51 protein-coding genes are annotated in these 49,132 nt (G+C 44.0%); 31 read left to right on the top strand and 20 right to left on the bottom strand.

The window, feature by feature from the left end; translation table 11 throughout:
• Positions 1-100: 100 nt before the first annotated feature.
• Positions 101-439, bottom strand: coding sequence for a DUF1840 domain-containing protein (locus AB6C75_RS11220; protein WP_012601196.1), 339 nt, complete (start codon positions 437-439; stop codon positions 101-103).
• A gap of 334 nt (positions 440-773) precedes the next feature.
• Between AB6C75_RS11220 and AB6C75_RS11215 the strand changes: the two genes are divergently transcribed.
• Positions 774-1,964: a GGDEF domain-containing protein gene (locus AB6C75_RS11215; protein ID WP_032499235.1), complete on the top strand. Its 1,191-nt coding sequence runs from the start codon at positions 774-776 to the stop codon at positions 1,962-1,964.
• On the opposite strand, the gene AB6C75_RS11210 is transcribed toward AB6C75_RS11215, so the two are convergent.
• Positions 1,961-2,242, bottom strand: coding sequence for a hypothetical protein (locus AB6C75_RS11210; protein WP_009846127.1), 282 nt, complete (start codon positions 2,240-2,242; stop codon positions 1,961-1,963). The two genes, AB6C75_RS11215 and AB6C75_RS11210, sit on opposite strands and share 4 nt — an antisense overlap.
• A gap of 158 nt (positions 2,243-2,400) precedes the next feature.
• Between AB6C75_RS11210 and AB6C75_RS11205 the strand changes: the two genes are divergently transcribed.
• Positions 2,401-3,273 carry a pirin family protein gene (locus tag AB6C75_RS11205; protein ID WP_372107794.1) on the top strand — a complete coding sequence of 291 codons (873 nt, stop codon included), beginning with the start codon at positions 2,401-2,403 and terminating at the stop codon, positions 3,271-3,273.
• A gap of 238 nt (positions 3,274-3,511) precedes the next feature.
• Here the strand turns inward: AB6C75_RS11205 and AB6C75_RS11200 are convergent, their stop codons facing one another.
• Positions 3,512-3,793 carry a pyrimidine/purine nucleoside phosphorylase gene (locus tag AB6C75_RS11200; protein ID WP_009846125.1) on the bottom strand — a complete coding sequence of 94 codons (282 nt, stop codon included), beginning with the start codon at positions 3,791-3,793 and terminating at the stop codon, positions 3,512-3,514.
• A gap of 383 nt (positions 3,794-4,176) precedes the next feature.
• Between AB6C75_RS11200 and AB6C75_RS11195 the strand changes: the two genes are divergently transcribed.
• Together AB6C75_RS11195 and AB6C75_RS11190 are read left to right on the top strand one after the other, a co-directional pair.
• The gene (locus AB6C75_RS11195; RefSeq protein ID WP_372107793.1) at positions 4,177-4,641 is read left to right on the top strand and encodes a DUF2850 domain-containing protein; all 465 of its coding nucleotides are present in this window, start codon (positions 4,177-4,179) and stop codon (positions 4,639-4,641) included.
• A 401-nt stretch (positions 4,642-5,042) separates the two neighbouring features.
• Complete coding sequence (locus tag AB6C75_RS11190) at positions 5,043-7,583, top strand: glycosyl hydrolase family 18 protein (RefSeq protein WP_372107792.1); 2,541 nt, start codon at positions 5,043-5,045, stop codon at positions 7,581-7,583.
• A gap of 120 nt (positions 7,584-7,703) precedes the next feature.
• On the opposite strand, the gene AB6C75_RS11185 is transcribed toward AB6C75_RS11190, so the two are convergent.
• Together AB6C75_RS11185 and AB6C75_RS11180 are read right to left on the bottom strand one after the other, a co-directional pair.
• A complete protein-coding gene (locus tag AB6C75_RS11185; RefSeq protein WP_017065066.1) occupies positions 7,704-8,552 on the bottom strand; it encodes an alpha/beta hydrolase in 849 nt (282 codons plus the stop codon).
• A 240-nt stretch (positions 8,553-8,792) separates the two neighbouring features.
• Complete coding sequence (locus AB6C75_RS11180; RefSeq protein ID WP_008216752.1) at positions 8,793-9,386, bottom strand: TetR/AcrR family transcriptional regulator; 594 nt, start codon at positions 9,384-9,386, stop codon at positions 8,793-8,795.
• A 161-nt stretch (positions 9,387-9,547) separates the two neighbouring features.
• Here AB6C75_RS11180 and AB6C75_RS11175 point away from each other — a divergent pair, with 161 nt between their 5' ends.
• Together AB6C75_RS11175 and AB6C75_RS11170 are read left to right on the top strand one after the other, a co-directional pair.
• Positions 9,548-10,504: an AEC family transporter gene (locus tag AB6C75_RS11175; RefSeq protein WP_372100114.1), complete on the top strand. Its 957-nt coding sequence runs from the start codon at positions 9,548-9,550 to the stop codon at positions 10,502-10,504.
• Between the two features lie 240 nt (positions 10,505-10,744).
• Positions 10,745-11,668 carry an acyltransferase gene (locus tag AB6C75_RS11170; RefSeq protein ID WP_372107795.1) on the top strand — a complete coding sequence of 308 codons (924 nt, stop codon included), beginning with the start codon at positions 10,745-10,747 and terminating at the stop codon, positions 11,666-11,668.
• Between the two features lie 158 nt (positions 11,669-11,826).
• On the opposite strand, the gene AB6C75_RS11165 is transcribed toward AB6C75_RS11170, so the two are convergent.
• Complete coding sequence (locus tag AB6C75_RS11165) at positions 11,827-12,666, bottom strand: cupin domain-containing protein (protein ID WP_372107791.1); 840 nt, start codon at positions 12,664-12,666, stop codon at positions 11,827-11,829.
• Between the two features lie 110 nt (positions 12,667-12,776).
• Here AB6C75_RS11165 and AB6C75_RS11160 point away from each other — a divergent pair, with 110 nt between their 5' ends.
• On the top strand, positions 12,777-13,253 hold the full coding sequence (locus tag AB6C75_RS11160; RefSeq protein WP_009846117.1) for a YHS domain-containing (seleno)protein: 477 nt from the start codon (positions 12,777-12,779) through the stop codon (positions 13,251-13,253).
• 244 nt (positions 13,254-13,497) lie between these two features.
• Positions 13,498-14,133: an START domain-containing protein gene (locus AB6C75_RS11155; protein ID WP_371709979.1), complete on the top strand. Its 636-nt coding sequence runs from the start codon at positions 13,498-13,500 to the stop codon at positions 14,131-14,133.
• Positions 14,134-14,212: 79 nt separating this feature from the next.
• Here the strand turns inward: AB6C75_RS11155 and AB6C75_RS11150 are convergent, their stop codons facing one another.
• The 4 genes from AB6C75_RS11150 to AB6C75_RS11135 form a co-directional block, all read right to left on the bottom strand.
• Positions 14,213-14,743, bottom strand: coding sequence for a DNA mismatch repair protein (locus tag AB6C75_RS11150; RefSeq protein WP_372107790.1), 531 nt, complete (start codon positions 14,741-14,743; stop codon positions 14,213-14,215).
• An 8-nt stretch (positions 14,744-14,751) separates the two neighbouring features.
• Positions 14,752-15,138 (bottom strand): MAPEG family protein, encoded by a 387-nt coding sequence (locus AB6C75_RS11145; protein WP_009846114.1) that lies wholly within the window; start codon positions 15,136-15,138, stop codon positions 14,752-14,754.
• A gap of 646 nt (positions 15,139-15,784) precedes the next feature.
• Entirely contained in the window at positions 15,785-16,252 is a 468-nt protein-coding gene (locus AB6C75_RS11140; RefSeq protein WP_004737023.1) for a YjiG family protein, read from the bottom strand.
• Positions 16,252-16,989 (bottom strand): nucleoside recognition domain-containing protein, encoded by a 738-nt coding sequence (locus AB6C75_RS11135; RefSeq protein ID WP_009846112.1) that lies wholly within the window; start codon positions 16,987-16,989, stop codon positions 16,252-16,254. The genes AB6C75_RS11140 and AB6C75_RS11135 overlap by 1 nt, the downstream gene beginning before the upstream one ends.
• A 426-nt stretch (positions 16,990-17,415) precedes the next feature.
• Here AB6C75_RS11135 and nhaD point away from each other — a divergent pair, with 426 nt between their 5' ends.
• On the top strand, positions 17,416-18,855 hold the full coding sequence (gene nhaD / locus AB6C75_RS11130) for a sodium:proton antiporter NhaD (RefSeq protein WP_372107789.1): 1,440 nt from the start codon (positions 17,416-17,418) through the stop codon (positions 18,853-18,855).
• A 1-nt stretch (position 18,856) separates the two neighbouring features.
• Here nhaD and AB6C75_RS11125 read toward each other — a convergent pair whose 3' ends face one another.
• The 3 genes from AB6C75_RS11125 to AB6C75_RS11115 form a co-directional block, all read right to left on the bottom strand.
• The gene (locus AB6C75_RS11125; protein WP_012601209.1) at positions 18,857-19,240 is read right to left on the bottom strand and encodes a hypothetical protein; all 384 of its coding nucleotides are present in this window, start codon (positions 19,238-19,240) and stop codon (positions 18,857-18,859) included.
• Positions 19,241-19,447: 207 nt separating this feature from the next.
• Complete coding sequence (locus AB6C75_RS11120; RefSeq protein WP_372048936.1) at positions 19,448-19,924, bottom strand: methylated-DNA--[protein]-cysteine S-methyltransferase; 477 nt, start codon at positions 19,922-19,924, stop codon at positions 19,448-19,450.
• 82 nt (positions 19,925-20,006) lie between these two features.
• Positions 20,007-21,455, bottom strand: a complete 1,449-nt coding sequence (locus AB6C75_RS11115; RefSeq protein ID WP_372048935.1) for an AlkA N-terminal domain-containing protein — start codon at positions 21,453-21,455, stop codon at positions 20,007-20,009.
• Between the two features lie 236 nt (positions 21,456-21,691).
• Here AB6C75_RS11115 and AB6C75_RS11110 point away from each other — a divergent pair, with 236 nt between their 5' ends.
• A complete protein-coding gene (locus AB6C75_RS11110; RefSeq protein WP_012601212.1) occupies positions 21,692-21,895 on the top strand; it encodes a hypothetical protein in 204 nt (67 codons plus the stop codon).
• Between the two features lie 211 nt (positions 21,896-22,106).
• On the opposite strand, the gene AB6C75_RS11105 is transcribed toward AB6C75_RS11110, so the two are convergent.
• Complete coding sequence (locus AB6C75_RS11105) at positions 22,107-22,997, bottom strand: LysR family transcriptional regulator (protein ID WP_029225450.1); 891 nt, start codon at positions 22,995-22,997, stop codon at positions 22,107-22,109.
• A 156-nt stretch (positions 22,998-23,153) separates the two neighbouring features.
• Here AB6C75_RS11105 and AB6C75_RS11100 point away from each other — a divergent pair, with 156 nt between their 5' ends.
• The 4 genes from AB6C75_RS11100 to AB6C75_RS11085 all read left to right on the top strand — a co-directional run bounded on the left by AB6C75_RS11100 (position 23,154) and on the right by AB6C75_RS11085 (position 27,001).
• Entirely contained in the window at positions 23,154-23,507 is a 354-nt protein-coding gene (locus AB6C75_RS11100) for a DUF413 domain-containing protein (RefSeq protein ID WP_012601214.1), read from the top strand.
• Positions 23,508-23,976: 469 nt separating this feature from the next.
• Positions 23,977-24,777 (top strand): glucosamine-6-phosphate deaminase, encoded by an 801-nt coding sequence (gene nagB / locus AB6C75_RS11095; RefSeq protein WP_012601215.1) that lies wholly within the window; start codon positions 23,977-23,979, stop codon positions 24,775-24,777.
• Between the two features lie 376 nt (positions 24,778-25,153).
• On the top strand, positions 25,154-26,020 hold the full coding sequence (locus AB6C75_RS11090; protein WP_372048934.1) for a glycerol kinase: 867 nt from the start codon (positions 25,154-25,156) through the stop codon (positions 26,018-26,020).
• A 324-nt stretch (positions 26,021-26,344) separates the two neighbouring features.
• Entirely contained in the window at positions 26,345-27,001 is a 657-nt protein-coding gene (locus tag AB6C75_RS11085) for an NAD(P)H-dependent oxidoreductase (RefSeq protein ID WP_009846099.1), read from the top strand.
• Between the two features lie 50 nt (positions 27,002-27,051).
• Here AB6C75_RS11085 and AB6C75_RS11080 read toward each other — a convergent pair whose 3' ends face one another.
• Complete coding sequence (locus AB6C75_RS11080; protein ID WP_372107788.1) at positions 27,052-27,213, bottom strand: hypothetical protein; 162 nt, start codon at positions 27,211-27,213, stop codon at positions 27,052-27,054.
• Positions 27,214-27,540: 327 nt separating this feature from the next.
• On the opposite strand from AB6C75_RS11080, the gene norV reads away from it, so the two are divergent.
• Positions 27,541-29,040 carry an anaerobic nitric oxide reductase flavorubredoxin gene (gene norV, locus AB6C75_RS11075; RefSeq protein WP_372107787.1) on the top strand — a complete coding sequence of 500 codons (1,500 nt, stop codon included), beginning with the start codon at positions 27,541-27,543 and terminating at the stop codon, positions 29,038-29,040.
• Between the two features lies 1 nt (position 29,041).
• A complete protein-coding gene (gene norW, locus AB6C75_RS11070) occupies positions 29,042-30,211 on the top strand; it encodes an NADH:flavorubredoxin reductase NorW (protein ID WP_372107786.1) in 1,170 nt (389 codons plus the stop codon).
• A 202-nt stretch (positions 30,212-30,413) separates the two neighbouring features.
• Here norW and gltS read toward each other — a convergent pair whose 3' ends face one another.
• The 5 genes from gltS to AB6C75_RS11045 all read right to left on the bottom strand — a co-directional run bounded on the left by gltS (position 30,414) and on the right by AB6C75_RS11045 (position 36,370).
• Complete coding sequence (gltS, locus tag AB6C75_RS11065) at positions 30,414-31,640, bottom strand: sodium/glutamate symporter (RefSeq protein WP_009846096.1); 1,227 nt, start codon at positions 31,638-31,640, stop codon at positions 30,414-30,416.
• A gap of 316 nt (positions 31,641-31,956) precedes the next feature.
• Positions 31,957-32,313, bottom strand: coding sequence for a YibL family ribosome-associated protein (locus tag AB6C75_RS11060; RefSeq protein ID WP_009846095.1), 357 nt, complete (start codon positions 32,311-32,313; stop codon positions 31,957-31,959).
• A gap of 187 nt (positions 32,314-32,500) precedes the next feature.
• A complete protein-coding gene (locus AB6C75_RS11055; RefSeq protein WP_372107785.1) occupies positions 32,501-34,465 on the bottom strand; it encodes an acyltransferase family protein in 1,965 nt (654 codons plus the stop codon).
• 75 nt (positions 34,466-34,540) lie between these two features.
• Positions 34,541-35,731 carry an O-antigen ligase gene (locus AB6C75_RS11050; protein WP_017102355.1) on the bottom strand — a complete coding sequence of 397 codons (1,191 nt, stop codon included), beginning with the start codon at positions 35,729-35,731 and terminating at the stop codon, positions 34,541-34,543.
• A 252-nt stretch (positions 35,732-35,983) separates the two neighbouring features.
• A complete protein-coding gene (locus tag AB6C75_RS11045) occupies positions 35,984-36,370 on the bottom strand; it encodes a tautomerase family protein (protein ID WP_029222810.1) in 387 nt (128 codons plus the stop codon).
• A gap of 310 nt (positions 36,371-36,680) precedes the next feature.
• Here AB6C75_RS11045 and AB6C75_RS11040 point away from each other — a divergent pair, with 310 nt between their 5' ends.
• The 15 genes from AB6C75_RS11040 (at position 36,681) to AB6C75_RS10970 (ending at position 49,033) form a co-directional block, all read left to right on the top strand.
• The gene (locus AB6C75_RS11040; RefSeq protein WP_017102353.1) at positions 36,681-37,301 is read left to right on the top strand and encodes an LON peptidase substrate-binding domain-containing protein; all 621 of its coding nucleotides are present in this window, start codon (positions 36,681-36,683) and stop codon (positions 37,299-37,301) included.
• Positions 37,302-37,411: 110 nt separating this feature from the next.
• Positions 37,412-38,059 (top strand): sigma-70 family RNA polymerase sigma factor, encoded by a 648-nt coding sequence (locus AB6C75_RS11035; RefSeq protein WP_009846090.1) that lies wholly within the window; start codon positions 37,412-37,414, stop codon positions 38,057-38,059.
• The gene (locus AB6C75_RS11030; protein WP_372099753.1) at positions 38,052-38,762 is read left to right on the top strand and encodes a ChrR family anti-sigma-E factor; all 711 of its coding nucleotides are present in this window, start codon (positions 38,052-38,054) and stop codon (positions 38,760-38,762) included. Before AB6C75_RS11035 ends, AB6C75_RS11030 begins: the two co-directional genes overlap by 8 nt.
• Positions 38,763-38,906: 144 nt before the next feature.
• Positions 38,907-39,854 carry a DUF523 and DUF1722 domain-containing protein gene (locus tag AB6C75_RS11025; RefSeq protein WP_135381918.1) on the top strand — a complete coding sequence of 316 codons (948 nt, stop codon included), beginning with the start codon at positions 38,907-38,909 and terminating at the stop codon, positions 39,852-39,854.
• The gene (phrB, locus tag AB6C75_RS11020) at positions 39,851-41,311 is read left to right on the top strand and encodes a deoxyribodipyrimidine photo-lyase (RefSeq protein ID WP_372107784.1); all 1,461 of its coding nucleotides are present in this window, start codon (positions 39,851-39,853) and stop codon (positions 41,309-41,311) included. Before AB6C75_RS11025 ends, phrB begins: the two co-directional genes overlap by 4 nt.
• A gap of 14 nt (positions 41,312-41,325) precedes the next feature.
• Positions 41,326-41,757, top strand: a complete 432-nt coding sequence (locus AB6C75_RS11015; protein WP_372107783.1) for a nuclear transport factor 2 family protein — start codon at positions 41,326-41,328, stop codon at positions 41,755-41,757.
• Complete coding sequence (locus tag AB6C75_RS11010; RefSeq protein ID WP_135383490.1) at positions 41,757-42,488, top strand: SDR family NAD(P)-dependent oxidoreductase; 732 nt, start codon at positions 41,757-41,759, stop codon at positions 42,486-42,488. Before AB6C75_RS11015 ends, AB6C75_RS11010 begins: the two co-directional genes overlap by 1 nt.
• A 2-nt stretch (positions 42,489-42,490) precedes the next feature.
• The gene (locus AB6C75_RS11005; protein ID WP_372107782.1) at positions 42,491-43,762 is read left to right on the top strand and encodes an NAD(P)/FAD-dependent oxidoreductase; all 1,272 of its coding nucleotides are present in this window, start codon (positions 42,491-42,493) and stop codon (positions 43,760-43,762) included.
• Positions 43,759-44,565: a DUF1365 domain-containing protein gene (locus tag AB6C75_RS11000; RefSeq protein ID WP_372107781.1), complete on the top strand. Its 807-nt coding sequence runs from the start codon at positions 43,759-43,761 to the stop codon at positions 44,563-44,565. The genes AB6C75_RS11005 and AB6C75_RS11000 overlap by 4 nt, the downstream gene beginning before the upstream one ends.
• 118 nt (positions 44,566-44,683) lie before the next feature.
• A complete protein-coding gene (locus tag AB6C75_RS10995) occupies positions 44,684-45,964 on the top strand; it encodes a class I SAM-dependent methyltransferase (RefSeq protein ID WP_372107780.1) in 1,281 nt (426 codons plus the stop codon).
• A complete protein-coding gene (locus AB6C75_RS10990) occupies positions 45,942-46,463 on the top strand; it encodes a DUF2878 domain-containing protein (protein WP_102257689.1) in 522 nt (173 codons plus the stop codon). The genes AB6C75_RS10995 and AB6C75_RS10990 overlap by 23 nt, the downstream gene beginning before the upstream one ends.
• 3 nt (positions 46,464-46,466) lie before the next feature.
• The gene (locus tag AB6C75_RS10985) at positions 46,467-47,054 is read left to right on the top strand and encodes a chalcone isomerase family protein (protein WP_372107779.1); all 588 of its coding nucleotides are present in this window, start codon (positions 46,467-46,469) and stop codon (positions 47,052-47,054) included.
• On the top strand, positions 47,051-47,593 hold the full coding sequence (locus tag AB6C75_RS10980; RefSeq protein WP_372107778.1) for a DUF3833 domain-containing protein: 543 nt from the start codon (positions 47,051-47,053) through the stop codon (positions 47,591-47,593). The genes AB6C75_RS10985 and AB6C75_RS10980 overlap by 4 nt, the downstream gene beginning before the upstream one ends.
• A 295-nt stretch (positions 47,594-47,888) precedes the next feature.
• On the top strand, positions 47,889-48,152 hold the full coding sequence (locus AB6C75_RS10975) for a DNA polymerase III subunit epsilon (protein ID WP_372107777.1): 264 nt from the start codon (positions 47,889-47,891) through the stop codon (positions 48,150-48,152).
• 206 nt (positions 48,153-48,358) lie between these two features.
• A complete protein-coding gene (locus AB6C75_RS10970) occupies positions 48,359-49,033 on the top strand; it encodes an SDR family NAD(P)-dependent oxidoreductase (RefSeq protein ID WP_372107776.1) in 675 nt (224 codons plus the stop codon).
• Positions 49,034-49,132: the final 99 nt, after the last annotated feature.

The following is a 49,132-nucleotide window of genomic DNA, read 5'->3' as shown; positions in this document are numbered from 1 at the left end:
TACCGATGTATTGTTGAACGCGAAATGTACAGCAAAGATCAACACGCCCTAGTCAACCTATGAAAACGTTTGTTTTCTGATTCGAAGAGCTCGAATACTCTTACAATCGCTTACCGCTACCGTCTTCCCACATCACTTCGCATTCGTCTTTAATGGCCGCTTTCAATAGTTCAACTAACGGGAACGCTCGGCTACCGATATTAACAGGCGCTTCAACAACCTCTTCATTATCGTCATCATCGGTATTTTCTTGTTCTACCTGCTTGCTCTGCTCAGCGGCGATCGCAGCACGCAAATTACTTAACGCTTGAGAAACCTCTGAAGCATCAATTGCTCCTGGAATAGTGCCACTATGCCCAAGCATCTTAATGAACTGAAGACCGACTTCACCAAACATCGTGACGCTAGCATGAGCTTTGCAACTAAAGGTAATTAACATTATGAGCCTCTATCAAATTTAGGTATCTATAAACATTAGCTATCTACAAACTATGTTGAGTAACGTATTGGAAAGCAAGTAGATAATAGCCAAGTAACTTCCTGCAACTAGAACCGTGATTGTTTCACTAACGGATACATCTGCACCGTTAGTGACGCGCATCACTATTTATTATGAGTCACTCATCATTTAAATATGAAACCTTGATAGTAGTCACACTAAAAAGGTCACTAACACTCTGCTATGACTTTTATTTCATCTACTATTAACATCAATCATCAAAATCTTTGGCACAAATCACATGAAAAGGCTCGTCGGCAGACACCTAGAAGAAATGGCGGACATACGATCCACTCGCAAGCAAAAAATTGTCCACTCCTTTTCACTGGCTGCCGCTGCGTTATTCACATTCTACACTTGGGCTTACTTCCAAGGTCAGCATTACACTCTGTCAATTTTCGAACTGTGTTTTGCACTTATCGCTATCTCCAATGCATTTTACGTGAAAAAAGTCACTGCCGCTGAGTATTCAGAATTGATTCTAAGTGGTGTTCTGCTCGTTCAAGGAGTCATCCTATTCTTGTACAGTCACGCCATTCCCGAGCGGACACTCTGGCTCTACCCGATTTTGGCTGCCGTCATTTTCATAAACGATTTCAGAATTGGCATTATATTCAGTACCTCATTTTGTGTATTTATCAGCACCTTGATTACAGCTATGCCTAGCAGCTTTTCTTTACCTTTTAGCAGCTCACACCGGTTTATTCTTAGCTTATTTACAATGAGCTTGGTATGTCACACATCAGCTTATTACTACACAAAAGCCGTCAGTTATATTCAACGCCTATATAAAGAGGGGATTGAAGATCTGGCCTATAGAGACCAACTAACAGGCTTGGCAAACCGTTGGAGCTTTGAACGCTGGGCGACAGAAAAACTTGCGACAGTGGATAGTGAACGCTCACTGACTGCATTAGTTTTTTTGGACATAGATGACTTTAAAGGCATTAATGATAGCTACGGGCACGACGTCGGAGACAGTGTTTTGCAGCATTTTGCGAATCGTTTAAGCAACAACATCCGAACCAGAGACAGGGTAAGTCATGAATACGATTATTCGATTGCGCGCTTTGCTGGAGATGAGTTTGTTTTGATGCTCTACGATGTACCAACTCGCAAAGATCTAGACGGTATTTTAGATCGGATTTGTGGGCTATTCGAAAGTGGTTGCCAGACAAACGAGAGAATCAAGGAATTGACACTCAGTGTTGGGGTTTCGTTGTACCCGCAAGATGCTCAAGAATTACATGAGCTGACGAGATGTGCTGATAAAGCGATGTATGTTGCCAAACATTCAGGAAAAAATCGATACGCTTATTATCACGATAATCCCGTATCAACCTTGATAGAAGAGCTACCAACGAACCTCGCCTTCTCAGAATCGGAATCATCTGAGCTTGAAGGTTGTCTTGAAGCGAAGGTCGAAGGGAACAATGTTACGTTATTAAAAACGCGTCCACGCTAGCCTGCCATATACATGGCCCATAAACTCACTAAGCCAATAACAATAATCCATACGACTTGTCGTACTAAATTTCGGTTTTCGTTCTTAGATTTAGCAACGGTTTTAAAAGCAGCTTGCTTGGCCGAGTGTATAAAAGGCCCATCTGCTTGGTGCTTTCTAACACGGCGCTTAACCGCTTTATTCGCAACCTCTGTAAAACGCTGACCTTGCTCCGTTGTAAAATCGTTATCAAAGCCCATCCGACCTTGCCTTTCGCCATGTTTTTGCTGTACTGCCATAGCGGCCTCCTTGGCGGTCTGCTCTCTATTCAAGTATAGACATAATTTCATATTCTTACCTGTTCAAAATTTTCGAATAAGTCACTCAACACTGTGCCATCTTCTTTTTAAATCAAATTACATAAACTACAGCTATTCAAGTTTATGAGGATTTCAAAATGACGAGTGTAAGAGCAGTAGATCATGTGATTGCAGCACACGCTACCTCCGATGGTGATGGCGTAAAAATACAAAGACTCGCTGATTTCAATAACACGCGTTTCTCTCCATTTTTAATGATTGATGAACTTAAGTCGGATGAAAGCAAAGATTATGTTGGCGGCTTTCCTCCACATCCTCACCGTGGGATAGAAACGCTCACTTACATGCTGCAAGGTCACTTCCAGCACAAAGATCACATGGGGAATGTTGGAGAGCTTCGCAGCGGTGGTGCACAGTGGATGGCCGCGGGTCGTGGTGTGATTCACAGCGAAATGCCAATGATGGAAGAAGGTGTACTTCATGGATTTCAGATTTGGATAAACCAGCCTGCAACACACAAAATGCAACCAGCGCAATATCACGACTTCCAAAGTGAAAGCATCGCGGAGCATCAAAGTGAACAAAATGGTTTATTGAGAGTTATTGCTGGTGTATTCGAACTGCATAACCTAGCTGACCATGATGTAGAGGCTTTACGAACGCAAGGCCCACTGCAACAAACAGGTGTGCCGTTAAGCGTAGCGGATTGGCGATCTCATTCTGGGCAAAAAATAACATTAGGGATAGATGTTAATCACAATGCCATGACTTACGTGTACCGAGGCAGTATTAAGATCGGTGATAAAGTCATCAACCAAGGTCAACTTGCGTTACTCACTAAAGCTGACTTGCTGTCTCTGAGTAGTTTAGAAGATTCAGGTGTACTGATTTTTTCTGGTGAGCCGATTAATGAACCTGTTGCGCACTATGGTCCGTTTGTCATGAACTCGATGGAAGAAATTGAACAGACGATTCAGGACTACAACAATGGCGTTTTTGAGACTTACTAATTGACGACGTCTTTGCGCTTTTAGCTTTGAATTGAAGTTAAAGATTGAAGATTGAAGATTGAAGATTGAAGAGATTTTGCAACGAACAACAATTTGGTCATCCATTTGATGACTGTAAAAACAAGTGACACTATCCACTGCCGGTTATTATCACTTATTTAACCACGCTCCTAGAGCGTGGTTTTTTTCTATTAAGCCATAGATAAACGATACTCTGGTTGAACGAACTCAGGCCTTCCTACAAGTATTCACACAGGTAAGCTGTCGCTTCTTTAACCTGTAAATCGAATGAAGAGTCACCCGCAACGTCAAAAGACTCACCAGATTGGAATGTCGTCCAATCGTCATCGCCAACACGCTTTACAATTAAAGCACCTTTAACAACAGTCATCTTTTCCGGAGCTGCAGTACCGAATGTGTATTCACCAGCGGCCATCACACCAACACTCACATCAGCACCAGACTGGTTAAACGCTAACGACTTAACACCGCCTTCAAAGTATGTATTTTCTTTAATCATTGTACTTCCTTGTTATCTCAAAATTGCATTACTAGGCTCAACGAATAAGCCTATGCGTAAATTTAGGTGCTAATTGTTTTAACCAATTCGAGACTGTCCTACAAGAAATAAATGAATATAGCTTAGGATCTGTTGACCTTTCGAAGTTAAATTTCGTTCGAGATGAAATCATTTTAGGCGTGGCATTGGGTATACAACCTAATCATTCTAAGTAAATATTCCTTAACAAAGCATGAAGACTGAATGTGTGGGTAAAAAATCACTGAGGCAGTTTGATTCAAAAGAACATTCGATCCTGCTTCTAACTCTTATAAGAACCTTTGCAACCTATCGTTTTATTTTATAGAATCATCACCAGTATGAGTAACTAAAATGAAGAGATAATGGCTAAAAATACCACGAAAAGCAGCGATATATTGGCCAATTCGTTACTCTACGCCTTCTTAATGGCTGGCTTTATGATTGCCCTCTCCGTCGGCTATTTTGGCTACCAAGCCTACCAAAAATCTGTAAGCCCAAGTAACGTCCATGGCACATGGATCGAGATTGGTGCTCCACCTTACAAAACAGATATTCTTACACTTTCCGATGATGGTGTGATGATGAACTATCGTTTCATCAGTACCTCGTTTGATTTTGATGGCAAAGATGTCACGATCAATACAGGTTCAGGCCCAACGATTTATACCATTAGCGGTACCTACAATTCACCTCGTTTAAAACGGTTAGTGCCTAACACACCATCCAAACAATTCATAAAAGAAGGGTATGACGATACTGTTGCGGGTGATACTCAAGGACTCATGCAGCAACGACGCTCAGTATTAGCTGAGCAATTCAAAAAATAATACTTTCAACAGCGCTTTGTTTAGTAACCCCTCTTGCATCAATACTACCTGTCTCTTACAAGCACCGGTATGACGTGCTTCAGATTGTGATACTGCTTCAGTTCACGATATTTAATAATGGCTTGCCGCACTTTTTCATAACTTCATGTCGTGTAATTTCACTTATGAGACTTTCCTTCTGAGTGAGGTTTTATTTTATAAAACATGGACTCAGCCTCTCATTCATTAAGCAACAGAATTGTAACAAGATACAATTTTTTAGTTGTCCATCGAAAACGGATTTATTTTCAGTCATGAAATTAAAACTCTCTCGAATACTGACGGGGAAGCTCCTTCAAAACTGACGGGAGCCGATTCTAGGACCACTTGGTTCTAAACCTTCAAGGAATGAGAGAAATAGTATGATTCGTATAAACACCTGTGCTGCGAGTATTGCTCTAGCGCTATCTGGTACAGCATTGGCCGCGCCAACAGCACCTAGCATTGATATGTACGGTTCCAACAACCTACAGTTTTCTAAAATTGAACTCGCGATGGAAACAACCTCTGGTTACAACCAGATGGTTAAGTATCACGACAAAGCAAAGGTCGATGTCAAGTTCAACCAATGGAGCGGAACGTCAGGAAACACGTACAACATCTACTTTGATGGCGTTAAAGTAGCCACAGGCCCAATCACTGGCAGCCAAACCACGGCTTCATTCGAATACGGCCAAGGCGGCTTATTCGATATGGAAATCGAAGCGTGTGACGAAACAGGTTGTAGCAAAAGCGCACCCGCTAAAATCACGATTGCCGATACCGATGGATCACACCTAGCACCACTTGCGATGAATGTGGATCCAAACAACAAGTCATACAACACAGACCCAAACACGGTAGTCGGTACTTACTTTGTTGAGTGGGGCATCTATGGCCGTGATTACACAGTCGATAACCTACCTGCTGACAATTTGACCCATATCCTTTATGGCTTCATCCCAATTTGTGGTCCTAACGAATCAGTAAAATCAGTGGGCGGCAACAGTTACAACGCACTCATGACAGCATGTCAGGGCGTTAACGATTACGAAGTGGTGATTCACGACCCTTGGGCGGCTTTCCAAAAGAGCTTCCCGCAAGCGGGTCATGAATACAGCTCCCCTATCAAGGGCAACTACGCAATGTTGATGGCGCTAAAACAGCGTAACCCTGATTTGAAGATCATCCCATCGATTGGTGGTTGGACGCTGTCTGACCCATTCTTCGACTTCACAACTAAAGCTAACCGAGACACCTTCATTGCATCGGTTAAGAAATTCCTTAACACGTGGAAATTCTACGATGGTGTAGATATTGACTGGGAGTTCCCTGGTGGAGGCGGTGCGGCGCCAGACCTTGGTGACCCTGTGAATGATGGCCCAGCTTACATTGCACTGATGGCAGAACTGCGCGTTATGTTGGATGAGCTAGAAGCGGAGAACGGCCGTACTTACGAGCTAACTTCTGCGATTGGTGTCGGTCACGACAAGATCGAAGACGTGAACTATGGTGAAGCAATCCAATACATGGATTACATCTTCGCAATGACTTACGACTTCTACGGCGGTTGGAACAACGTGTTAGGCCACCAAACAGCATTACACTGCGGTAACTTCATGCGCCCTGGTCAGTGTGATGGCTCAGGCATTGATGAAAATGGCAAACCATACACAGGCCCAGCTTACACAACGGACAACGGCATCCAATTGCTGCTCGAACAAGGCGTTCCAGCTAACAAGCTTGTCGTAGGTGCAGCAATGTACGGTCGTGGTTGGGAAGGTGTATTACCCTCATCACTTTCGGATCCTAGCGACCCTATGACAGGTGTTGGTAACGGCAAACTGAAAGGTAGCTCTGCGCAAGGCGTTTGGGAAGATGGCGTTATCGACTACAAAGGCATTAAGGCGAACATGCTTGGTGCGAATAACCAAGGTATCAATGGCTTCGAATACGGTTACGACGAAATGGCAGAAGCGCCTTACGTATGGAACCGCACTTCAGGTCAGCTGATCACATTTGATGATGACCGCTCGGTAAAAGCAAAAGGCGCGTACGTTCGTAGCCTTGGCCTTGCAGGTCTATTCTCTTGGGAAATTGATGCAGATAACGGCGATATCCTAAATGCAATGCATGAAGGTCTAGCAGGTGGCACCACCGATCCTGTAAACCGTAAACCAACTGCAGCAGCAGGTGCCGACCAATCTGTTGAAGGCCCAGCTTCTGTTTCTCTAGATGGCAGCGCTTCCAAAGACAGCGACGGCACAATCGCGAGCTACGCTTGGTCACAAGTAAGCGGAACTGCCGTAACACTGGCTAATGCCAATGCAGCTGTTGCAAGCTTCGATGTTGTTGAAGTCGCACAACAAGAAGCTCTAACATTCAGCCTAACCGTAACAGACAACGAAGGCGCAACGTCAACTGACACGGTTGTTATAACGGTAACCCCTAAAGACACAGGCCCAGTCAATACAGCACCAGTTGCTGTGCTTACGGCTCCGGCTGAAGTCAATGCGGGTGACGTTGTTGTGGTTGATGCGTCAGCGTCTAGCGATGCGGATCAAGACACATTAACCTTCACGTGGGATGTACCAGCAGGTATCAACGCAACAGTACAAGGCGCTTCAGTAAGCTTTGTCGCGGCTGAATACGCGCAAGACACAGTACTGAACTTCTCTGTAACAGTGAGTGATGGTACCGATACATCAGTCGCGGCTACTTCAGTGAAAGTCCTCAAGAAAACCACAGGCGGTGGCTCGTGTACTAACGCTTGGGATTCAAGTGCAGTCTACACTGGTGGCGACCAAGTGACTCAAGGCGGTAAGGTTTGGGAAGCGAAATGGTGGACAACAGGTGAAGATCCAACAACGACAGGCCAATGGGGCGTGTGGAAAGAGATCGGCCCAGCAAGCTGTGCTAACTAAGGACAAGATTAGTTAAAGCTAACTAAGCAACTAAAAGCAAAGGCCAACCAGATAATGTCTGGTTGGCCTTTTTAGTGTTTGTTTTCTTAACCTGCGTTCTACTGGCTTGATTAGTTAAAGTTAGCCAATCAAGTTATCAAAGCTCTCGAATACTTGTGGGCACTTCATTACTCGCCCGTGGCCCTGTCCTTGAGTCGCAATTAAAGTAACGCGACCCATTTCATTAGCAGCACGCTGAGACACATCAAACTTAGTAAACTTGTCTTGCTCATCATGAACGATGATCGTCTGAGACTCACGAAGCGCTAGCTTTCCATAGGGATCAACGGACTGAATTGGGTAGTTAAACTGCTCTTCTACTTCTCCGACTACCGCTTCAAACAGTTTCATTGAGTAACCTGAACGTGCGACGCTGCCAAATAGGTTTTCTAGATAATCCAGTACAGGTGCAATCAGCAATAGTGGCTTGTTTTCCAATTTAACGTGCTTACATTCCAACGCAGAAGCCGTACCCATGCTGTGACCGACCAAACCTGCTACCTCACCCACCGAATCGAGAATCGCTTCAAGGCCGTTCACAAACGCAGGAATATGACCATGTACACCATCACTGCCACCATGAGCAGGATGGTCGTAAGCCAGAGCCGTAAAACCTTTGGCGGCGATGTGTTCCATCAAAGGGAAGAACTGACTCGCGGTGCCAGACCAACCATGAGTCAGCACCCAAACAGGACCAGTACCTAAAGAGTAAGTTTTTAAAACGCCATCACGACCTTTGATTTCACTCTTGATAAGCCCTTGGGGATCAGCATTTTTTTGCTCGGTACGCATTGGAGTGAGCAGCAGCTTACGTGCCGTTTTCTTTGCATGACTCGGCGCTAGAATGTAATGCAGATTGGTTGTTGCGCCAATCAAGCTGCGCTTGAAGCTGAATTTGTTCGATGTATTAAAATAGATTTTGTCACTCATGACCGTTCCTTGTATCGCCATCATCATTGGCGGATCGAGCTCGGCCCTAAAAATCGAACGACCGTGCTATTTGTTGATATAAAAAATGGCGATAGCGCTTTTTATGACTGCTTGCCGCCACTTCTCTTAAAATCTTTTGCAAACCTTAGTTACGCAAAGTCACATGCTTTACGAGTTCAATAGTTTGCGGGCTAAGAAGCTTGCAAACTAACTGGTTTGCCGAACTAAGTGATTTACGAGTTAAACCGCCTTCCAGCTAGCGATTAAGCGCTCTACACCACTCCAAAAGTGGGTATGGCTCGCTTGTTGGCCACGTAACGAGTAGAACAAGTTCGCACTCAAATAGAGACCGTATAACTCAAAGGTTGCCTGTTTAGGATCTAAATCGGCTCTGAACTGTTTGCTCTCCACCGCTTTTGCTACCTGAATCGTCAAGTAATCAATCCACACTGAAATCGTTTTCTGCAGTGCTTTCTGAATCACAGACGTTTCACTGCCAGCATCTTTCCATGCATCAATAAACATGCAGCTGCCTTGGAACGAATGATTCCAGCCCAACCAATTGTCGAGCAGCTGTTTCAATTTCGCTTCAATATCACCATCTCCCAGCTCTCTTGCGGGAATGATGACTCTTTCGGTGAATATGGCGTTGGAATACTCGAGTACAGAGAGTTGCAGGTTTTCTTTAGAGTTGAAGTGTGCAAACAAGCCACTCTTAGACATGCCACACTGCTTGGCTAACTCGCCAATCGTCAAACTCTCAAGCCCATTCTCACTCGCAAGCGCGAATGCATGGCTCAAAATATACTCTTTGGTTATCTTTCCCTTGCTCATTATTCACCAATAATAAATCTGATACATTATTTTTAGCACGTTCGTTCTTTTTTTCAAGATTTTTTACTTAACCCTTGGTATTCATTTTGTCTTATCAAAGAACTGTGGAAAAATGCGACAGCATTCATAGGAAATTGAAATCGACTAACAAAGGAAAAACAATGAACACACTTTGGGAACAGTTTGCGTTTTCGGCGTCGGTAACAGGCCCTATCTGTTTAATGCTGTTTCTCGGTGTGATGCTCAAGCGAATCGGCTTAATCAATGACAATTTCATTGATGTCGCATCTAAGGTGGTATTTCAAGTCACCCTGCCCGCAATGCTATTTCTGAGTATTGTTCAATCGAATCACAACTTTTCAGCCAGTAGCGCGTTAGTTGCGTTTGGCGTCATCGCTAACTTTATCTTTTTCTTGTTCACGATTTTCTCAACCAAGTTAGTATTCAAAAGCTCTAAAGATCAAGGTGTGATCATCCAGGGTGGATTCCGCGCTAATACCGCGATCATCGGCCTCGCCTACGTGGCTAATATTTATGGCAACCAAGGCGTGGCATTGGCTGCTATCTATGTCGCATCTCTGACCGTGCTGTATAATATTCAAGCCGTGATAGCACTGACACCCAAAGGCAAAGACACCGGCGCTAAAGCCATTAAAGTGATCGCCAAGTCCATCACCAAAAACCCGTTAATCATCGCTATTTTCTTAGCAGTCGTCTTCTATGCACTTTCAATTCCCATTCCAAAAATGGTGACTGATGCTGGGCAATACTTTGCCAACATGACTTTGCCTTTGGCTCTACTTTGTACTGGTGGTTCTCTAGATATTAGTTCGCTTAAACAAGAAAAGTTGTCTACGTGGTTCGCCTCTAGTTACAAGTTAATCGCGTCACCTTTACTGACTACACTGGCTGGCTGGTACTTAGGGTTTGAAGGGCTCGATCTCGGACTTATCTTCTTGATGAGCGCAGCACCAACGGCAGCGGCAAGCTATGTTATGGCGCGTGCGATGGGAGGAAACTCAACACTCGCGGCTAACATCATCGCTCTTACTACTGTTGTTTCTCTTATCACTTGTACACTAGGTATATTTGCACTCACTGCAATGGATTTAATATAGCTGCGACAAGCTTCAAAAAACCGACACAAGCCTTGAAACAAAGGTCATAAGCCTTGATTTAGGACTAACTGGTTGGGCATAAAGGCTGCTAGATTTCGTAAAAATTTTACTGAGAGATCTGATATGTCTTCCGTTCAACATACGCCTTCACAACACATCGCCAGTATCGAGTTAGGCAGAGTGATTGCTATCTTGGCGATCATTGGTTTGCACGGCCAAATGGCACTCACTTATTGGTAAATAGATGAAGTGCCTTGGATCGGTTATGTGCTCAACCAAACCGCTCGTTTTGCCGTGCCTCTGTTTTTCCTAATTTCCGGTTATCTTATTCAGCCCAAGTTGACTGCATCCCCGTGGCAAACCGTCATTAATTATTCTAAACCACTGCTTAAAGTATGGTTGGCATGGAGCATCATTTGCTTAGTGATGCCATTCAACCTCGCGAAAGTAGAAGAATTTGGCTATCTAGGCGAGCGTGAAGGCTATTGGGGTTTCTTAATGAATACCCCACTCAACTCTTTCTTAGAGGGTGGGTTGGTACATTTATGGTTCATTCCCGCCCTTGTGTGCGCGGTTTTGATCATCGCCTTAATGGTAGAGATGAAACTCGATAAGCTTCTACTACCGGTGGCCATTCTGCTTTACGTCTATGGTGTATTGGCGGGTAGCTACACAAGCTTAACCGACCTTAGTGCCCCTTTCTTCACACGTAACGGTCCGTTCTTCAGCACGTTAATGGTGACCTTAGGTTTCCTCATTCGTCAGCATCAATGGAAAGTGTCCTCAGCCAAAGCATTAGGGTTATTGGCGTTAGGCATGGTCATCCACTTTGCCGAAGCGGCATGGCTAACCCAATTTGATATCGCCTTTAATATTCACGATTTCTTGTTTGGTACAGCTTTGTGGGGGATTGGTGTGTTCATGTGGCTTTTAGCTAATCCAAACATCGGCGATTACGCATGGCTTCGCGCTATCTCGAATCGTATGCTAGGTATCTACGTTTGCCATCTGCTGATCATTATTTTGCTGTTCAATGTCTGCGGAGTATTGGGCATCACTGAACTCGCTAAAGACATTACCGTGTTCTTCGGCACCTTTACCCTGAGCTTTATATTGATCGCTGGTATAGAAAAAACGCCACTGCGCCATTGGTTACTTCGTTAGTGCTCATCTAGCCAACGACGCATTACAGGCCTAGTGACAATCCTCAGTCTGTAATTTGCCTTGATGCAACATTCTTTTCTGCAACGAGGTTCGCCTTGCCAGTGAAAGCACTAGCTCGCTTTCACTGGCAACTTTAAACTTCAACATCCCTTTCCCTCTTATGCGTTACTCTCTTTTAACCACTGACGTGGCGACACACCCGATACATGCTGAAATGCGCGTGAGAAACCTGAATAACTGTTGTAACCGACTTCATCGGCAACCCAGTTGATGGGCTTATTTTGCAGTAGCAGAGATTGAGCAACGGAAACACGCCACTTTTGCACGTAATCTCCCGGTGTTTCACCCACCTCACGCTTGAACGCCTCAATAAACTGAGTACGAGACATCACAGCCAATGACGCCATTTCTGCAACCGAAAAGTGACGAGCAGGCAACCGGTGAATAGCCGTCACCACAGCAGCAAGCCTTGGGTGTGCAAGAGCAGAGAAAACGCCGCTATCGATTTTTTGCTGTTCAATGAGATGACGAAAAATCAACGCCATCAACGCATCACTCAACTTGTCCATTAGGTATTGCTGCCCTGACGATTGTTGTCCTGAAGATGCTTGCCCCGACTCTCGAAACAGCACCTCAATCACAGGCATTAAGTTCGGTGCATCTTCAAACGGAATCACTATCATGTCGGGCAGAGCCGATAATAAAGGATTCATCTGCCCTGAACGATACTCCACGTTCGCACACACAAGCTCAGCACCTTCTCCCACACCTTCAATTACATGTGGTGTGCTATTCGGCAGATAAATAATACAGGGCTGAGAAAGCTGCCTGCATTCCATATGAGCACCAGATAAGGTCAACTCCCCCGCTCTCAATACGTGAAGGTGCCCTTCTTTGCCTTGTTGCGCGTTAAATGACGACACCCCACACAGGTTTCCAGAATAGAAAACGCCAGTGCGTATCGAGAAGTGTTCCATTAATTGTGACAGAAGATCCATGCACCCTCCGAACGATTCGCTTAGTTTTTAGTTCTTTTGTCCCTCTATAGACCGGACGAGTGGGCTAAATTATTTCAAACAAGATAACCAACACTGACAAGGAACTTGATATGTCACACATGAAATCGACCAGTCAAAAAATCACTCTATTGGCCGCGTTACTAGGAACCAGCTTTTCGTTAATGGCAGCAGACCTTGATATGAGTGTCGACAACAATGATCTCGCCATTAAAGGTTATGACCCTGTTGCTTACTTTGCCAATGAGGGGCCAGTTAAAGGCACATCTGAATTCACAGCGACTTATAAGAATGCGATTTATAACTTTGTGAGCAGTGAAAACCGAGATGAATTCCGATCTAACCCATCGGCTTATGCACCTCAATATGGTGGCTATTGTGCCTTTGGTGTGGCAATGGGTAAGAAATTTGAAACGGACCCACTAGCTTGGAAAGTAGAAGGTGGGAAGCTGTACTTAAACTTAGATAAGTCAGTTCAAAAGCGTTGGCTGGAGAATACGCAAGAATTCATCCAAGACGCCAACAGCAATTGGACCACTATAAAAACCGTGGAAGCCTACAAGCTTTAAGTTCTAAGAGCTAGGTTCTAGCCTTCAACGTTTATCCTTTGCCCACTAACAAAACGGAAGCGACCGAACGCTTCCGTTTTGATTTTCACGGCTCAAATACAAATAAGCAGCCAATTATTGATAACACCAAGATAACAGCGATGTAACGCTCAAATCAGAGATAAATCAGTGCGATTTCAGCACGAATCAAAACCATTTTTATTCTATACTCCTAAAGATAAGCTTTTCTTTTCATGGAAGAATAATGATATTACTTAGGATTTTAGCAATCGGACTCTATGCTTTATCAACACTGACTTACGCTGCTCCATGGCAGTTCGTAAAAAGTGAAGATGGCATCATCATTGATAAGAGACCTCACACTGAAGGCTTGGTAGAAATACGAGCACAAATGCAAACGCCCACCACTTATTCTGGTTTTTTGCTGTTATTGGAAGACAGCGCGAACGTGCCAAACTGGATAGATAACGTATCGGAAAGTCGTGTTTTGATGCAGATATCTGAGGATGAAAATATCGTCTATACCCAGTTCAAAGCGCCTTGGCCTGCCAGAGATCGCGATATGGTGACCTACTCAAAATACAGCATCGAGGATGGGCAGTTTGTCTTGTCGATCAAGGATGCGTCTGATTATTTGACGAAAGAGTCGGGGTACATTCGAATTTATGATGTAGATGCCTTATGGACCCTGCAACCGCTGACAAATGGTAATACCTATATCACCTATACCGCTTACGCGAACGCAGGTGGCATCCTGCCAAATTGGTTAATGAACAAATTATCGATTGATAGTGCACTGAGCACGTTTAAAGGACTAAAAGAACAATTACAGAAGTACCAAGGCCAGCAGCACCCTAACCTGCCAAGTGAATCTCGCTAGCGATACCAGTCGATGGGTAGATAACTAGGTGGCGAAGTAAATAAGTAAGTAAGTAAGTAAATAAATAAATAGATAAATACTAAGGCCTTCTAGCGAGGTCGCGAGCTAAGATAAGTGCTAAACCAAACACCTGAAGAAACAGGGCGATATTCTTGTAGAAAGCCATTTTTTCATCGAGCCTTTGGATTAATTCAACCAAGGTCAGATTATCCAAATAGTAGTCATCAATTCGTGCTCGTTGGGCTTCTTGAGCACTGTTTATCAGCATCATAAGCTTGGGTAAATTAGCCAACGAGATGGCTGGCACCTCCTTACTCACCCAACTCCGGAGTTGGCCGCGCAGCGCTTCATCGAGGATGGTGGCAGGTTGAGCGGTTTCTGTTGAGGGTTTATCTAGGTGGATCAGAATGGCTTCACGCTTGCGCTCTAAGGTTTCGATCGTATTCCAGGCCAGTTGTATTGAGTACACATTGCCGTATTTACGATCGTTGTATTCCGATTTTTCCGCTTCAATTTTGTCGAGCACCAAGCTCGACATGACAATAGCCATGACGTTCAGTATGAGACCTGCAAGGACAATCGCCCAAGCAGGAGGAAGGCGCAATGCCATAATGCTCCCTAGAACATTTTATCAAAAGGTAGGTAAGCTAAGTTTAGGACAATCAAAGAGATCATGCAGATAAGCGTCAACACCATGCCCACTTTTCTACCCTTTAAGTTTTTTGCCAGAATACCTTTTGCATGAATCACACGCCCCAGAATAAATGCAACACCAATGGCATGAATAAGCCACACACTGGCACCATTCATCTCCAAAAAGCCCATCAAAATAACCGTAATTGGGATGTAATCCATTGCATTACTTTGTGCGGAACGTGCTATCTGTAGCGACTCAACACCGCCATCTGCATGAGCAACCAGATTGATTCGTCTTTGCTTAATGACTTCTATCGCCAACCAAATCATTACGACCGTCAGCAAGGCTGCGTAAAGTGCTGTAACCATTATATTTTCCTATTACTTTGAGTTTGTTGAGCGTATTTCGCTCACCTATCGACGGATGAGTTCGACAACGAATGATATTCGCGCCCGAAAATTTGTAAGAGATCTCTCACACCGAACGTAAGAGATCACAGTCAAGCTTCGCAGAAAAAAGTAAAATTACAAACCCAACCCCTTGTTTTATATGAATCCACGCATATTTATTTTAGTTAACGAGGATATTTATTTCCTAAGGCTAATTGCGAATAAAGCCTCCAAAGTGTTTAATACTCATGTCGACAGGGAGTTGGCAGGAACAGGAAAAGCCTAACGGATTAGGTATCTTCAGGATGAAGATTTGATGGCTTAGGATGAGTGATCAGCAAGGAAGTTTTACTCTAGGATAGAGTCACTTGTCAGGATGATGAGTTAGCATGGACACCGCTAGGAAGGCGATGGATTGGATAGGTTAAAGGATTTAGCCAAATCAAGGAACGATGCAAGGAGCATACGTGACCTTATTAAAAAATAAGTAACAACGTCAGTAGCAGGATGGCTACGAAAAAGAATAAACCCCGTTTGGTGAAAACCAAACGGGGTTTCTTTTTTCAACGTCGAAAAGCTATTAGTAGCTAATCGTTCAAATAGTAGCTAACCGTTCAAAGCCACGTTACAAAATAATGTTCATCAAAAACATAGCACCAAACGCATTCAATACTGAAATCGCGATCATCACAGGGATATAACGACCTTCAGTACCAATTGGTCCCATGATGCGTCCCATATATTGCACCTGAGAACCCATCAAGTAGATAGCTGGCGCCAAGATAGCAATATGGTTGCCGTTCAGAATGCCTTGGTCAAACAGCGTGATAACCACACCGACTGCACCACCCATCGACATCCACGCGCCAATCAATACTGCTGCCGCTTCGCCCGGTAAACCAAATACCGCCATGATAGGTGCAAACACACTACCCATCAGATCCAGTGCACCCGTAATCTGCAACGCCTTAATAATCACAAACGCCATCAGAACATTAGGTACTGTAGAGGTTGTAGCAATAACCCAGCCTTTCTTAGCACCTTCAACGAAAATATCAGTAACCATTGGTTTCTTTGCTTTAACTTCGCTCATTATGCTACTTCCTCTTCCAGTTTTTGTTCTTTGTCTGATTTTGTTTTGTCTTCTTTACCTTCAGTAATATTGAGGTAAAGGCGGAATAAGTTCGCACCAACAAACTTGAAGATAAACATCACCGCAACAGCAAGACCTATTGACGATGTCACTGCCAAAGAACCATCCATCGCCGTTAGAGTGAACAACACCGCACCTGAAGAGAAAAAGTTAACGATCGCCGCACCCGCAGTAAACTGGAACATGGTGAACACATCGGTTTCACGCTTAGTCAAATGCCCTTCATCTTTGAGCTGACGTGTCATCGCAGCACCCGCATCGGTACTTTGCAGAGAAGCAATCAGTGCCAAGCCTGAGTTGCCCGGAATGCCCATTAAAGGACGAAGTAGTGGAGTTAGTAGTTTACGAGCCGCGTCCAGTGCACCGTAGTGCTCAAGTACGTTGATCATACCCAGTGCAAACATCACGGTCGGAATAAGTGTCAATGCAAAAATGAAACCGTCGCGCGCACCACTACCGCCTTTACCACGCAGTGACGTCGTTGCCGCTTGGATACCATCAGCCGACTCACTCACATCGTAAGCGACCTTACCAAATGAACCGTTGAGCGTCGTAAAATCGAGCACTCCATACCATTCATTGGACTGCATTAAGCCTGAAAAGAACACAATCGCGAACGCGAGTGCGATATAGCTTCCGATCGTGACTTTACGATCGGTTTTGGTTGGATTAGTCATAAGGACCTCTATACATCTCGTTTATGTGGAACAGAACACGTATAGATAGTGCAAACTAATGAGCAAAAGGTTAATGACCAAAATCAAATAGTGTATCGGTTTAAATAAAAGAACCAAAGCAACATATAAAACTGTGATTCAAATTTTAAAGTAGAGGTATACGCTAAAAAAATTAGAATATTTCTCATACAAAACTAAACAAACCTAGCTTCAACACCGCAACCAAAAACGCACATAATCGCCACAATAATCAGGCTTCGAATAGAAAGCTCAAAGAAATCTTTCGTCGTGATCTCACGTTTTCACCCAATCTACTGTTTTCTATATAATCTATTGAATTATTAAGATATCTATCACACTGCACATGGTTATTTAGGTCTACGCTTTTACCCGTGTTAATAACTTATTAACTTCGGAGCGTAATCCATGTTAGGTATCCAGCTTTCTGCTGTTTTCTCTTTGTTATTTTTTTCCACGGTAGCAGGCGCTGCCACTTCTCAGTTAGGAGAACCGCTCAAGCTAACTAGCTCGTTCGCTGGCTACTTGTCGCTGACCATTTTCGTTGTCGCCTACATCGTGGTGATGATGGAAGAATACCTAAAGCTCCGAAAGTCCAAACCCGTTTTGCTTGCTGCAGGCCTGATCTGGATAATCATTGGTTTAACTTACCAAGAACACAACCTTGTTGAAGTCGCTAAACAAGCGCTCGAACACAACCTGCTGGAATATGCCGAGCTATTACTCTTTCTACTCGTCGCCATGACATACATTAGCGCCATGGAAGAGAGGAGACTGTTTGATGCGCTGCAAGCGTGGATGGTAGGCAAAGGCTTTAACTTTCGCTCTTTGTTCTGGATAACCGGTATTCTGGCCTTCTTTATCTCACCTATCGCCGACAACCTCACGACAGCTCTACTGATGTGCGCTGTGGTTCTTAAAGTGGCAGGTTCTAACCCTAAATTCGTCAACCTAGCCTGCGTGAATATCGTGATAGCCGCCAATGCTGGCGGTGCATTCAGTCCATTCGGAGACATCACAACGCTCATGGTGTGGCAGGCTGGTTATGTGAGTTTTAGTGAGTTCATTCCTTTGTTTATTCCTTCGGTGATGAATTACCTCGTCCCTGCGTTGATCATGTCTTACTTTGTACCCACCACTCAGCCCGACACAGTCCATCAACACGTTGAATTAAAACGTGGTGCGAGGCGCATCGTATTCTTGTTTATTATGACAATAGCGACCGCTGTTGCTTTCCATGCCGTACTCCACTTCCCTCCAGTAATGGGCATGATGATGGGGCTCGCCTATCTGCAGTTCTTTGGCTATTACTTACGCAAGACTTTGCCCAACTCACTCGCCAAGAAAAAGGCGGTAGCGATCGCCAATAACGATGAAGGCGCCCTGAAGCGACTCGGCTCTGTTGTGCCGTTCGATGTATTTCGAAGAGTTTCTCATGCCGAATGGGACACGCTTTTGTTCTTCTACGGCGTGGTAATGTGTGTCGGTGGCTTGAGTCTACTTGGTTACTTGGAATTAGCTTCGGGCGTGATGTATAGCCAGTGGGATCCAATTTGGGCCAACGTCATGGTGGGGATCTTATCGGCTATTGTCGATAACATTCCGGTGATGTTTGCCGTGTTATCCATGGAACCCCAAATGTCGATGGGCAACTGGCTACTGATCACCCTAACCGCGGGCGTTGGCGGCAGCTTATTGTCTATTGGTAGTGCCGCTGGTGTGGCATTAATGGGGGCTGCACATGGTAAGTACACCTTTTTTGGCCACTTAAAATGGATGCCAGTAATCATGATTGGTTATGGGGTCAGTATCGCCGCTCACCTATGGCTGAACGGTGATATGTTCTAGTCTAAGGCATATCAACTAAAGGCGTATCAACGCGTGTCCAGACGTTGCTTAACTGCACAGCTGGACACTGGTTACAAGTTAACACCGCTCCTTCTTGTTGAATTCGCATCATCAACCCAGAATCCACTCGGCTATTTCCTGAATTCAACTCGATGTTAATCAAATCATTTTCAATACGATAAGTTCTAGTGACCGTGTTACCGATTGTTTGATAGGTCATTTGTCCTGACTCAAAAAGTAGATAGCTGTTATCGTCCGCGTTCTCATACATCCCTTTGAACAAAACAAGCTGCGGTACTTCAAAGGGGCGACTAGTATCAGTTAAACAACCGGTCAGCAATAACACACTAGTGAAAGCTATTATCAGAAAATGATGGTTATTCATTTGGGCATCCTTGCCTAAAAAACATGGCTAAATAATATGCAACCAAATCATTATTTTCCAGAAAGTGGCGAATTTATTGCAAAGTCACGTTTTTATTGCAGAGTCACGCTGGGATCTCTTAATGTTCCTCCTGAGTCGTACAAACCTTCAACCTTAACCGATAGAACAGCGTTTCAAGTTGCTAGCTCAGTCGCTTTCTAAGCTTACTTACTTTCTGCCCTCAATCACTAACAAACGCTGTTTACGCTCTACACCCCCCGCATAACCCGTCAGCTTTCCATTTTTACCTATCACACGATGACACGGCACAATCACAGACACAGGGTTTTTGCCATTTGCCAAACCCACTGCACGCACCGCTTTAGGGTTACCAATCGCATCGGCCAATTGTGCATAGCTCCATGTTTCTCCATAAGGAATGGTAGTAAGAGCCTGCCAAACCGACTGCTGAAACGGAGTGCCCTTGGCTGCGATAGGCAAAGAAAACTGGATAGCTTCTCCAGCAAAATAACGATTGAGCTGTTTGATAGCCAACGCAAAGATCGGAAAGCAATCATCTTGAACACCTAGCTGTTCAGGCTTGGTAGTGTGAGTTTCAAACCAAAGGCCTAACAGCCCCTCATCGCTCGCCTGTAAAGTCACGGTGCCCAGAGGGCTATCGTAGTAAGTAAAACGGTTAGTCATAATCTCTCCTAGCTTGGTAATTCCGATGTTTATTCATTGCTTCTATATCAGAGAGGTATCTCTATTCCACTTGAAACATCGTTTAAGACTGATTCCAACAATGGAACGTGGCGTAACTTCCCCAAGGCGAAACACTCTCTGTATTAATGGTAGGGCGATGCTCGATGAATTTCTTCACCACCAAATCGCCTACTAGCAAGTGGTTAGGTTCACTGAGCCCGCGCAGCAGCGCATATTGAATCGTCCAAGGACCAATACCTTTGAGATCAATCCACTTAGAAGGATGCTCAGCTTCGTTATCGACCATGTATTGGGCAAAACGCTTTAAGGTTTCCTTACGACTTCCAGGCATTCTTAGAAAGCTCACATCAGCATCAGCTATTTGTTTAGGTGTAGGGAAATACGCTTTCTCTGATGCATCAGCTATTTGTTGTAAGTCAGAGCAATCTTGTGAATTAGCTTGCTCTTGTAAATCAGAAACCTGATATGAACCAGAGAGCTCTCGCACCAACAAATTAAGCTGACCAATGGCCGCTGTTACCGAGACTTGCTGCCCGAGAATCGCTCTTACTCCGGCTTCCCAAGCACTCCACACACCAGGGATACGAATACCACTCTTAGCAACCAAGTTGGGATCAATGGTGCTAAAGAAATCTTCAACTTTGCTGATATCAACATCAAGGTCGAACATACGTCGAATATTGGCGATCAAACTTCTTAATTGGCTCATATCATCCAACTCAAACTCAATATCCAAGCTGCTCTCTTTGGCTAAAGTGGCCTTGAACCAGCCCTTCGAGCCGTTCACGTTCACTGTGCGTTGGTAATAACCGTCGTCCACCTCTTCTAAGCCTTCGATCATTCGTCGTCGATAAAAGCCCAGCAAATGATCCCAGTCCAACGGGCCATGGAAGCTGAGTTGGATATGATTACTTAGATTGTTACTTGGCTTAGCTCTTCGGATTTGACTTGGCGAGAGCTGCAGCTCTTTTTGAAAGGCATCATTGAAGCGACGCGTGCTATTAAAGCCACTCGCAAAGCCGACATCGGTAATGCTCATGCTACTGGTGTGAAGTAACTGCTTGGCAAACATCAATTGGCTATAAAGGCTATATTGCTTTGGTGACACGCCGATGTAATTATCGAATAAGGTTCGTAAATAGCGGTCTGAAATACCTAATCGAGTGGCAAGGTCGACGATTGACCCTGAGTTCAGCGCACCATGATCAATCAACTGTAAAGCACGCAAGAAAGTCGTTTCAACCCCTTTCCACGCAGGAGAAAAAGGCGCGCTGTCTGGCCGGCAACGTAAGCATGGGCGATACCCAGCCTTCAAGGCTTGAGCTTGATGAGAAAAATACTCGACATTTTCTTCTTTGGGCGGGCTTGCTGGGCAAATCGGACGACAAAAAATTCCGGTTGTTTTTACCGCCGTAAAAAACATCCCATCAAAGCGAGCATCTCGCGCGTATCGAGCTAAATGACACTGCTCACTCGTTAACGTACTGTTGTGATGAATATTTCTCGACATGCTGTGCTCTTCCCATTTGCCATAATTTTTACTCCGATACCTAAAAGTTTACCGTGAACTGTCATTGTCGCTAGCCACTTTCGGAACTGAAGGTTAGATAAATCACAAAAAAGGGTTTTCTTTTTACGCAATTCGACTAAATTTAACCTTGAGAAGAAACTCTTCTCACAACGTCAACGATAGGTACTTAGCACACTAAGATGCAGAGACCTGTCGAATATAAAAAGGAAAAGGCTATGGTTCTTCACACGTGTCGTATTGTTTTATCAAACCAACAGGTTCTCACCAGTCAATCAGTCGAGCAGTCTCTCAGCTTTCTTGAAGACGAAGCGGATAAGGGGATTTCTAAGATTGAGATTGACGCAACGGATGGCAATCAAATCCATTCTTACATGTCACACTCTCTTGAAGAGTCTATCGAGAATCTAATGAATCTCTAGAATTTTCGAAGAATAGTGCTTTGAAGTGATAGGGCTTTTAAAAAAGGCTACACATACCAGGCTTAAACGATATTTATGGAATTAGAAACGATCTCTAGTTCCGAAAAGAAGTACATTTCTGGTTTAAAAACAAAAATGGCTCCCAACTATATAACTAGTTAGGAGCCATTTTTATTTAATCAACAAAGCATATTGGTTACAGAAACAGCTGTTACTCTGGTGTTTGTTCAGCGGCTTGTTGCAACGTGTAGGCAGTCGATGGGTCAATTTCATTAACCAACTTCTCAACCTGAATGATCGCATCAACCGAAGTACTGCTTTTACGGTAGCTCAGGTAAATTGGGCGATACCAGTCTTCAACCCCTTTGACCTTGTGCAATTGACCCGACTCGATAAAAGGTTCAACCATAGAAACAGGTAAATACGCACTGCCACCTTTCTCTAAAATAAAATCGAGCGCAATACGTGCTGTAGAGGTACGTAGATACGGTGCTGGAACTTTAGGGTGACGCTCTGCGTGTTCAGAACCAAAGCGCGTTCCCCAATCGACATAAACGTATTTATGTTGGAATACAGATTCCAGGTCATCTTGCTGCGTTGATACCAACACCAAAACCAAATCAGCGACTTTTTTACAGTTCAGCTCTTCCGCTTTAATCTGATCGAACGCAAAAGCCATATCTAAGGTTCGTTCTAACAAATTACGGTTCAGTTGCTCGCGCCCCATTACCTCGGCCATAAAGCCGTAGCCACCGAAAGAATCGGTCACCACACTTAAGCAGTTTTGTAGATACGCATCCCAGATATTCGGTGTGCCACCCAGTGTTAACTGCAACGCTTTTCCACTTTCTAACGACAGCTCAAATTTGGCTTGTTGTAAGGTGGATACCATCACTTCAGCATAACCAATCAAACGCTCACCAGAAGAGGTCAGCTTGATGTTATTGCGGTCACGAATGAAGAGCTGAGTATCAAAGTAGCCTTCAAGCTGTTTGATCCGCGCACTTACCGCCGCTTGTGTTAAATACAAGTTTTCAGCTGCGCGCCCAAAATGGCGCACCCTTGCAACCTCAAGAAAGGTTCTAAATACTTTCACATCCATCAAAAATACATCTCTGTAATAAATCTGCTAACTAGCCGATCTAGGATTGTTTATCGTAAAGGCAAAAACGTTTTGCTTCCTATTTTAGCCTTTTAACAATATTTTCGCGTGAGCAATAAACACTAATTTCTATCTAACCACATTACTGAGGCTGATATGTCTGAGACCGAATTCCGACACGGAAAAAAACGTTTTTATGACACCATTAAATTCCCACGAGGGTTTGCTAAGTCGGGTGATTTTACTCTTTCAGAAGAGGAAATCCTAACCTTGTTTGGTGACACCATGTTTGCACTTGAGACTGGCGAACTTTCGCCAAGCAACTCAGAAGAAAAACACTTCATCAAAGTGTTGTCTCACCCTCATAAGGCGAAGTCCAAGTTAGAGCGTGTTTGGTTGAAGTACATTCAACTGGCTCGTGGACGCCGTCGCTTTCATACCCTAAACGGCTGCAAACGCAGCGAAGTTTCTCGGGAAGAATACGAAAGAGAGTTAGTGTTAGAAGATTAGTAAAACTGCTCAAAGTGATACCTCATCACTTTGAGCTTTTTTTTGTTCACCTCGGATTAACGGGAACTTAAAACAAACATGCTCCTTCTTCGTCATAATCAAGTGTAGCCAACCTACACAAAAACACCAATATTTATATAAAATTCATATCGATAGCGTGATAGCCACACAATTTCAATCCGTTCTATGGATCTTAATCCCAATTGAATTCATCACTCCTCAGCCTACCTTTTTCTTTTGACACTTGGCTCTGCATAAAATCAATATCTCGGTATGTGACAAACGTATTAATCTTGTTTAACTTCACCAAATATCCATACAATAATTGTGCAATTTTGAGTGTTATAATCACAGATATGACGAAAAAGCAAAAACTTGACCTAAAACAATAGCGCAAGTTGATAACTTATTTTATAATGCGAATTAATGTTTAAGAACACTATAAATTCTAATATCTAGGGGCAAATTAATGAGACTTATCCCGTTAAATCAAGCAGCACAAGTAGGTAAATGGGCAGCAGCACACATCGTTAAACGCATTAACGATTTTAAACCAACTGCAGAGCGTCCTTTTGTACTTGGTCTACCAACTGGTGGTACGCCACTAGCTACTTACAAAGCACTTATCGAGCTACATAAAGCTGGTGAAGTTAGCTTCAAAAACGTAGTTACATTTAACATGGATGAGTACATTGGCATCCCTGCTGATCACCCAGAATCATACCGTACATTCATGTACACTAACTTCTTCAACCACATCGACATTCAAGAAGAGAACATTAACCTTCTAGATGGCAACGCGGAAAACAACGAAGTTGAGTGCAAACGTTACGAAGACAAAATCAAGTCTTACGGCAAAATCAACCTATTCATGGGTGGCGTAGGCAACGACGGTCACATCGCTTTCAACGAGCCAGCTTCTTCTCTATCTTCACGAACTCGTATCAAAACGTTGACTGAAGACACTCGTATCGCGAACTCTCGTTTCTTCGATGGCGACATCAACCAAGTTCCTAAGTACGCACTAACAATCGGTGTTGGTACTCTACTTGATTCTGAAGAAATCATGGTCTTAGTAACAGGCCACAACAAAGCGCTTGCTCTAGAAGCAGCGGTTGAAGGTTCTGTTAACCATCTATGGACGGTATCAGCTCTGCAACTTCACCCTAAATCAGTGATTGTTTGTGACGAGCCTGCAACTCAAGAACTTAAAGTGAAAACAGTTAAGTACTTCTCTGAGTTAGAAGCTGAGAACATTAAAGACCTATAATTCTTAGTTCTTGAATGAGAAAGGCGTCTTGTAATAGAAAGCCGCCTTAGGTAGAAAAGCCACTTAAATGTGGCTTTTTTGTGCCTGCTATTTTTCTTTTTGATACGAGGAAAAGCTCTATACCGTCATAAATATTTTGCAGCTCTCGCCTAACTATCCGGTTACCAAGCGATAGGTATTTAGCGCAAGCTGTTTAGATTCAACTAAAGCCCCACCTCCCACACAATCAAAATCAGACATGGCTTTCTACTAAAAACATAGACCAGTGAACTGCAGTTAGCATTGATAGATGTGATATGGTGTTTACCAACGCAATCGCATCATATATATCTACAACACCCATCAGTTCATCACTCCGCTATTTGAGAAACAGACTATGCCAGACAAGATTTCCACATCAGCACTAGCCAAACAAAAAGGGATAGAAGCAAAGGCTCTATTCAGTGATTTGAAAACAGCTGGCTATATCGTGCGTTCACAGGAGCGTTGGATACTCACAGAACGAGGCGAAAGCTTTGGTGGGGAGTATGTCGAACACAAGAAGTTTGGTGCCTTTATTGTCTGGCCAGAAAAACTGCTCATCGACCTAGATTCTTTCTCTGGAAAAACGCTAACGGCAACTCAACTAGGCAGTGCCTTTCAACTTAGCGCAAAAAAAATTAACCTGTTGCTCAGCGAGCTTGGTTGGATAACACGTGAAGAAGATGGTTGGCATGTCACCTCAACAGGCTTAAAAGCAGGCGGTGAGCAAAGGGAAGATAAAGCGACTCAAAACCTATTTGTGGTATGGCACGATTCGTTGGTTCGCAATAAACGTTTGAAGCAGTCTGTTGTCGAATTTCTAGGGCATGATGCTGAAAGCCACTCTACCGATGTCTCGTTTTCTAGCTTTCGTCAGAAATTTGAGGCGAAACACCGAACCTTAGACGGACATTATGTACGTTCAAAGGGAGAGCTGATCATCGATAACTGGCTTTATATGGCGGGAGTGGTTCATGCCTATGAACGTCCGCTCCCGATATCAAAAGAAGTAATGAGCGATTTCTACCTGCCAAGCGGCAAGGTATACATTCAATTCTGGGGAACAGATTCAGGCCCTATAGAAGAAGACAAACGAAATGCGACCAAGAAAGTTTACCAAGAGCACGGTTTTAGCTTGATTGAACTTAACCCTGAAGATATCCCAAACCTCGACAGTGTACTTCCCTCTTTATTACGCCAATATGGAATCAAAGCGTACTAACTGGCTGATTTTCGAAAACCAACACACATCCAGATCACACTAATCAAATCATTATGGACATTATTAACCATAGTGATTTGATGTGTTCGCTATTTTTCCCAAGCCAATCTTCTATTATCTTACACCCATCGACTTGAGCTACCGCAGATACTCGATTTATTGGGGCATGTTCGATAGCCATTTAAGCGTTCAGCCTTTTAGAGGCTGACTGTTCTAGAAACGACTTCTATAGAGATATAGCCTAAATGCGTTATCCGTTTATTGTTGACGTTACCGAACATAAAACCCTACAACATTTATTATTGATAGATATTAGGATTCAACATGACTCATCCAATCATTTCAGATCTAAACACTCGCTACACAGCTAAAAAATACGATGCAGAAAAGCGCATCTCTGCGGAAGACATGGAAGTAATCAAAGAAGCACTTCGTTTGTCAGCTTCTTCTATCAACTCTCAGCCTTGGAAATTCATCATCATTGAGAGTGACGCAGCAAAACAACGCTTCCACAATACTTTCGAGAACATGTTCCAGTTTAACCAACCGCATGCGAAAGAAGCGTCACACACGATCCTGTTTGCTCACGATCCTAAGTACACTAAAGAGAAATTCGCAAAGCGTGCTGACACAGAAGTAAGCTCTGGTCACCTACCTGCTGAAATGTACGAGCAGTTCTTAGGGGCTTACGCATTCGCAGAAATGAACACAGACGAAACAGGTTTCAACGGTAACTGGACTAAGTCGCAGGTGTACATCGCACTAGGTAACACAATGCACACACTGGCTCGTCTTGGTATTGCTTCAACACCGATGGAAGGCGTAGATGCCGCTATGATCGGTGAAGAGTTTGCTGACGAACTAGACGGTCACGTTGTTGATGTAGCGCTAGCAATCGGCTACCACAAAGACGGCGAAGACTATAACCACGGTAAACCAAAAGCACGTCTAGCTCTTGATGAAATCGTGACGACGCTTTAACGCGTGAATTAAGATGACAAATGAATCAACAGCTATAACACGTTAAACAGTTACAACGCTTTAATTTTTAAAACGCTTTTTCGTTTTACAAAATATAATTTCAACAGCACTTCAGACTGTTCAATTACACTGCCTTGTTTTGGCCAGACACTCGTCTGGCCTTTTTCATTTCTGTATTTCGCATCCATCTTTTCTATCTCAGCTTTAGCCATCCCAGCCGCTTTTTAGACCACCAATACTTGATCAATCCGCGTGTTCTAATTCGCGAAGCGCAGGAGTTGCGCTATAATCCCCTTTGTTGAAACAAGTTCCTCACCCTGCTCTTTCTGAGCAAACATCATTAATTTTCTTGCCAAGCCGCTATAAATTCACAAAGTCATAAAGACACCTAAGATTCATTTTAACCACAAAATTTATCACGTCAAAATGACTCACAAAACAACACAAACACCAAACGAACACATTAAAAACAGACGCTTATAAACATGGCACAACTAGTGCAATGATGACCTTAGATATTTAAATAAGGTATTATCATTATGACTATTCACGTTAAATCAAATGTTCATTGGGTCGGCGTCCACGATTGGGAAACCGAGCACTTCCACGGTAAGGAATACCACATGAACAAAGGTACGAGCTATAACTCATACCTGATCCGTGAAGAGAAGACAGTGCTTGTCGATACTGTCGATCATCGCTTTACTGAGCAATTCCTTGCAAACCTAGAGATGGAAATCGATATCAATGAGATCGACTACATCATTTGTCAGCACGCCGAAGAAGACCACTCAGGCGCTCTCTCTGCGCTGCTTGCTAAAATTCCGAACACGCCGGTTTATTGCACTGAAGCAGGTGTAAACTCCATTGTTGGTCACCACCACCAACCAAACTGGAATTTCAGAACCGTCAAAACCGGTGACACTCTTGATGTCGGTAACGGTAAGCAACTCATCTTTGTTGAGATGAAAATGCTGCACTGGCCAGACTCAATGGCAACATACCTCACAGGTGACGAGATCCTGTTCAGTAACGATGCGTTCGGTCAGCACTACTGTGATGAAAACCTATTCAACGATCAGCTAGACCAAGTCGAGCTTCATGACCAATGTCTGCGTTACTTCTCGAACATCCTCACACCTTTCGCGCCTTTGGTGAAAGCGAAGATAGAAGAAGTGCTCAGCTTAGGTGTACCTATCGATGTTATCGCAACCTCTCATGGCTGTATTTGGCGCGACAACGCGACGCAAATTGTTGAGCAATACTACGAGTGGTCTAAAGCCTACAAAGAAGATCGTATCACCATTGTTTACGACACCATGTCGAACAACACTCGCATGATGGCTGACGCAATCGCAAAAGGTATCCGTAAAGGCAGCCCAGAAACAGCAATCAAAGTCTTTAATATCTCTAAGCACGATAAGAATGACATCCTTGCCAATATCTTCCGTTCAAAAGGGGTTCTAGTCGGCTCATCGACCATGAACAATGTGATGATGCCGCAAATCGCTGCACTACTAGAAGAGATCCACGGCTTACGTTTTGCAGGTAAAAGAGCCGCAGCATTTGGTTCTTCAGGTTGGACAGGCGGCGCGGTAAAACGTATCGACGCTCGCTTACATGAAGCCAACTTCGAGGTCAGTGCGCCGCAACACATCCATTGGAAACCAGACACAGACGCGCTTCGCCAGTGTATCGATTACGGGATGACACTGGCCGAGGTTTGGCGCACCGATGCGGACGAGGTTAGTGAGCCTAAACAAGTTGAGCGCAACGTTCAACGTATCGAATCAGCACCGACAAGCACCCCAACAGAGCTAAAAGACACGGCAGAGCAGAAGCCAGAAGAAGCGCAAGATAAGCCTGTACATAGCGCAGATTGCACTTGCTGGCGCTGTACTGTGTGTGAATGGGTGTACGACCCACAACTGGGTGAACCCTACCAAGGCGTTGAACCAGGAACACCATGGGCACAAGTGCCAGATGATTTCCTTTGCCCTGAATGCCATCTAGGTAAAGAAGTGTTTGTGGAGAAGTAACATGTCGAACATTGTGATTGTGGGCGGTGGTTTCGCCGCCCTACAAACCATAAAGATGGTACGTAAAATTGACCAAGATGTCGCGATTACCATGATCACGGCAGATGCAGGAGCTGAGTACAGTAAGCCGAATCTTTCACACGTATTCAGCCAGGCTCAAACACCACAAGCGTTAGCCGTTAATAACGCTCAGCAATTAGCTGAGCAGTACAACGTGGTCATCAAAACCAAGGCTTTAGTCAGTGGAATCGATACCAAGCAGCAGTGTGTTCATGTTGACGGGCAAACCATCCACTATTCGAAGTTGGTATTAGCGACTGGCGCAACGCCCTTCATACCACCAGCGGAAGGGCTTAAACGCAGCGCGACCATTACGCTAAATAGCTTGGAAGAGTTCGATAAACACAAAGCTCAGATCGATCAAGCTCAACGTATCACTGTGATCGGTGGAGGCTTGATTGGGGTCGAGCTTGCATTCGACCTTCAAACTGCGGGAAAAAATGTCACGATTATCGAACCCGCAAGTTATCTATTGAATAACCTAGTGCCGCCTTTCGTTTCACTTGAGTTGGAACGGGAGGTGGCAAAAGCAGGGGTTACCGTCGAAACCGACTCTGCGATTTGTCGAACGACTTACCTCCACGATGGAGTAAGGCTACAAACTACCGCCTCTCGATTAATACGAGCAGATATAGTGATTGCCGCAGCAGGGTTAAGGCCAAATACGGCTTTAGCCACGCAAGCGGGAATAGACGTCAACAGAGGCATTGTGGTCGATGACACCCTGAAAACCAGCGCCAACAATGTGTATGCGATTGGTGATTGCGCTGAAATTGAAGGGCGCGTGATGGCCTATTTGCAGCCAGCAATCTTATCGGCAAACGTGTTGGCCAAGCAGTTAACTAAGGATAAAGGCGAGATCAAAGTGGGCGATGCAAAGCTCAGCTTGCCTCATATGATCACCAAGGTGAAAACACCGAGTTACCCGATTCAGCTGGCAGGGCGCGATATTCACACAGCTCAGAGCTGGGAAACTCGATTCGATCCTAAAGGCATTGTCGCCAAAGGCTTCAATGAAGATAACCAGTTGGTTGGATTCATTGTCACGGGAGAGCACATCAAGGCTGCATTTCCTTTACTAAAGGAGTTGCAAATCAGTTCACCATCATAAGTACAAAGGTGTAAAAGCAGTCGACTCATGACATATGTTCGGCTGTATTCAACGCAAAAATACACATCAAATTCGGGAAAATTTGATGCTTATACTAGAGCAACTCGAGTATAAGCAAGCAATAAAAAAGCCAGTCAACAGACTGGCTTTCTTGTGTTCATCTTAGTGCGATGAGCTCATCGCGTTTAAGCAAAGGCGAACATTAACCGATAAACGAGATGTAACCTTGAAGGATAATCAGGTTAACGATATCGATAAAGAAGGCACCAACAATTGGCACCACCATGAAGGCTTGTGGCGATGGACCAAAACGGTTCACCAAAGAGCCCATGTTCATTACCGCTGTTGGTGTTGCACCTAGGCCGAAACCACAGTGACCACCCGCCATAACCGCTGCGTCGTAGTTAGAACCCATTACTTTGAACGTCACAAAGTAAGAGAAGATACCCAACACCACCGCCTGAACCGCAAGGATAACCAAGAACGGAATCGCAAGGTCAAAGATGTTCCAAAGCTTAAGGCTCATTAGCGCCATGGCTAAGAACAGCGACAATGACACCGTACCAAGAATATCGACCGTTTCACTGTCGGTTTTATGCAGTTTAGTCACTTCAAAAACGTTAGTGATGAACACACCGATAAACAACGCGTAAACGAAGTCAGGAATCATCAACCAAGAAATTTCAAAAGTCGCTACCCACTGCTCTAAATATTTCGCACCCGTAATACAGATAAGAAGAATGAACAATACTTCAATCACCTTCTTCGCCGTCACTTTGTCTTCTTCATACTCGTTGTAAGTAACAAGTTCAGGAAAACGTTCGTGGGTTTGCGTGCCAGTGCCGTACTCAGATTCAAGCTGGTTTTTATCGATCAACTTTTGAGCAACTGGGCTACCGATAATACCACCGATAATCAAACCAAAGGTCGCTGAAGCCATCGCTATTTCTAGAGTATTGGCAATGCCAAACGTGTCTGAAAAAGTTTGAGACCAAGCCGCACCTGTACCGTGCCCACCCGAAAGCGTGATAGAACCAGCAATCAAACCCATCAAGGGCTCAAGGCCTAGTGCCGTTGCTAAGGTTACGCCTACACCGTTTTGGATAATGATGTAAACCGAAGCCACCCCTAAGAATAGGAATACCTTAGCACCACCTTTCATCAGCTGCGTGTAGTTAGCCGCAAGACCTACCGTTGCAAAGAACATCAACATAAATGTGTTCTGCAAGGGCAAAGAAAACTCAAGATCAAGGCCGTTAAAGTGCAGGGCTGTAATAGCAAAAGCGACAATCAAGCCGCCGACAATGGGCTCTGGGATATTGTACTTTTTGAGAACAGGAAGCTTTGCATTGACGAAATGACCTAGAAACAAAACACTAATCGCGATTAGGAAGGATTCTAGTGGTCCAATTGAAATTAATTGATTCATATAACCTCTATTTTTTTACGTTCTCATCTTCCTTAACGAGTCTAGTTTTATCTGTAATTATCTGTGCTGCTCTACCTATATTTATACAAACTGGAGAGAAATTGTAGATTCGAAAAGCGAACACATTACTGCGTTCACTTGGTGCCATGTTAGTGGCACGTTAACTTTTATAGGAGATAAAAGGATTTGTGACAACAATCACCTCTAAAAAGTTGAAAACGGCGTGAGTATTCTTACCGCTGACTCTACTTTTTTAATACCTAAAAAAGCAAAAAGGAGCTATTGCTAGCTCCTCTTTCATCACCATCACTGGTAATTAGAATTTTTTCGGCGCGTAACCAGTCATAACCTCAATGCGAAGCTCTTTACCGATCTTGGTCATTGGGTGAACAATTACTAATCCTTTAACAGACTTTTTAAGTTTACCCATATCCGCTTGTTCAGCCTTAGTAATCTCACGCTTAAATGGCATATCAACCAGAGACTTACGCTCTTGGTTCACATCGTAGCTTTCTTTATGTTTCAGCTGAGCGATTTTCTTGGTTAGCTTCTTAATCTCATCTTCAAATTGACGAACAACAGGACGATCATTACGAGTTTTAGCAGCCGCTAACTTGTTGCGACACTTGTCTAGACGGTTGTTAATTTGTTGAAGTTCGTTTTTAACACTCATAATAATTTCCTAAGATTTAACAAGCCAATTCGGATTGGGGCGCGGAGTATAGCACAAGGGTTCACTTGAACCGAAATTTATCTTAAACATCGCTACCTAAACGAATCATTTAAGACCAACACAATAGCTCCAAACACAGAAACGCCCTTATTCTTTCGTGTAAACAATAAGGGCGAATGAGCATTTCCTACGGAGCTGATTGACCCCATATTTTTTCGCGAAATTGAGGAATAAGTTGGCCAGCACCAAATTCATTCAGGTGATCGTCATCAACGTATGTTGGGTGATTGTTGATATCCCCTCGGCACTGCTGATCATCACAAAATATCGGTTCAGGGTCTATAAGAGTAACTCGACAGTTTTGGCTGATTTTTTCATAAGATTTCGTAATCAATGCGGTTCTTTGTCGGTACTCTTCAAGAGGAATAGAAACCGAAATATCAGATTGATTTAGAATCGAATACTTATACATAGTTTTAGGTACATCTTTCTTAAGCTCAGGGATTGGCTTGACCAAATAAACAGGGTTAGATTGACTAAGCTCGCACATGGTCTTTTCAAAACTGGATAAGATTGAGTTCAGGTACTCTTCCGATCTGGTCTGAAACCTTTTATCTCCTGCGATTAAACTGATCTTTTCGTTCTCACTTTGCCACCCATCTTCATTCGAACCATAAAGATAGCCACCCATTCTGTTAATGACAACAACAGGAACGTTAGGGTAATTAGTTTTAGCTTTAATTAACGATGCTGAGACAAAATCCCCACACTCTTCTGATAACTCACCACTTGAGAGCACTCTTTTGATACCTGAAATCGTCGGACATGCGCTTCTCGTCCAGTCGATGACCGATGTATCGTTAGGTGCTGACGCCTCAACACTTCTCACTATCGATGCGCCATGACTATCGCCTAAAACAATAGCGGATACGGGTCCTGAGCCATAGTGACATTCAGGAGACGGTCCAAATTCGACGTGGCACTCTCCGCTTCGTGGATTCCGTTCATAGACACTTTGTGCAATGACTAGCTGTGTTTTATCCAGGCGCCAAAGTAACCCTTCACTTTCATAAACAACCTGTCCGATCAGGGCAACAGGGATAGCAAGAACTACGGGATAATAAGCCACAAAAAAACTAGCGCCTTTACGTGCTTTTTTAGGTCGGTAACTTTCAATGAACTTAAAAGAAAGGATCCCCATCAATACCGATATCATTACTCCAACTATATTGTGAGTAATAGTGTTGCTCGTAAGGTTCTTAATGAAAACATTAATAGGCCAATGCCAGAGATAAATTGAGTAGGAACACAACCCAACCCATTGTATCAGTCGTGATTTATGAAAGGTAAAATTGAGGTCCAAATTCAAAAGCAGAATTATCGCGGTAGCAATGACCGGAATAAGCGTCACATGACTCGGCCACAGTGTGCTGCTGTCTATCAAGACAGGTGAAATAAACAGTGAGGCAATAGCAACTAACAGCAATAACTGAACATTGGACTTTTTTAATTCAATGGGCTCTCTTTTCAAAGCAACCACCGAACCTGCGAGCAGTTCCCATGCGCGGGACGGTAATGTGTAATAAGAAGCCGAGCTCCCTAAATACGCATAGTTATAAGCTAGACTTCCGATTAGAGTCGTTCCAATAGCAACGGCTGCACCTTTAGCTCCGAATAACTTGTAGGTCGCCATTAAAACAAGAGGATATAATACATAGAATTGCCATTCTACGGATAAAGACCAAGTGTGAAGTAACCACTTGCTTTGCGCGGCCACATCAAAGTATCCCGACTCTTTTAAATAGGTATGGTTAGAAACAAACCCGACACTGGTGAGAATATGCTTACCTAATTTTCTTAACGCCCAAGGGTCTAGGTAAATAATGCCAACGAGTAACACAACAAGGCACATAACCGCTAAGGCAGGAATAATGCGTTTTGCTCTCGCTAAATAAAAGTCCTTTAATGAGAAGGTATTAGTTTCCAAACTCGACATGATAATTTTTGTCATCAGGAAACCTGAAATGACAAAAAACACATCCACACCTAAAAAGCCGCCAGTGATAAAGCCCGGAAAAAAATGGAAAATGACGACGATTGAGACAGCTAATGCACGTAATGCATTGATGTCGTACCTGAAATTTTTATTCATTATTTGTTCGTTATAATCTTAAATCAATAAACGCACTAAAACTACCCACAATGAAATGAGCGTAATATGCTAGCTTCACTGCGCTTCTGTTCGCACTTGCAGTTTTAGTAGTACCCCAATAAAGACAAAGTACATGACAGCTAAATCACCATTCCTAAAGGGTGAATCGAATAGGCAGATGATCGAAAAATAAACAACAGGTAACAATACAATAGGTGATAGCTTATATCTCGAATTAAACAAAGGGTACATTAAACTAAGCATGAGAAGGGCAATGCCTACCAAGCCAGATGAAGCCGCTTTATCAATATAGTTGTTATGAAGATGCGCATTAACGATAAATCTCTTACCCGAATTTGTTGGCGTGAATGAGAGTTTATCTAATTGCGCTTCTTTATCACCTCCAATGCCGAGCAAGGGGCTATCCACAAAGAAATCGAACCCAGCTTGATACATTTGTAATCTCAAGCCAATGGAAGTATCCATGTTGCCTTGTGATATCTGATCATATTCATACACGCTATAGTCAATACGTTTACTAACCACGTCATATCTCGACACCAAAAATACAGATATAATGACAATGACACAAACAGTAAACAGCGTCTTGTACTGACGATGCTGCATCATCATTTTGAATAGGACAACTAAACCAATAAAAATAACGGCTAGTAGAGGCCCTCTTGACCCCACCAAAAACATGGATAGAAAGCCTATAAATGCCAAGATAGCCATTGCTTTGGGCTTTTTCCCTTCGTACGAAATACAACCAAGTGCGAGCAATAAAATGACAGAGAAGCCTTGAATTGAAGCAAAAATGAGAGCATTAGATGGTAAGCTCCCCCGGACACCAGAGAGAAAAAAGATATAATAAGCAACGAGGATGGTTGTACTGACAATAGAGGTGAAACATAAGTTCTGTATATCTGATAACTTAACAAAGCCATTTCGATAAAAAAGGAAAAATACCAAGCCAATCAAAGTTGCCCTCAGCTCTTGACTGCTAAAACCATGCAACTCATAAGAGGCAACAGCAAAAACAGAAAGCAAGAGCAGTATCCATATCCAGCCATCTTCGAACCAGTTATGCTTATCTCTTACCTCCCTGTTTTTCCTATACAAAAGAGTGCAACAAGCCGCGATAAATAAAGTGATAGCCGCAAGTGGCTTATTTCCCTGACCTAACCACACCTGGACGGTAACAATCCAAAACAAAGGCAGTGTAATGAGTATCTTTTGAATTAAATTCGTGTTGATTCTAACCATAACTAATCTAAAAATGCTGAGAAGAGTTGCACTCTAAAACAAACTTGCCACTGTCGCAAACGAACTGTAGTGACATACAGCGGAAAACAAAGAAACTAGTCCCTTTAGGGCATTGTCCATGAATCATTTACCTATAATTCATATGTCCAAACTCAGCCCATCTAACGGCTTTGGCATCAAACTCCAAAACCACGACTAGATAGGTTAGCTTAAGCCTTCTGTCTTACGTATTAGGAGTTAGGAGCTTAAACCCTAGACCTTTACTTTATACTTAAGATCTTGGGCTTCATCGCCAGTCATACCTCGAAAGCCCCAGCAATGCGATGGCTGCTCCTTGATGGTGATCTCGATATCAATGGGAGAGATGGCCAACTGCTTTTCTATTTCAGAAAATATCTTCTTAATCAGGCGCTTTTTGGTATTCACTGCTCGCCCTTCCATCATATTGATCTCTATGACGGTGTAAGCTTCTGTTCGCCCTTCGGGATAAAAGAAATCATCTCTTTCTAATGGTACAAACCGATGCGCTCGTTTGTCATCAGGTAACCCCATCTCACTGTTCAAACATTGTTGTAAGACATTAGAAAGCTGTAACTTAATCGGATTTAAGCACTCTCTGATACCATAAATAACGATCATGACCATTCCTTTGATGTGATGTCAGGTAAAGAAGAACTAAGAGATAAACAACGTAAGATAAGCGTGTCACTTGTTATCTACCCATTGACTAATTCTTAACCCATCTTACCTAATGACGTAAGTTAAAAAAGGTTAAACCGATTAAATTGCGAATAAACGCGACAAAAAACCATGTCTCCCTCTCTCTAACTTCCTGTTCAATACATCACCCCACATTGATCGAACTTCAACGAGCACGCGTATACATCTCTGAATTACGTACGAATCAAATCCGTACAGACTCAATCATGTATGAACTAAGGAGTGCTATGTGCCGAATTCAGCTGAGAAGATCACACGGATAGAAACCGAATCAGAAACACCCGTAGAGACTTCTCAAGAGCTTGCGGTGTTTCCTCTACCGTTATTCATTTTGCCAAGAGGCAGACAAAGACTGCGTATTTTCGAACCCAAGTATTTGAAAATGGTCGCTCATGCTGCGCAAGGAGACGGCTTCATCATTGCGACTCAGGACAATACCAACTCCGATCGCCTGAGTTCTTGGGGGACAAAAGTGTCTATTGTCGATTTCAATATGTCCGATGACCAAATTCTGGAAATCGATGTTGAAGGCGAACAGTTGGTGCAACTGCACTCCTCCTTCCGCGACACAGATGATTTAATAAAAAGTGATTTCCGCCCTTTACCTCACTGGCCACAACGCAGCTATAAGGTGCCGAACGTGGTGACTGCGTTTCTTGTCGAGTTGTTTCGAGAACACGATTCAATCAGAGCACTTTACCCCACGCCTGACTTTGAAAGCCCTCAATGGATCTGTGCTCGACTCCTCGAAATGATGCCTATTCCATTGGAAAAGAAAACCAAATTCACAGAACCCGCTAGTTTTCCGTCTTTAGTTCCCTTTTTGAATCAAATCATTACAGGGCAATAAGCACTTTTATTCACTATAATTTTGTATAGTAGAAATTAATTTAAATTAAAGTGATCCCTACTCTCACTCTCCACGTAGTGTCTATCAAATTCGCATGATGGTTAATTACTATGCAAGTGGAAAGCAGAAGAACAGGGAACGGCAAGGAGCATGTCATTATCCCCGACAACAAACTACCTACCGAAAGTAAGGTACCAACAGAGCTCTCAAGCTGGCTGATTTTGGTTGGTTCAGACAGAGATAAGCAGGCATTTACTTGCTTGTTTAAATTCTTTGCTCCCAAAATCAAGCGTTTTGGCATCAGTAAGTTGGGCGGTGAAGCCGCTGCCAACGAGCTAGTCCAAGACACGATGACCAACGTTTGGAAGAAAGCGCACCTCTACAACGAAGAGAAAGGCGCAGCGACCACTTGGGTTTATACCGTTATGCGAAACGCCGCCTTTGATATGTTAAGAAAGGTAAAAGCGAAAGCAGAGCAAACCATCGCTGACGACATTTGGCCAATTGACGCCATGGTAGCCGAATCACAAAGTGATCAGCTTCAGTTTGGCGATCATCTAATGAGCCGTCATGTAATGACTCAAATCGAAAAGTTGCCTCTCGCTCAAAAAACCATTGTGAAAGGTGTCTACTTCCAAGAGTTATCGCAAGAGCAGCTCGCCCAACAACTCGATGTCCCGCTTGGAACTGTTAAATCACGTCTAAGACTCGCACTCGCCAAACTAAAAGTTCACATGGGGGAACAAGACCATGATTAAACATCACCCAAATGCGGCAATCTTGAAAGATTTTGTCGATGGCAATCTAGCGGATTCGGTTTCTCTGATTGTTTCTAGCCATGTAGAGCTTTGTGAACACTGTCAAAAACAAGTAAGCATGTTGACGGCGCAAGCCGCTGACACCGTCTTTGAAAGCGATACATCTGCCTTTGAAAACGACACAGCAGGGCTAAAATTGTCTGACAGTGAAATGGATGCGTTTCTAGCCGACAACGAAGAATTTGATTTTGATGCTATTGACCAGATCACAGCTGATTTGTCACAGGCTCTCGAAGTCGTTGTTGAAGCGCAACAAGAGACTGTGTCTAACACAACCTTTACGATTCCTCGCGCACTCAATTCAGTCGCAAGAAAAGATTGGTTGAACTTGGGCAAGATTTCTCGCGCACGCCTCGATTTCGATGACGAATCACACCACACTAGCTTGCTACATATAGATAAGGATGGACAGGTGCCTTGTCACACTCACAAAGGCTTCGAGATCACGCTTCTTTTAGAAGGCAGCTTCGAAGACGAAATGGGTGTCTACAACAAAGGCGATTTCATCTGGTTAGATGGAGAACACACCCACCAACCTGCGACTAAAGAAGGCTGTGTGTGTTTAACCGTTTCAAGTGATGCCTTGTATTTCACTAAAGGGGTGAGCCAACTGTTCAACCCACTGGGTAAATACATTTATTAGCTTGAAAAGATTTATCGGGTACGTCACAAGACTCATAGAGTTGGCTAGTAAGAGAAGTAAAAACCGAACTAAAGTAATGTTTAATAAGCAACAAAACACACAATATAAGAATAACAACGAGCAATGAGCGTAAGGAATTGACCAATGGATAAAAAAATAAAAATAGGCATTAGTGCATGTGTCGCCGGTCATAAAGTTCGGTTCGATACTGGCCATAAGCGTTCCCGTTTTTGCACAGACGATCTTGCAGACTACGTAGAACTTGAGCCAGTTTGTCCAGAGATGGGGGTTGGCCTTCCAACGCCTCGTCCTACGATCCGTCAAACAAGAATGTTAGACGACATTATTCATGTTTCTCGACCTGATGGTTCTGGCGATGTCACCGATGAACTGATCGAGTTTGGGCAAAACTATTCAAAGAATAACCAACACATCGCAGGGTTCATTGTGTGTCAAAAAAGTCCAACCTGTGGCATGGAGCGAGTAAAGGTTTATCACCACCACGGGCGTGGTTCGGAGTCGACAGGCGTAGGCTTGTTCACTCAGCAAGTAATGCAAGGCAATCCCCTCCTTCCAGTAGAAGAGAATGGTCGCCTCAACGATCCAATCCTGCGTGAAAACTTTATGACCCGAGTCTTCACTTACCAAAAATGGCTCGATCTTGTCGATGAAGGTGTAACCAAACACAAGCTGATTCAATTTCACAGCGCTCACAAGTATTTAGTGATGTGCCACCACATTGAAGGCTACAAGAGCCTAGGCAAACTTTTAGCGAGTAACGATTTAGAGATCGATGATCTGGCTGAAAAGTACATCGAAGGTCTGATGACGGCGCTAATGCATCATGCAAATCGCGGCAGTCATGCTAATACTCTGCATCACTTGCAAGGTTACTTTAAGAAACAACTGAGCAGCGCTCACAAACAAGAGCTCACCAATCAGATTTCATCATTCAGAGAAGGGCTAGTTCCTCTGTTAGTTCCACTAACGCTGATCAACCACTATCTGATGGAATACCCAAACGAGTACCTACAATCACAAGTTTATCTAAACCCGCACCCACAAGAACTTAAGCTGAGATACGGATATTGAGCGACATTCTATGGATAAGACGAGACCTGAGGGTTCACGATAACCTAGCTCTCGTCTCTGCAGTTGAAAACGGCGTCTCTATCGCCGTTTTTATTTCAACCCCGCAGCAATGGCAACAACATCACCTGGCACCGATAAAAGCGGACTTAATCTATCGACACCTAAAACAGTTCGAATCACAACTCGCTGAATTCGGTATCACTCTGCTGCATCTCAAAGCCACGGATTTTAACGATCAAGCCACCCAGCTCATCGACTTGTGCAAACAGATCGATGCTTCATGTGTGTACGCTAATTCAGAGCCGGAAGTGGATGAGCAGTTAAGAGACAAACGCTTAATTGCTAGCGGCATCAAGCTCAAAATAACCGACTGCGATACGATTCTGCCATTAGGTAGCGTGCTGAATAAACAAGGTGAGATGTTCAAGGTTTTCACACCTTTCAAAAACGCATGGTTAAAAGAAGTGCAAGCGAAAGGCATCATTTGCAGCCACGCTCCAGTGCATTCAAAAGGATCGGCACAAGCAGGATCAGTGCAAACAGATTCATCTGAAACGGATTCGCTTCAGAATCTATCACAACTGAAACAATCGTTAAGTGGTTTTTCTGGCGAGTACGATTTCGACTTTCCGCGTACCGATTCAGAGCGTTGGCCACTGAGCCAAGACGTCCTTGAGAGCGTGATTCCCAATTTCTTAGCCAATAAAGTTAATGACTATTCTCGCCTTAGAGATATTCCATCGGTAAAAGGCACGTCTGGCCTTTCCCCTTACTTAACCATTGGCGCTGTGAGCCCACGATGGTTAGCGATTCAATTGATTCAACAACAGCCGGACTTGTTATTTGATACTCAGTTGCCAGCCTTTTCTTGGCTCAATGAATTGATTTGGCGAGATTTTTATAAGCATTTGATGTTCCACCATCCTAAACTGGTTAAAGGTGCGAACTTTCAGCAGAAATACAACGGCTTAGATTGGTATCACGACAACCCGAGCTTTAAAGCGTGGTGCGAAGGAAAAACAGGCTACCCATTAGTTGATGCAGCGATGCGTCAATTGGTTGAGACAGGCTGGATGCACAACAGGCTCAGAATGGTGGTAGCAAGCTTCCTAACCAAACACCTGCTGATTGACTGGCGCTGGGGCGAACGCTTCTTTATGTCTCACCTTATCGATGGTGATTTCAGCGCGAATAATGGCGGTTGGCAATGGGCTTCAAGTACTGGCTGTGATGCTCAACCCTACTTTAGAATTTTCAATCCGATCACCCAGAGTGAAAAGTTTGATCCGAAAGGAATTTTTATTCGTAAGTACATACCAGAGCTGCAAAATATTCCTGACAAGCATGTGCATTTTCCACATGATTACATTGCAAAAAACGGAATTAACAGCGAATACTGGCAACCCATCGTTGAACACAAAGAAGCACGATTGAGAGCCTTAGCCTTTTTCAAATAATTAGAGTGAATATTATGGATAACTCTCTATGGCTTGATAACTTTCTCAACATGTATCGAGAACTCGGAACCGACAATTTCGACGTGCTAAAGACGGTTTATCACCCTGATATCGAATTCCAAGACCCACTGCATCATGTCAGTGGGATTGTCGCGTTAACTCATTACTTCGAGAATCTCTACACACATGTCACTAGTTGTTACTTCCACATCGAACACACCTTTGAAGTGAAAGATGAAGCATCCGTTTATTGGACAATGCAATTCGCTCACAAACAACTCAACGGACAAAAGCCGATTGAAGTTCAAGGGCACAGCCATATTAAAATGTTGGACAACCAAGTGGTTTATCATCGCGATTATCTGGATGTGGGTTCGATGCTGTACGAGCACATCCCAGTACTAGGTTGCGCGATCAAATCCATCAAAAAAAGAGCGAGCCGATAATGCGTATTATGATCACAGGCGCGACCTCAGGTATCGGCCAATCACTCGCTATAGATTATGCTCAACAAGGGCATCAAGTGATTGCTTGCGGCCGTAATCAAGACAAACTGCAAGCCTTAGTTGATTCTCACGAGACAGACTTATCGCACTCGTCAATTGACCCACTCTGTTTTGATTTGACCGATTATCACAATTTCCCAGTACTCGACCAAGATAAGCCGCTCGACCTACTGATCTTGAACGCGGGTGATTGTGAGTACATCGATGATCCTGTCAATTTCGACGCAGAGTTGTTCGAGCGCGTCATCAACATCAACCTAATTTCAATTGGCTACGCCCTTAAAGCTTGGCTAAAAAACATCAAGCCCGGCGGCCGCTTGGTTTTGGTCAGTTCAAGCGCGAGCTTTCTACCATTGCCAAGAGCCGAAGCTTACGGCGCTTCAAAGGCTGCTCTCACCTACTTAGGTAGAACACTCTCAGTTGATCTCGCCGAGCACAACATTCATGTCTCAATTGTGCACCCAGGCTTTGTTGAAACACCATTAACCGAGCGAAACTCCTTCGCTATGCCTATGATTATTAGTAGCGAGGCAGCCACTCAACGAATCGTAAATGGTATTGCTCAAGGAAAGAGCGAGATCGATTTCCCAAGACGATTCATATTAATAATGAAATTACTAAGAATGCTACCGACTCCAGTTTGGCAAAAACTCGCTTCAAGGATGGTATAACAATGAAAAAAATCGCCATTATAGGTTCAGGCATATCTGGACTGACTTGCGCACATGTATTAGATAAGCACCACGAAGTTACGGTATTCGAGAAAAATGACTACGTCGGCGGGCACACTGCTACGGTTGATATTGAACACCGAGGCAAGGCGTTTTCAATTGATACTGGCTTCATCGTATTCAACGACAGAACCTACCCAAACTTCAACCAACTGCTTGAGCAACTCGGTGTCGAAAGGCAACCGACCGAAATGAGCTTCAGCGTACACAACACCACGACTAAATTCGAATACAACGGCCACAGCATTAATTCGTTATTCGCTCAGAGGAGTAATATTTTCAAACCTCAGTTCTGGTCTTTAGTATCTGACATCCTCAAGTTCAATAAGCTGTGTAAAGCCCAGTTTGAAAGCAACCAATTCACGCCAGATGTTACCCTCGGCAACTTCCTGTGCGAGAATCAATTTTCCGACTTTTTCAGTCAGCATTACATCTTGCCGATGGGTGCTGCTATTTGGTCCACAAGCTTGGAAGAGATGGAAGAATTCGAACTCAAGTTCTTTATCCAGTTCTTCTACAATCACGGCCTGTTAGACATTGCCAATCGCCCTCAATGGTATGTGATTCCTAAAGGTTCGCGTTCTTACGTCGAGATCATCCTTTCATGCTTGAATAAACCGGTCGCGTTAAACACCTCGATTAAGCAAGTCACTCGCCAACAGTCAGGGATTACCATTGAATTCGAAGATAGCAGCACACAAGACTTCGACGAGGTAATATTTGCGTGTCACTCAGACCAAGCCCTGCGATTGCTGGGCGACGCAACTGAACAAGAACAACAGGTACTAGGGGAGATCCCTTACAGCCGAAATGAGGTGGTTCTGCACACAGATACCAACCTATTACCCGACCGTAAACTGGCTTGGGCTAGCTGGAACTACATGCTCGATGGCAACAGCCAAAGACCTGCCTGTGTCACTTACAACATGAACATTCTGCAGGGCATTGAAAGCCAAGACACCTTCTGTGTAACCCTAAACCAAAGTGATGCGATAGCGCCTGATAAAATCATTCGCAGCTTTGTTTACCATCATCCGGTACTTAACTCGAACACGGTAGAAGCCCAACATAAACGCGAGCAGATTTGCGGCAAAAACAACACCCACTTTGCAGGCGCTTATTGGTACAACGGATTCCATGAAGACGGTGTTCACAGTGCTCTCGATGTGACTAAGCGCTTTGGCCTAGATTTGAGCACGAGTTCAGTACGATGAACACTCACACCATGACACCCGACATGGGGATAGCATCAGAAAAGAGTGAAGAGCTCAGCGGAATTTACTGGGGTAACGTACGCCACCGCCGCTTTGGCGATATTACTCATGAATTTAGCTACCAGTTGTACATGATGGGATTAGATCTCGATGAAATCCCTCAAACAACCACTCGCAGTCGCTTATTCGGTACTCAGTGGTATAACCCGATTCGCTTTGTTGAATCGGATTATCTCGCTGAAAAAAAAGAAAATGTCACAGCTGATGAACCTAAATCACTTAAGCAACGTATAGCATCCAAAGTACGACAACTTGGTGGGGTTTGGTCTGTATCAAACCGTGTAACGATGCTGGCTCAGTGCCGTTGTTTAGGGATTTATTTCAGCCCAATCAACTGTTTCTTCTGTTACGACGAAACAGGAGATTGTAAGTACATGTTGGCTGAAGTGAGTAACACGCCTTGGCGAGAAAGACACTACTATCTCATCGACATGCACCAAGAATTAAAGGTTAAGAAAGAGTTTCACGTTTCGCCGTTCATGGATTTGAACATGACTTATTTTTGGAAGATTAAGCCACCAGCGAAACGCACCTTGGTCCACATTGAAAGCCGCCGAGACGACAAGCTTTTCGATGCGACACTGGCCTTGACGAAACAGTCAGTAACCAAGACAAACATTAGACGAACGGTATTCAAGATTCCGGCGATGACGATAAAAGTCGTGATGGGAATTTATTATCAGGCTCTCAAATTATTCCTGAAGAAAGTACCGTTTGTGGGGCACCCAGACTCAACATCTTAAGTGTCTTCACAGCAACTAAATAATAGAACTCGACCCAAGCTTGGGTTCGCTCCAACTAAGGGGCACAACCCAGCTTAGTTGGCACAAAATATTAGAATGAGTTATCAGCGAGGTTTCCATGGAACAGCTTGCAAAACAAAACAACAACGTAGAACAACAAGCTAAAGCCGTTGCTGTTTCAAGCAACTGCAAATATCGAGCTCTGATTTTCAAGGTTCTAGAACGTCTGCAATTCGCAAAACTTGAAGTGATAGAAAGAGACCAACATTCGGTGTTCGGAGACAGAGAAGCGACCTTGAGCGCTCAGATTGTTATCCATGATGCGAGCTTTTATCGAGATGTTGTGATGAACGGCAGTATTGGTGCATCTGAGGCCTACATTGATGGAAAATGGACCAGTCCAGATCTCACCAAAGTGATTCAAATCATGGCTCGAAATCAAGCACAGTTAGACGAGCTTGATGACAAGACGCAATGGATTTCACGAATCAAAAATTTACTGCTACGCCGTAAGAACGCCAACACCGAGCAAGGCTCCAAACGTAATATTCTCGCCCACTACGACATTGGTAATGAGCTATATGAGCGCTTCCTAGACAGTTCAATGCAATACTCTTCTGCTATCTACAGCGAAGATGCGTTAACCCTGTCGAAAGCACAACAGAACAAAATGAAAACCATCTGTGAGCGTTTAGAACTGTCTGAATCAGATAACGTGGTTGAGATAGGCACTGGCTGGGGCGGATTGGCGATATTTATGGCTCAGCACTACGGCTGCCACGTTACGACCACTACCATTTCAGACGCTCAGCACGAGCTGGCAGAACAGCGCGTCAAAGCACTCGGCTTAACCGACAAAATCACCCTACTGAAAGAGGATTATCGCAACCTCACTGGTGAGTATGACAAGTTGGTATCTATCGAGATGATAGAAGCGGTCGGACATGAATATCTACAAACCTTCTTTGAAAAGTGCTCTTCTCTGTTGAAGCCTTCAGGGAAAATGCTGATTCAAGCGATCACCATTGCCGACAGTCGTTATGATAAATACCGTAAAGGCGTCGACTTTATTCAGAAGTACATCTTCCCCGGAGGTTGTTTACCTTCGGTTGCCGTGATGACTCAACATCTTGCGACCAGCACCGACCTTGTCGTCCAAGAAATCGATGACATTGGCCTTCACTACGCTCGCACACTCAACGACTGGAACGTTGCCTTTGAAAACAGCTGGGAAGAACTCGAATCATTAGGCTATTCAGAAGAGTTTAAACGTCTTTGGGTCTTCTACTTCTGTTACTGCGAAGGGGCATTCCTAGAGCGCGTGATCAGTACTCATCACCTTGTCGCAAGAAAACCTCGTTATTTTGGAGCAAAAGATGAAACGGTTTTGGATTATTAATCTCGTTCTGTTTCAAGCGACCTGGGTTTGCAGCGCCTTCTTTACCGCGCAAGCCCCGTTCGTCACGCCATTGATCGTGGTGGTTCACTTCCTTCTCTCTCCAACTCGCAGTAGCGACTTGAAAATACTCGTCTTATTACCATTGGGGCTATTGCTTGATAGCCTCATGCTCCACTTCGGTATTTTTGCCGTCGACTCTGAAATTGCTAATCAATCTTGGTTTCCAGTTTGGCTCATTTGCCTGTGGATCATGTTCTTAATCAGTTTCAATCACAGCCTGAATTGGCTTTTAAAATGCTCAAAAGTGATCTTGTTTGTCATAGGGTTCGTAGCAGGTACTAGTAGTTATTGGGGAGGCATCAAAGCAGGCGCCCTTCTTACTACTTGGCCAGATGCATCGGTGCTAGCTGCCCTTGCATTAAGTTGGGGGATTTTGTTGCCCTTACTGGTGGCCGCTTACTCCAACTTAGTACAACCCAAAATGGCAACAACGAGGTGACTTATGGCTTTTCCACGCAACCCTACGCAAGCGCTCAATTCTAAGAGCGATAATAGTCGCGTTCGCACACAAGCAAGCGAGCAATCAAGAAATCGACTATTTAGCTTAGTCACCTTAACCCTCATTTGCGCGGCACTGCTATTCGCAGGAAGCGCTAAAGCTTCCGCTGTAGATAATCTAAGCAAACGCGGCCAAGGTGAGATGAGCTACCTGTTTTGGACGCTCTACTCAGCTGAATTCTACGCGACCCCAACCAATTCTGAACGCGCTTTAAAGCTTGAATATTACCGCGCGATTGACAGCAAAGACCTCGTTGATGCTACACAAGATCAATGGAGCAAACTTGGTTACTCCAATAACAATATTCAACGTTGGTTGAAGCCTCTTTACGAGATGTGGCCTAACGTAGAAGCAGGAAGCACACTCACTATCCGCGTAACTGAAGACAACGTAAGTCGCTTCTATTTCGATGAGCAACCCATCGGCACCATCCAAGACAAGCAATTTGGTGAAGCCTTTCTCGCGATTTGGTTATCTGAAAATACATCTGAGCCCGGTCTACGCAAACAACTATTAGGTTTGAACAAATGAATCCAAAAACAACAATAATAAAATTTGCTTTGGCACTGTTTTCACTCACTTGGCTGACGGGTTGTGGCTCTGCAAGTTTAGATAACCACGTAGACACCACTCCGGAACTTAAGCTTGAAACCTTTTTTAATGGTGAACTGAAGACCTATGGCATGGTCCTCGATCGTTCGGGAGACTTACTGCGCCGCTTTGATGCCAAGCTTATCGCGACTTGGGACGGAAACAACGGAGAAATTAAAGAGTGGTTCTCCTTTGCTGATGGTGAGCGTTCAACTCGCGTTTGGAATCTCATCAAAACCGGAGACAACACCTACACAGGCACCGCCAACGATGTCGTTGGCACGGCATATGGAGAGACCCAAGGTTCAGCGCTTTACTGGAAATACGATTTAGAAATCGAAGTAGACGGTAGCACCTATGACGTAGTGCTTGATGATTGGATGTTCTTGATGGACGACAAACGCCTGTTCAACAAAACCGAGATGTCTAAGTTCGGCTTTAAAGTCGGTGAGGTGATTTTGTATATCGAAAAACTTTAATTAACTGGCGTTTCTGATTCTCAGATCCATCAGAGATAACCTTTACCTCAAAAAAGAATCTCTGCCCGCAATGCAATCTCAACCCACAACAGAAAATTGTGGGTTGTTCTGTTTAATCCCTCGAATAGCATACCTGTATGCTCAAGCCTTTGTGCTAAGATGCGCCACCAGCATACAAATGGGCTAAACTCAGTTGAGCGAACGTGATATACAGTTCCACCAATTCAGAGCTTTTCCCCATTGGTTTCGCTAAGCGTAGATTCCCTACCATGAATAATTGAAAAGGCTTTAAAGCATGAGCAAGTTGACCTCAGCGGAGCGTAAAGCTCGCGACAATGAACGTTTCTCACAACGTGTAAACGACCGCAGAGAAAAAAGCGAAGACGTAGTTGCTTACGCACTGACCAACAAGAAAGCTGTAAAATTCCTGACTAAGTCGGAAAAGAAACGCTTCAATGAAGCGAAAGTCATTCGCCAAGAAGAACAGCGAGTGAAAGATCAAGAAGAGCTCAACAGAATCGAAGACTCATTCACGACCAAACAGTTCGACGACGAGTAATCTGATTTTCAAAAGCGCTGGCCCTATGCCGGCGTTTTTACTTTTTAGTACTCCTTCTTTTTTCCTTCCTGGCTTACATCACTTTCTCAAACCTCAATTCTATCGAGCAATCTTAGTCATGAGCCTCAGCATCTTGGTCTTAGATCTCAGAAAACACGCTTTCAAAGCCTTACTATCTCGATTCAATTCAACAATCCCGAGTCCCCATGATTTTAATCACCGGATCAAGCAGCGGTTTAGGCGCAGCTTTAGCTAAGCAATATGCGAACGCATCAAACAGCCGTCAGCGCTTAATGATCACTGGCCCCAGCTCACAACGTTTAGCTGAATTAGCGAAAAACCTACCAGCAGATACCGTTAGCCAAACCTGTGATCTATGTGACCCGAACTCCGTGAGCGAACTGCTTGATGCATTGCCAGAAACACCAAAACTGGTGGTTCACAGCGCTGGCAGTGGATACTTCGGTAAGATAGAACAGCAAGATCCAGCGGCGATCAGTGACATGCTAAAAAACAATATCGAGTCCTCGATATTTCTGATTCGCGAGCTGGTTCAGCGTTACAAAGATCAACCCGTCACCATTGCAGTCGTGATGTCGACCGCGGCTCAAGGCGCTAAAGCAGAAGAGTCCACCTACTGCGCAGCAAAATGGGCAGTAAAAGGCTTTATCGAATCGGTAAGGTTAGAGCTCAAAGGTCACCCGATGAAAATCGTTGCGGTTTATCCCGGCGGAATGGCGACAGAGTTTTGGGGAACCAGCGGCAAAGCAATGGATACTTCAAGCTTTATGACAGCTCAAGAAGCCGCTCAAATGCTGCAACAGGCGTTAACCAGCACTGAGCATGGATTTGTATCAGATATCACGATAAACCGCGGTTAACGGTCAAAGAGAGCGTCGAACAGGTAAACAGAGCTATTCGAGCTAGTTAAATGACCTCCGGCGGAGCCGGAGGCTTATTGGGTGACGCCCTCTAAGGGC

Origin of the sequence: Vibrio sp. 10N.237.312.B06, from assembly GCF_041464685.1 — a bacterium.
In the GTDB taxonomy this organism is placed as follows: Bacteria; Pseudomonadota; Gammaproteobacteria; order Enterobacterales; family Vibrionaceae; genus Vibrio; species Vibrio tasmaniensis_A.
The sequence above is the reverse complement of the archived record's forward strand: the minus strand, read 5'-3'. Positions and strand labels throughout refer to the sequence as shown.

Excerpts from the sequence above, each read along its gene's own strand:
- AB6C75_RS11035 (WP_009846090.1), top strand. The coding sequence starts at position 37,412 with ATGCAAGTGGAAAGCAGAAGAACAGGGAACGGCAAGGAGCATGTCATT.
- AB6C75_RS11175 (WP_372100114.1), top strand. The coding sequence starts at position 9,548 with ATGAACACACTTTGGGAACAGTTTGCGTTTTCGGCGTCGGTAACAGGC.
- AB6C75_RS11135 (WP_009846112.1), bottom strand. The coding sequence starts at position 16,989 with ATGACTAATCCAACCAAAACCGATCGTAAAGTCACGATCGGAAGCTAT.
- nhaD (WP_372107789.1), top strand. The coding sequence starts at position 17,416 with ATGTTAGGTATCCAGCTTTCTGCTGTTTTCTCTTTGTTATTTTTTTCC.
- AB6C75_RS11090 (WP_372048934.1), top strand. The coding sequence starts at position 25,154 with ATGCCAGACAAGATTTCCACATCAGCACTAGCCAAACAAAAAGGGATA.
- AB6C75_RS11160 (WP_009846117.1), top strand. The coding sequence starts at position 12,777 with ATGTCACACATGAAATCGACCAGTCAAAAAATCACTCTATTGGCCGCG.
- norV (WP_372107787.1), top strand. The coding sequence starts at position 27,541 with ATGACTATTCACGTTAAATCAAATGTTCATTGGGTCGGCGTCCACGAT.
- AB6C75_RS11165 (WP_372107791.1), bottom strand. The coding sequence starts at position 12,666 with ATGGATCTTCTGTCACAATTAATGGAACACTTCTCGATACGCACTGGC.
- AB6C75_RS10980 (WP_372107778.1), top strand. The coding sequence starts at position 47,051 with ATGAATCCAAAAACAACAATAATAAAATTTGCTTTGGCACTGTTTTCA.
- AB6C75_RS10995 (WP_372107780.1), top strand. The coding sequence starts at position 44,684 with ATGGAACAGCTTGCAAAACAAAACAACAACGTAGAACAACAAGCTAAA.
- AB6C75_RS10975 (WP_372107777.1), top strand. The coding sequence starts at position 47,889 with ATGAGCAAGTTGACCTCAGCGGAGCGTAAAGCTCGCGACAATGAACGT.
- AB6C75_RS11120 (WP_372048936.1), bottom strand. The coding sequence starts at position 19,924 with ATGACTAACCGTTTTACTTACTACGATAGCCCTCTGGGCACCGTGACT.
- AB6C75_RS11220 (WP_012601196.1), bottom strand. The coding sequence starts at position 439 with ATGTTAATTACCTTTAGTTGCAAAGCTCATGCTAGCGTCACGATGTTT.
- AB6C75_RS11085 (WP_009846099.1), top strand. The coding sequence starts at position 26,345 with ATGACTCATCCAATCATTTCAGATCTAAACACTCGCTACACAGCTAAA.
- AB6C75_RS11105 (WP_029225450.1), bottom strand. The coding sequence starts at position 22,997 with ATGGATGTGAAAGTATTTAGAACCTTTCTTGAGGTTGCAAGGGTGCGC.
- AB6C75_RS11180 (WP_008216752.1), bottom strand. The coding sequence starts at position 9,386 with ATGAGCAAGGGAAAGATAACCAAAGAGTATATTTTGAGCCATGCATTC.
- AB6C75_RS11030 (WP_372099753.1), top strand. The coding sequence starts at position 38,052 with ATGATTAAACATCACCCAAATGCGGCAATCTTGAAAGATTTTGTCGAT.
- AB6C75_RS11190 (WP_372107792.1), top strand. The coding sequence starts at position 5,043 with ATGATTCGTATAAACACCTGTGCTGCGAGTATTGCTCTAGCGCTATCT.
- AB6C75_RS11025 (WP_135381918.1), top strand. The coding sequence starts at position 38,907 with ATGGATAAAAAAATAAAAATAGGCATTAGTGCATGTGTCGCCGGTCAT.
- AB6C75_RS11205 (WP_372107794.1), top strand. The coding sequence starts at position 2,401 with ATGACGAGTGTAAGAGCAGTAGATCATGTGATTGCAGCACACGCTACC.
- AB6C75_RS11125 (WP_012601209.1), bottom strand. The coding sequence starts at position 19,240 with ATGAATAACCATCATTTTCTGATAATAGCTTTCACTAGTGTGTTATTG.
- gltS (WP_009846096.1), bottom strand. The coding sequence starts at position 31,640 with ATGAATCAATTAATTTCAATTGGACCACTAGAATCCTTCCTAATCGCG.
- AB6C75_RS11200 (WP_009846125.1), bottom strand. The coding sequence starts at position 3,793 with ATGATTAAAGAAAATACATACTTTGAAGGCGGTGTTAAGTCGTTAGCG.
- AB6C75_RS11055 (WP_372107785.1), bottom strand. The coding sequence starts at position 34,465 with ATGAATAAAAATTTCAGGTACGACATCAATGCATTACGTGCATTAGCT.
- AB6C75_RS11045 (WP_029222810.1), bottom strand. The coding sequence starts at position 36,370 with ATGATCGTTATTTATGGTATCAGAGAGTGCTTAAATCCGATTAAGTTA.
- AB6C75_RS11100 (WP_012601214.1), top strand. The coding sequence starts at position 23,154 with ATGTCTGAGACCGAATTCCGACACGGAAAAAAACGTTTTTATGACACC.
- AB6C75_RS11005 (WP_372107782.1), top strand. The coding sequence starts at position 42,491 with ATGAAAAAAATCGCCATTATAGGTTCAGGCATATCTGGACTGACTTGC.
- AB6C75_RS11010 (WP_135383490.1), top strand. The coding sequence starts at position 41,757 with ATGCGTATTATGATCACAGGCGCGACCTCAGGTATCGGCCAATCACTC.
- AB6C75_RS11215 (WP_032499235.1), top strand. The coding sequence starts at position 774 with ATGGCGGACATACGATCCACTCGCAAGCAAAAAATTGTCCACTCCTTT.
- AB6C75_RS11110 (WP_012601212.1), top strand. The coding sequence starts at position 21,692 with ATGGTTCTTCACACGTGTCGTATTGTTTTATCAAACCAACAGGTTCTC.
- AB6C75_RS11185 (WP_017065066.1), bottom strand. The coding sequence starts at position 8,552 with ATGAGTGACAAAATCTATTTTAATACATCGAACAAATTCAGCTTCAAG.
- AB6C75_RS11150 (WP_372107790.1), bottom strand. The coding sequence starts at position 14,743 with ATGGCATTGCGCCTTCCTCCTGCTTGGGCGATTGTCCTTGCAGGTCTC.
- AB6C75_RS10990 (WP_102257689.1), top strand. The coding sequence starts at position 45,942 with ATGAAACGGTTTTGGATTATTAATCTCGTTCTGTTTCAAGCGACCTGG.
- AB6C75_RS11210 (WP_009846127.1), bottom strand. The coding sequence starts at position 2,242 with ATGGCAGTACAGCAAAAACATGGCGAAAGGCAAGGTCGGATGGGCTTT.
- AB6C75_RS11195 (WP_372107793.1), top strand. The coding sequence starts at position 4,177 with ATGGCTAAAAATACCACGAAAAGCAGCGATATATTGGCCAATTCGTTA.
- AB6C75_RS11015 (WP_372107783.1), top strand. The coding sequence starts at position 41,326 with ATGGATAACTCTCTATGGCTTGATAACTTTCTCAACATGTATCGAGAA.
- AB6C75_RS11145 (WP_009846114.1), bottom strand. The coding sequence starts at position 15,138 with ATGGTTACAGCACTTTACGCAGCCTTGCTGACGGTCGTAATGATTTGG.
- AB6C75_RS11115 (WP_372048935.1), bottom strand. The coding sequence starts at position 21,455 with ATGTCGAGAAATATTCATCACAACAGTACGTTAACGAGTGAGCAGTGT.
- AB6C75_RS11050 (WP_017102355.1), bottom strand. The coding sequence starts at position 35,731 with ATGGTTAGAATCAACACGAATTTAATTCAAAAGATACTCATTACACTG.
- AB6C75_RS10985 (WP_372107779.1), top strand. The coding sequence starts at position 46,467 with ATGGCTTTTCCACGCAACCCTACGCAAGCGCTCAATTCTAAGAGCGAT.
- AB6C75_RS11080 (WP_372107788.1), bottom strand. The coding sequence starts at position 27,213 with ATGGCTAAAGCTGAGATAGAAAAGATGGATGCGAAATACAGAAATGAA.
- AB6C75_RS11060 (WP_009846095.1), bottom strand. The coding sequence starts at position 32,313 with ATGAGTGTTAAAAACGAACTTCAACAAATTAACAACCGTCTAGACAAG.
- AB6C75_RS11000 (WP_372107781.1), top strand. The coding sequence starts at position 43,759 with ATGAACACTCACACCATGACACCCGACATGGGGATAGCATCAGAAAAG.
- nagB (WP_012601215.1), top strand. The coding sequence starts at position 23,977 with ATGAGACTTATCCCGTTAAATCAAGCAGCACAAGTAGGTAAATGGGCA.
- norW (WP_372107786.1), top strand. The coding sequence starts at position 29,042 with ATGTCGAACATTGTGATTGTGGGCGGTGGTTTCGCCGCCCTACAAACC.
- AB6C75_RS11140 (WP_004737023.1), bottom strand. The coding sequence starts at position 16,252 with ATGAGCGAAGTTAAAGCAAAGAAACCAATGGTTACTGATATTTTCGTT.
- AB6C75_RS11155 (WP_371709979.1), top strand. The coding sequence starts at position 13,498 with ATGATATTACTTAGGATTTTAGCAATCGGACTCTATGCTTTATCAACA.
- AB6C75_RS10970 (WP_372107776.1), top strand. The coding sequence starts at position 48,359 with ATGATTTTAATCACCGGATCAAGCAGCGGTTTAGGCGCAGCTTTAGCT.